We start from the raw sequence: 55,051 nt of genomic DNA on the forward strand, positions 1-55,051 counted from the left end.
GAAAACGGGATGTCGGTGGACCCGAACGAGATCATCGTGACGGTCGGCGCGACGGAGGCGATCAACCTGTGCCTGCAGGCGGTCGCGAAGCCGGGTGACACGATCGCGGTGGAATCGCCGACGTTCTACGCGATGCTGCATGCGATCGAACGGATGGGGATGAAGGCGATCGAGGTGGCCACGCATCCGGAATACGGAATCGACATCGCGGCGCTGGCCGCGATCGCGAAATCGCAGCCGATCGCCGCGTGCATGGTGATGCCGAACTTCCAGAATCCGCTGGGTTTCCAGATGCCGGACGAGCGCAAGCGCGAACTGGTGGCGCTCGCAACGAAAGCGGACCTGCCGATCATCGAGAACGGTGTGTACAACGAACTGTATTTCGGCAACATGCATCCGAGCACGCTGAAATCGTTCGACCGCCAAGGCATCGTGCTGCATTGCGCGTCGTTCTCGAAGAGCCTGACGGCCGCGTACCGGATCGGCTGGGCGCTGCCGGGCCGCTATCGCGAACAGGTCGAGAAGCTGAAGTTCCTGAATACGCTCGCGACGCCGTCGTTGCCGCAACTGGCGATCGCGGAGTTTCTCGAACGCGACGGCTACGAGCATCACCTGCGGCGGATTCGCAAGGCCTATGCACAGCAGGCGAACCTGATGCGCGCGATGGTGTCGCGGTTCTTTCCGGAAGGCACGCGCATTTCGAGCCCGGCGGGCGGCTACGTGCTGTGGATCGAGCTGCCGGTGCAGGTCGATGCGATGCGGCTGTATCAGCTCGCGCTGGAGCAGGGGATCACGATCGGGCCGGGCTACATGTTCTCGATCGCGGACAGCTACCGGAATTTCATCCGCCTGAACTACAGCAGCCCGTGGTCGCCGGAGATCGAGCGCGCGGTCGTCACCGTCGGCAAGCTCGCCGCATCCTGCCTCGACTGACCGCGCGGCCGAACGCGGCGCGCGGCGTCACGTCAGCCGGTACGATTGCGCGCCCGTGCCGGCGAGCGTGCCGCCGTCGACGATCAGGTATTCGTTGCGGATCGGCTTGCCGTCGAACCAGCATTGCAGGATCTCCAGCGTGCCGGCCGCATAGCGCGCCTGCGCCGACAACGACGTGCCCGAGATGTGCGGCGTCATCCCGTTGAACGGCATCGTACGCCACGGATGATCGGCCGGCGCCGGCTGCGGAAACCACACGTCGCCGCCGTAGCCGGCGAGATGGCCGGACGTGACGGCATTCACCACGGCATCGCGGTCGACCAGTTTCGCGCGTGCGGTGTTGATCAGGTACGCGCCGCGCTTCATCCGCGCGATCATCGCCGCGTCGAACAGCCGCTCGGTGGACGGGTACAGCGGAATCTGCAGGTTGACGATATCGACGGCGCTCGCGAGCGACGCCGCATCGGCGTGATACGTGAGCGCGAGCGCCTGCTCGATCGACGCATCGAGCCGATGGCGCTGCGTGTAGTGCAGATGCAGGCCGAACGGTTGCAGCCGGCGCAGCACCGCGAGGCCGATGCGCCCCGCGCCGACCGTGCCGAAATGCATCCCTTCGACGTCGTAGCTGCGCGCCACGCAGTCGGCGATGTTCCAGCCGCCCTGCTGCGCGATCGCATGCGACGGCAGGTAGTTGCGCACCAGCGCGAGCGTCGTCATCACCACGTGCTCGGCGACGCTGATGCTGTTCGAGCCGGTGACTTCGGCAACGGTGATGTGCGCGCGTGCGGCCGCATCCAGGTCGACGTGATCGGAGCCGATGCCGGCCGTCAGCGCGAGCTTCAGCTTCGGCGCGCGGGCGATCCGTTCGGCGCTCAGGTACGCGGGCCAGAACGGCTGCGAAATCACCACGTCCGCTTCGGGCAGCCGGCGCTCGAATTCGGAGTCGGGGCCGTCCTTGTCGCTCGTGACGATCAGCGTGTGGCCGTGCGCTTCCATATAGCCGCGCAAGCCGAGCGCGCCGGACACCGAGCCGACGAGCTCGCCGGGCCGGAAGCCAAGCGGGCCGGCCGGTGTCGGCGCGGTCTGGCCGTCCGCGTAGTGCGTGATGACCGGGATCGCGTCGCGCACGTAGCGCGGCGGATAGCCGTCGACGGGATCGGGGTAGAGCACGCACAGGACGGTGGCCATCGGGTAGTGCTCCTTTGACGGGTGAAGGCGGCACGCGGCTTGCGCGGGTCGCGCCGTGCGCCTCGCAGGCGGCCGCCGTGTTGCGCCGCAACGTTGATCACGTTCTACGCCGGTCATGGATCGCGTACAAGCTACAGTCCGGGTTTGCGTGCGCTGCGGGGCGTCTGTACCTGTTCTTTTCAGGAGGGATGTCGATAATGGGATCGTTACCTGACTTTTCGGGAGCCACGTCATGACTGGAAGCGATGCGTCCTCACGCCCCGACCTCACGCAGGGGATCGCGCTCGACGATCTCGCCGACGGCGCGATGATCGAGGGCCATGTCGGCGACGCGGCGGTGCTGCTCGTGCGTCGCGGCGACGAGCTGTTCGCGGTGGGCGCGCAATGCCCGCACTATGGCGGCCCGCTGGCCGAGGGCCTGCTGGTCGGCGACACGATTCGCTGCCCGTGGCATCACGCGGCGTTCTGCCTGCGCACCGGCGCGATGGAGCGCGCGCCGGCGCTCGACGGGCTGCCGTGCTGGCGCGTCGAGCGGCGCGACGGCCGCGCGGTCGTCGTCGATGCGCGGCCGGCCGCCGTGCCGCCCGCGCTGAAGGCAACCGGGCTGCCCGCGTCGGTCGTGATCGTCGGAGGCGGCGCCGCTGCGATCGCGGCGGCCGTGACGCTGCGGCAGGAAGGCTATCCGCACGCGATCACGCTGCTGAGCGCCGATGCCGATCCGCCGTACGACCGACCGAATCTGTCGAAGGATTACCTCGCGGGCACGGCGCAAGCCGACTGGCTGCCGCTGCGCGCGCCGTCGTTCTATGCCGAGCAGCGGATCGACGTGCGCTGCAATACGCGGGTCACGCGCATCGATCCCGCGCAGCGGTCGGTCGAGCTGGCCGACGGCGGCCGGGTCGACTACGGCGCGCTGCTGCTCGCGACCGGCACCGAGCCGAACAAGCTGAACGTGCCCGGCGCCGATCTGCCGCACGTGTGTACGTTGCGCTCTCGCGCCGATTGCGATGCGCTGATCGGCAAGCTGAAAACCGCGCGCCGCTGCGTGGTGGTCGGCGCGAGCTTCATCGGCCTCGAGGCGGCCGCCGCGTTGCGCACGCGCGGGCTCGACGTGCACGTCGTCGCGCCCGATCCGCATCCGATGGGCCGCGTGCTCGGCGATGCGCTCGGCGACACGATCAAGGCGCTGCACGAAGCGCACGGCGTGGTGTTCCATCTCGGCGCGACGCCCGCGCGGATCGGGCCGGACAGCGTGACGCTGTCGAGCGGCGACGTGCTGCCGGCCGACGTCGTGCTGGTGGGTATCGGCGTGCATCCGAACGTCGAACTTGCGCAGGACGCCGGGCTCGCGGTCGAACGCGGCGTGACGGTCGACCGCTTCCTGCAGACGAGTGCGCCCGGCATCTATGCGGCCGGCGATATCGCGCGCTGGCCCGATCCGCTGACGGGCCAGCGCATTCGCGTCGAGCACTGGGTCGTCGCCGAGCGGCAGGGCATCGTCGCGGCGCGCAACCTGCTCGGCCAGCAGCGGCCGTTCGACGCGGTGCCGTTTTTCTGGAGCCAGCATTACGACCTGACGCTCCGCTATGTCGGGCATGCGGAGCAATGGGATCGCGTCGAGATCGACGGCGACCTCGGCGCGCACGACTGCTCGATCGCGTACTGGCGCGGCAACACGCGGCTCGCGGTCGTGACGATCGCTCGCGATCTCGACAACCTGAAGGCCGAAGCGGCGCTCGAGCGGCAGATGACGCCCGCATGAAAGCAGCAAGACGACACCTACTGAACCCTTGATGGAGGCAAGATGAACCCCGACGTCCGCGCCCGTTTCGAAACCGAGTTCGCGCCGCGCATCGCGACGCGCCTGCGTGGCCTGTACCAGCCCGGCGAAGTGAAGGTCGACGTCGTGCCGCACGACGGGCAGGGCAGCCCGACCTGCATCGACGTGATCGGCCTCACGTCGACGGTCGGCTTGCCGAACCGGTTGAACGCGCGGCTCGCGTGGCGCGACGACGCGATCGCCGGCCTGCTGGCCGAGCCCGATCCCAGCCGCTTCGATCGCTATCTCGCGGCGCTGCCGGTCACGATCGAGCGCTGGCAGATGGAGCTGCCGGTCGATTTCAGCACACGGACCCAGCGCGATCGCGAGATCCTGATCGGCGACCTCGATTTCGATGCGTGACGTGCATCGCGCGACGCCGGTCGCCCGTGCGCCGATGAACCGGGTGGCGTTACCGGTCGCGCGTCTTGATCATCACGCGCCCCTGGTCGATGCCGCCGCGCAGCGCCTCGTCGCACGTCAGCCATTCGGGCGTGACGAGTTCGGGCGCGGGCAGGTCGACGGGCGCGCCGTCGCGGAAGATCCGCACCTGCGCGACCCATGCGCCGTTCGCGTTGCGCGTCGCGTCGACGCGAATTTCGTGACCCATGAAAGTGTCGGTGGCTTGCATCGAGCGGGGCCCTCCGTCGTGGATGAACGTGGTGCGTGGATCGTATCAGCATGGCGTGCGCCGCGCATCGAAAACGAACCGGCGTGGGCGTGTCACGTGCCGCGCGAGACGGGAGCGACCCTGTGGCCTTCGACCTGACCTTTTCCATCAAGGTATTCGCCGCGCTGTTCGCGATCATGAACCCGATCGCGAACATCCCGGTGTTCCTGTCGCTGACCGAAGGCGCGGCGGACGGCGTGCGCCGCAAGGTCGCGCTGACGGCCGCGATCGGCGTGACGGTCGGCTGCATCGTGTCGGCCGTCGCGGGCGGCGCGATCCTGCGCGCGTTCGGCCTGACGATCGACGATTTCCGCCTCGCGGGCGGGCTGCTGGTGCTGCTGATCGCGCTGTCGATGCTGCATGGCGCGCCGAGCCGCCAGCATGCGCCGGGCAGCGACGAAGGCGCCGATCCGGCAGCCGCCGAAAGCGTCGCGATCTACCCGCTGACGATCCCGTTGCTGGTCGGCCCCGGCACGATCGCGACGATGATCGTGCTCGGACACGGCGCGGTCTCGACCGGGCAGGAACTCGCGTTCGCGCTCGGGCTGGCCGCGTTTCTCGTGCTGCTGGCCGTGTCGCTGCTGTCGGCGCCGCTGATCGGCCACTACCTGTCGCCGCGCGTGACGGCTGTCACGCAGCGCCTGATGGGGATGATTCTCGCGGCGATCGCGATGCAGATGATCGTCGCGAGCCTGAAAGCCGCGTTCGGGCCGCCGCATTGAGCGCGCCCGTTCGGATTGCATGGAGTCGCTGATGAACACGCTGATCGTGTTGTCCTACCCGGATCTTGATGCGGCGCGTCGCGCGCTGGCCGAACTCGGCACGCTGCGCGACCGGCACGTCGTCGCGCTCGCGGGGATCGTGATCGTCGAGTGCTCGACCGACGGACAGTTGCGCACGCATGCAGTCGATCCGGGCCGCGTGGCATCCGGATCGCTGCTCGACAGCGTCGTTGCGCACATCGAATCGTCGCTCGACGCATGGCGCGAGCGGCCGGTCGACGATGCGCTGACCGATCGCGTCGCGCGCAAGGCGCGCCCCGGCACCGTCTCGCTCGGGCTGGCCGCGACGCAGGTCGACATCTACGCGTTGAGCGCGGCGCTCGGGCCGCTGGGCGGTGACGTGGTCGACACGACGCTGTCGATCGACGACGAACTGAAGCTCGTCGAAGCGATCTCGAACGCGCGCGACGGCGGCATCGGCAGCGGCCCGGCGACGGACTGACGCGCCGGCTCGATTCCTCCTCGAAAACGCAGCGCTTCCTGTCCGTGCCTCACGGCGCGCCGCACAGGCGCACGCCTTGCTCGATTCGCTCGACGGTCTCATTCACCGTTTCCGCTTTCGACAAGGAGGGCCTGACATGAAAGCAGTCGTATTTCACGGCATCGGCGACATTCGCATCGACACGGTGCCCGATCCGGAAGTCTCCGCGGCGACCGACGCGGTCGTGCGCCTGACCGCCAGCGCGATCTGCGGCACCGATCTGCACATGGTGCGCGGCACGCTGGGCGGCATGAAGCCGGGCACGATCCTCGGCCACGAGGGCGTCGGCATCGTCGAGGCGGTCGGGCGCGACGTGCGCAACCTGCGGCGCGGCGATCGCGTGCTGATTCCGTCGACGATCGCGTGCGGCAGCTGCGCCTACTGCCGCGCGGGCTACACCGCGCAATGCGACGTCGCGAACCCGGGCGGGCCGCGCGCGGGCACTTCGTTCTTCGGCGGGCCGGCGGAAACGGGCCCGGTCGACGGGCTACAGGCCGAATATGCGCGCACGCCGCTTGCGCATGCGAGCCTGATTCGCCTGCCCGACGCGATCGACGACGATCGCGCGATCCTGATGTCGGACATTTTCCCGACCGGCTATTTCGGCGCGCAGCTCGCGGAAGTGAAGCCGGGCGATACCGTCGCCGTGTTCGGCGCGGGGCCGGTCGGGCAGTTCGCGATCGCGAGCGCGAAGCTCATGGGCGCCGGGCGCGTGATCGCGATCGACCGGATCGCGTCGCGGCTCGAGATGGCGTGCGGGCAGGGCGCCGAGATCGTCGATTTTTCCGAGGACGATCCGGTCGATACGATCCTGCGGCTCACCGGCGGGATCGGCGTCGATCGCGTGATCGACGCGGTGGGCGTCGACGCGATGCGCGCGACGCACGGGCCGGCCGCAGCCGATCGCGACGCCGCGCGCGCGTTCGATGCGGAAGTCGACGCGATCGCGCCGCACCGCAAGCCGGACGGTCGCAACTGGGTGCCGGGCGACGGGCCGTCGCAGGTGCTGCAATGGGCGGTGCGTGCGGTCGCGAAGGCCGGCACGATCTCGGTGATCGGCGTGTATCCGCCGGCCGCGCGCGTGTTTCCGATCGGCGACGCGATGAACCGCAACCTGACGATCAAGATGGGCAACTGCAATCACCGGACGGTGACGCCGCCGCTCGTGGAGCTGGTGCGCAGCGGCGCGTTCGACCCGCTGTCGGTGCTCACGCGCAGCGAGCCGCTGACGAACGCGATCGATGCGTATCGCGCGTTCGACGTGCGCGAGCCGGGCTGGATGAAGGTCAAGCTGACGCCATGACGACGACACGAACCGAAACCGGGAGCATTGCGATGAACGATCGATACGACAACTGCATGGCCGCGTGCGACGCCTGCGCGCACGCGTGCGACACCTGTGCGGCATCCTGTCTTGCGGAGCGCGACGTGCATGCGCTGGCCGCGTGCATTGCGCTCGACATCGAGTGCGCGCAGCTGTGCCGCTTCGCATCGGGCGCGATGGCGCGCCGCAGCGGGCTCGCACCGCGCATTTGCGCGCTGTGCGCGCATGCGTGCGACCTGTGCGCGGCCGAGTGCTCGCGGCATGCGCACGAGCATTGCCGCCGCTGCGCGCTCGCGTGCGAGGCCTGCGCGGCGATGTGCCGCGCGATGGCCTGAGTGCTTACGACGTGCCCTGAACCCGCCGCGCGACGCGCTGCAGCAACGCATCGAGCACGGCCATCTCGACGGGCTTCACGAGATGGTCGTCGAAGCCTGCGCGTTCGGTGCGCGCGAGGTCGGACGCGCGCGCATGGCCCGACAGCGCGACGCAGGTCGTGTCGCGCAGCGTGTCGATCGCGCGCAATTCCTGCAGCAGCGTGAAGCCGTCGATGTCCGGCATCGTCAGGTCGAGCAGCATCAGCTGCGGCAGGTAGTCGCGCGCGAGGGCCAGCGCGTCGGCCGCGTTGTACGCGACCCGCGGCGCATGCCCTTTCAGCTGCAGCAGCACCGCGAGCGTATCGGCCGAATCGCGGTTGTCGTCGACGACGACGATGCGCAGCGGCGCGTCCGCCGGCTGTTCAGGCACGGCCGGTGCGGGCGGTGCGGCGCGCTCGGTGCGCATCGTGTGCGCGATCGGCAGCCAGACCGTGAAGGTCGCGCCGTGGCCGGGCCCGTCGCTTTCCGCGACGATCCGCCCGCCGTGCAGTTCGACGAACGACCGGCAGATCGCGAGACCGAGCCCGAAACCGCCGGACGGAGAGCGGCCCGGTGCATCTTCCTGTTCGAACAGGTCGAAGATCGTTTCGAGCGCACCGGGCGCGATGCCGACGCCGCGATCGACGACGCTGATCGCCACCGACGGCCCTTCGATTCGCGCACCGACGTCGATTCGGCCGCCGTGCGGCGAGAATTTCGATGCGTTGTCGAGCAGGTTGTGCAGCACCTGCACGAGCCGTGCGTCGTCGCCGTGCAGCATCACGGAGTCGGCCGGCAGGTCGACGCGGATCCATTGCCCGCGCGCGGCCAGCTTCGGCTGGATGCTCTCGACGCCGCGGCACACGATGTCGCGCACGCTGACCGGGCGAGCGTCGAGTTCGATCTTGCCGGCCGTGATGCGCCCGACGTCGAGCAGATCGTCGACGAGCCGCGTCAGTTGCCCGACCTGGCGGTGCACGGCGTCGCGACACTGCGCGAGCGCGGGCGGCGGATCGGACAGGCTCTGCAGCACGCCGACCGAATTGCGCAGCGGCGCGAGATGATTGCGCAGTTCGTGCGCGAGCGTCGCGATGAACACGCTGAGCCGCTGCGTCGATGCTTCGAGCTCCTCGAGCCGCTTGCGCTCGGTCATGTCGCGCGTGATCTTGATGAAGCCGCACAGCTCGTGCGTCGCGTCGTACACCGGCGTGATCGTCACGCTCGCCCAGAACTGCGTGCCGTCCTTGCGCACGCGCCAGCCCTCGTCCTGGAAATGGCCATGCGCGGCGGCCAGCGCGAGCCCCTGCGACGGCCGGCCGGCCGCGATCGCGTCGGTCGGATAGAACAGCGAGAAATGGTGACCGACGATTTCGGCCGCGTCGTAGCCCTTGATGCGCGCCGCGCCGGCGTTCCACGTCGCGACGTTGCCGCACGGATCGAGCATGAATACCGCATAGTCGGTGATCGACTCCACCACGGTCTGGAACCGGAATTCGGCGAAGCGGTGCTGCAGGTCGCGCGGATCGGACAAGCCGGGCGGCGGCGGATGCGGTTGGAGATCGGCGTCGTCTTTCTTCATCGGAGCGGCAAGTTGGAAATACGGGCGGCCGCGGGTCGCCGGCCCGCCCCCGGACGCGCCGGCGGCGGCCATACGGAGCGATTGGCACGTCCGAAAGGATAAAGGAACTCGATTCGGCTGATCAATGGGCGCGCATCGGCCGTGCCGTGCGCCGGGATGGGCGCCGGCGCGACCGGCGGTAGCCGGCCCGGCATGCCGATTGCACGACCTGCTGGTCCATCCGCCGCGCGCCGGTCGTCCGGCCCCGCGCGCGGCGGCAAGCCACGCAAGGAGATCGACATGAACAGCACGCTGAATCCCGACAACGAACCGGCCGGCCCGGACGACGACAACGCGAGCCGCGGCCGCGACGGCCGCGCGCTCGGTCCGAGCGACTCGTCCGACAGCGGCAGCGACACGGCGGGCGCGCGGCGCCATCCGTTCGACGTCGATTCGCCGCTCGACGATCACGCGCTCGAACGCGGCGATGCCGCGCTCGGCAGCGACACGGACCGCGCGGGCACCGGCGAGCGGGCATCGGCGGACGGCGACTCGACGCTCGAGGAAGGCGCCGACATCGAGCCGGACCGCACCGAGCGGCTGAGCGAGCCCGGTCGCACCGACGAACCGGACGAACCTGGCGGCGCGCCGTGACGCCCGGCACGCAAAAACTGCAATCGCGTTGCAGATTGGGGCGCCCGACGGCTTCCCGGCGCTGCGACGCGCAACCGTCGCGGTACGGCCATGTCGCCGGCACGCGATTTGCATTCACCCGACCGACGCGCGCCGCGCCGCGGCATGGGGCCGTGCGCGGCGCAGGCGATCAAGGAGAGACACGATGCAACGACGATATCCCGGACGGTCCGGCGAGCGCGGTGGCCCGCCCGACTGGCACGAGCGCAACGAACGCGCGTACCGGGGCGCTGGCGAGCGCGGCATCCCGGACGACCCCGCACGGTGGCCGGAAGAAGACTACGAATCGGCTTACCGCCGCTTCGCGAGCGAGGACGTGGGCCCGGAAGACTGGGGCAGCGAATGGACCGAGCGCGCCGCGCGCCCGGTCGACCCGCGGCGCGCTGCCGCCGACCCGGACTGGCCGGGCGGCGCGCGCCAGCCGGCGCGGACCCCCGAGCGCGGCTACGGCGACCCGGGTCGCCGCGCGGAAGGCCGCGAAGGCCGGTACGGCGGCGAGCGCCCGGAATTCCGCGGCCAGCACCGGATGGGCTGGTACGGCGGCGAGCGCGACCCCGGTGATCCGCGCCATGGCGGCAGCGCGCCTGACCTGTCGCGCTTCGGCCGGGACACCGAACGCGAAGCGCTGCGTCATCGCCGCGGGCCGAAGGGCTATACGCGCTCGGACGAACGGATTCGCGAGGACGTCTGCGAGCGGCTCGCGCATGCGCTCGAGATCGACGTGAGCGACGTGACCGTGCAGGTACGCGACGGTCGCGTCGAACTGGACGGCACGGTGCCGGCCCGCTGGATGAAGCACGACATCGAGGATCTGGCCGACGGCTGCATGGGCGTGCAGGACGTCGAGAATCGCGTGCGCGTGCGCCGCGAAGGCGAACACGATACGGGCATGGTGCTGCATCCGGACCAGCGGACGGTGACGCCGACCCAGCCCGCCGCGCGCGACCCCGAGCCCGGCACCGTGGTGCGCGGCCGCGAGCGTGAACCGCGCCACTGAGCGCCGATGCGTGACACGGCGCGCCCCCGACCGCGAGCACTGCGTGCATGACGACCGGACTCGACGAAACGCCAACCAAGGACCGTGACGTGGCGGCAGGCCGCGCGCGCCAGGGCCGCCGCCGCGACGAACGCGGCCTGCGGGTGCGGATCGCGGTCGAACTCTGGCGCGCGATCTGGCATTACCGTGCGCGCGTGCTGGCGGCGATCGTGCTGCTGGTGCTCGCGAAAGCGGCGGCCGTGTCGGTGCCGCTGCTGCTCAAGGACATCGTCGACGGCTTCGGCCGCGCGGCCGGCCAGCCCGTCGCGTGGCCGGTACTGCTGCTGTTCGCGTACGCGGTGGTGCGCTTCGCGTCGAACGCGCTGAACGAAGTGCGCGACATGACGTTCGTGCAGGTCACGCAGCACACGGTCGCGTCGTTTACCGTGCGCACGTTCGGCCACCTGCATCGGCTTGGCGCGCGCTTTCATGCGCAGCGCGAGACGGGCGCCGTCGTGCGCGATCTCGAGAAAGGCACGGCCGGCATCGGCTATCTGCTCGGCGTCGCGGTGTTCACGGTCGTGCCGACGGCCATCGAGATCGGCTCGGTGCTCGTGATCGTCGTCGGCAAGTACGGCGGCGGCTTCACGGCGATCATTTTCGTCACGTTCGCCGTCTACGCGGCGTATACGGGGGTGTTCACGCGTCGGCGCATGCGTTACCAGCGGCGCGTGAACGCGCTCGAGGCCGAGTCGAATTCGCGCGTGGTCGACAGCCTGCTGAACGTCGACACGGTCAAGTACTTCGCGCGCGAGGACGTCGAGCGCGACCGGCTCGACCGCGTGCTGGACGAATGGCGCGAAGCCGGCGTGGACAACCAGTACGCGCTGTCGACGCTGCATATCGGGCAGAGCGCGTGCATCGGCGCGGGGATCGCGGCCGTGATGCTGCTGGCTGGGCAACATGTCGCGCGCGGCACGATGACGGTCGGCGATCTCGTGCTGATCAACGCGTACATCATCCAGATCAGCCTGCCGCTGAATGCGCTCGGCTTCGTGTTCCGCGAAGCGAACGACGCGATGACGAACATCGAGCGCCTGTTCGGGCTGCTCGATGCGCGCGGCAAGCCGGGCGAGGACGGCGACGCGCCCGGCGCGCAGCCGCTCGTCGTACGTGGCGGCACGATCGAGTTCGAGCATGTCGACTTCGGCTACGAGCCGAGCCGGCAGATTCTGTTCGACGTGTCGTTCCGTATCGAGGCCGGGCAGACGGTCGCGGTGGTCGGCGGCAGCGGCTCGGGCAAGTCGACGCTCGCGCGCCTGCTGTTCCGGCTGTACCAGCCCGACGCGGGCACGATCCGGATCGACGGCCAGGACTTGCGGCTCGTCACCGAGCGCAGCCTGCGCGACGCGCTCGGCATCGTCCCGCAGGACACCATCCTGTTCAACGACACGCTCGCGTACAACATCGCGTACGGCAAGCGCGACGCGACGCGTGGCGAGGTGATCGCGGCCGCGCGCGGCGCGCAGCTCGACGCGTTCATCGAGCGGCTGCCCGACGCGTACGACACGCGCGTCGGCGAGCGCGGCGTACGGCTGTCGGGCGGCGAACGGCAGCGGGTCGCGATCGCGCGCGCGTTGCTGAAGGCGCCGCCGATCGTCGTGTTCGACGAGGCGACATCGGCGCTCGACACGCGCTCGGAGCGCGCGATCCAGCAGGAACTGATGCGCGTCGCGCAGCATCGCACCAGCCTCATCATCGCGCACCGGCTGTCGACGATCGTCGATGCCGATCGCATCCTGGTGATGGAGCACGGCCGGCTCGTCGAGCACGGCACCCACGACGAGCTGCTCGAAAGCGGCGGCGTGTATGCGCAGATGTGGGCGCTGCAGGCGAAGCAGCGCGAACTGGAACGCACGGAGGCGAAGTTCGCGCGGCAGCCGGTGCGCATCAACCCGCTCGTGTCGCAGGTGCTCGATTCGCTGGCGGAGGCGGCCGCGCAGCGCGGCGTGCCGGTGTTTCGCCATCTGTCGGACGAGGGTCTGGTCGTCAAGGCCGATCCGGGCGCGCTGCGGCGCTTCGTGTGGGAACTGTGCCGCGGCGCGGTCGACGCGAGCAGCGGCGGGCAGCTGGAGGTGCGCACCGCGCGCCACGACCCGGAAGCGCGGATCACGATCGCATGCGCGGGCGTCGACGCCACCGAACTGTCGTTGATCGATCTCGAACGCTTGCAGGACGCGATCGAGGAGGCCGGCGGCTATGTCGTGCGCGAACGCGACGATACCGGCGTGACGCTGCACCTGTCGCTGCCGATGTGTGCGGTGGCGCCCGCGTCGATGCAACCCGACGGCGCCGTGGCGAATCCGGATGCCGGCGCGGCGCCCGCGGCGAAGCCGCTCGACGGCCTGCGCATCGCGTGCGTGGACGATCACGACGAGGCGCGCGAGGCGCTCACCGCGCTGCTGAAGGTCGCCGGCGCCGACGTGCACGCGTATGCGTCGGGCCAGGCGTTGCTGGACGACCTGTGGCGCGCGCGCCGGGCCGACTGGCCGGCGCTGCTCGTCTGCGACATCGACCTCGGCGACGACGAGGAGGACGGCTACGCGGTGATGTCGCGCGTGCGCCAGCTCGACGCCGCGCGCGATCGCGATCGTGACGGCCGCGCGCCGCTCGAGGCGCTGGCCTTGTCCGGCCATGCGCGCGACCGCGATCGCACGCGGGCGGTCGAAGCCGGTTTCCATGCGTACCTGACCAAGCCCGCGGTAGCGGCCGACCTGATCGCGGCGTTGCGTGCGCTCGCGTTTTCCTCCGGAGAAATCCATGCCGAACCTTCTGAATCCGACGCCACCCGAAACCCTGAACGCGCGTCGCGGCGGTAGTGCGTTCGCCGACCGCCAGGCCGCGGTGGCGGCCGTCGAGCTGCTGTTGCCGAGCCTGTCCGCCGCGCTGCAGAGCGACTTCGTCGGCGACAGCGGCTGCCTGCACATCGTGATCATGGACCCCGCGCTCGGGCCGCACGACGCGGCGTTCGAGGACGCGATCCTGTATGAGTTTTCGCTGCCCGACCCGAAGGACTGGGACGCCGACTATCGCGCTTACGCGCGGGCCAAGGCGCGGCTGTCGTGGGAAACCGGCCGCGACGGCCACGTCGTGCAGGCGCTGGAGCCGTACCGGCTGCGTGCCGGCGACACGAACCTGTGGGGCGGCGTCGCGCTCGGCGGCATCGTGGTCGGCGTGTCGGGCGCGCAGCCGTGGTTCGACGAGGCGTTCGCGGGCTGCATCGCGCACTGCCTGCGCGCGCTCGCCAAGCACCGCGCGCAGGCGACGCCCGACGGGCTCGCGATCTGAGCGCGGCGGCCCGGACCCGTTTTTACAGCCGGTTATAAAAAAGCCAGCGGGCGCGCGGCACAGCCCGACGCGGCGCGGGCGCACGCAGGCCGGCACGGTTTTCGCTGTACCTCATGCACGGACGGTTGTCGCGACAAGTGTCGCCGTCAGCCGGATGGCTTTCCGACATCGACAGGAGGTGCAGGTGAACGCGACTCACGATCCAGCCAGACCGCCGCTCGCCGGCCGGACCGCACTCGTGACCGGGGGCGGCCGCGGTCTCGGCGAAGCCATTTGCGAGGAGCTTGCGCAGCATGGCGCGCACGTCGTCGTCGCCGATCTCGACGGCGACCGGGCGGCGGCCGTCGCGCAGCGGCTCGAGCGGCACGGCGGCCACGCGGTGGGGCGGCCGCTCGACGTGCGCGACGAAGCGTCGGTGCTGCAGGTCGTGCACGACGCGCGCGAGTCGCTCGGCGACCTCGACGTGATCGTCAACAACGCGGCGATCGACGTGACCGCGCCGATCGACGACGTGAGCGTCGAGGCCTGGCAGCAGGTGCTGATGACGAACCTGTTCGGCCCGTACCTGATGTGCCACGCGGCCGTGCCGATGATGAAGGCGCGCGGCGACGGACACATCGTCAACATCGCGTCGACCGCGTCGAAGCGCGCGTGGCCGAACGCCTCCGCGTATCACGCGACGAAGTGGGGCCTGCTCGGCCTGTCGCACGCGCTGCATGCCGAACTGCGGCCGAGCGGCGTGCGCGTGTCGGCGATCGTCGCGGGCGGGATGCGCACGCCGTTCCTGCTCGACCGCTTTCCGGACATCGACGAGGAGACGCTGCAGCCGCCGGAGCACGTGGCGGCCGCCGTGTGCTTCGTGCTGACGCAGCCGCCGGGCACCGTGGTGCCGGAACTGATGGTGCTGCCGATGAAGGAGACGTCATGGCCCTGAAGCGCGAACGGCGGCTGCCCGGCGCGGTGCTGCTCGACAAGGACGGCACGCTGCTGGAGGACGTGCCGTACAACGTCGATCCCGCGCACATGCGCCTCGCGCCGGGCGCGGCGCGCGCGCTGCGCACCCTCGGCGCGACCGGCATGCCGCTGGCGGTCGTGTCGAACCAGCCGGGCGTCGCGCTCGGCCGCTTTACCGAAAACGAGCTTGGCGCGGTCCGCCAGCGTCTCGCCGAACTGTTCGAAGCGAACGGCGCGACGCTGGCGGATTTTTTTTACTGCCCGCATCACCCGCGAGGCAGCGTGCCGCGCTACACCTGTGACTGCATCTGCCGCAAGCCGCGCCCCGGCATGCTGCGCCGCGCGCTGACCGCGCTCGGCGTCGTCCCCGAATGGAGCTGGATGATCGGCGACATCCTCGACGACGTCGAAGCCGGCCGCACCGCGCGCTGCGGCACGATCCTGGTCGACTGCGGCAACGAGACCGAGTGGCGCCTGAACGCCGCCCGCACGCCGCACCACGTCGTCGATCGCATCGACCTGGCCGCCGACATCGTCGTGCGCGAGGCGGTGCGCCGGCACGGCTCGTGGGTGCGGCGATGAGCACCGCCTGGAGCCGCGCCCGCCGCATCCTGTGCGTGCGGCTCGACAGCATCGGCGACGTGCTGATGACGACGCCCGCGCTGCGCGCGCTGAAGGAGGGCGGCCATGACCGCCGGCTGACGCTGCTGACGTCGCGCACGGGCGCCGCGCTCGCGAAGCACCTGCCGATGGTCGACGACGTGTGGTCCTACGACGCGCCGTGGGTCAAGCATCCGGACACGCGGGGCGACCCGGTCGCCGATCTCGACATGATCGACCGGCTGCTGGCGGGCCGCTTCGACGCGGCCGTGATCTTCACCGTCTACAGCCAGAATCCGCTGCCCGCCGCGATGATGTGCTGGCTCGCCGGCATTCCGTTGCGGCTCGCGCATTGCCGCGAGAACCCGTACGAACTGCTGACCGACCGCGTGCCGGAAACCGAGCCGGAATCGCACGTGCGCCACGAGGTCGCGCGCCAGCTCGCGCTGGTGCGCACGGTCGGCGCGACGACGTCGGACTGGCGCATGGCGTTCGAGCCGGGCGACGCGGCGCGGCGCGCGGTGCACGCACGCTTGCAGGCCGCGCTGCACCGCTTTGGCGGCGCGCGCCAGCCGGAGGCGCCGCGCGCGCGCTGGCTGGTCGTCCATCCGGGCGCGAGCGCGGCGTCGCGGCGCTGGCCGGCCGAGCGCTTCGGCGAAGCGGCCGCCGCCGTCGCGCCGCTGTTCGACGGCATCGCGGTGACGGGCAGCGCGGACGAACGCGCGCTGGTCGACGCGGTGTGCGAACGCGCGGGACCGCGCGCCGTGCCGCTGGCCGGCGTCTTGCCGCTCGGCGAACTCGGCGCGCTGATCGAAACGGCCGACCTGCTGCTGTCGAACAACAGCGGCCCCGTGCATCTCGCGGCCGCGCTCGGCACGCCGGTGGTCGACCTGTACGCACTGACCAATCCGCAACACACGCCGTGGCGTGTGCCGCACCGTGTGCTGAACGTCGACGTGCCGTGCCGCAACTGCTATCGCAGCGTGTGCAACCAGCCCGGCCATCCGTGCCTGCGCGGCGTGAGCGTCGACGACGTGGTCGCCGCCGTGCACGCGTTGCTGCGCGGCAGCGCGCGCCATGCGCAACGCGCGGCCGCGCGGGCTGCCGCGCACGGCAGCGAGCCGGTCGCGGTGCACGCATCGAACGTGCTTCCGTTCGCGCACGTCATCACGAGGAACTGACGCATGCCTGACCCGATCCATACGCTCGGCATCAACGCCGCCTTCCACGACAGCGCCGCGTGCATCGTGCGCGACGGCGTCGTGATCGCGGCGGCCGAGGACGAACGCTTCACGCACGTGAAGCACGCGAAGCGCCCGGTGCCGTTCTCGACCTGGGAGCTGCCTTTCCATGCGATCGACTATTGCCTCGCGGAAGCCGGCATCACGCTCGCGGACGTGGACCACGTCGCGTATTCGTACGACCCGTGGTTCGAACTCGACCGCGAAGGCACGCCGCAGGCGTTGACCTTGCCGCTGTCGCCGTCCGCGCATGCGCCGCGCGAGGACGGCGCGTCGCCGTGGCATCCGCTGTTCCTGTCGTCGATCGTCAACGCGCCGCGCCAGCTCGCGGGCGGCGTGCCGCATCATCTGCAGCGGCGGTTTCGCGGCGTCACGCACGACGGGCCGTTCCGCTGGCATTTCATCGAGCACCATCTCGCGCACGAGGCGAGCGCGTTTCTCGCGGCGCCGTTCGAGCGCTGCGCGGTGATGACGATGGACGGGCGCGGCGAGCGCGCGACGACGAGCTACGGCGTGTTCGACGGCCGCGCGTACCGGCGGCTCGGGCAGGTCAACCTGCCGCATTCGCTCGGGCTGCTGTACGAGCGCGTGACCCGCTATCTCGGCTTCCTGCACTCGTCCGACGAATACAAGGTGATGGCGCTCGCGTCGTACGGCAAGCCGGTGTTCGCCGACGAGATGCGCCAGCTGGTGCGGTATCGCGGCGAAGGGCGCTACGACGTGGTCGACGACGATCTGGCCGCGCGATTCGGCCCGCCGCGCGAACGCGGCGGCCCGATCGAGCCGCATCACTGCGACATCGCGCATGCGCTGCAACTGGTGCTCGAGGAGACGACGCTGCAGGCGGTCGACTGGCTGGCCGCCGAGACCGGCGAGCGGCAGCTCGCGATGGCGGGCGGCGTCGCGCTGAACTGCGTGATGAACGCGAAGATCCGCGATCGCGGCCCGTTCGACGACGTGTGGGTGCAACCGGCCGCCGGCGACGCGGGCACGGCGCTCGGCGCCGCGCTATGGACCGACTTCCGGATGCGCGGCGAGCGCGGCGGCTGGCGCATGGACCATGCGTATCTCGGCCCGGCCTACGACGACGATGCGATCGAGGCGTTCCTGAAGGAAGCGCAGCTGCCGTACCGGCGGCTCGCCGACGTCGCCGCGCAGACGGCCGCGCTGCTCGCCGCGAACCGCGTGATCGGCTGGTTCCAGGGGCGCATGGAATTCGGGCCGCGCGCGCTCGGTGCGCGGTCGATCCTCGCGTCGCCGATCGATCCGGACATGCAGCGCAAGCTGAACCGGATCAAGGATCGCGAGGATTTCCGGCCGGTCGCGCCGGTCGTGCTCGAGGATCGTGCGCATCACTGGTTCAGCGGCGGCCGCGGCACGCCGCTGCGCGCGCCGTTCATGCTGTTCGTGTACGACGTCGTGCCGGAGCGCGCCGACAGGATTCCGGCCGTGCGCCACATCGACGGCACCGCGCGCGTGCAGACCGTCGACGAAAGCCAGCATCCGCTGCTGCATGCGCTGTTGACCGAGTTCGACGCGCTCACCGGCGTGCCGGTGCTCGTCAACACGTCGTTCAACACGCGCGGCGAACCGATCGTATGCTCGCCGCGCGACGCGATCGAATGCTTCTGGACGTCGCCGCTCGACGCGCTCGTGATCGGCCCGTTCCTGCTGGAGAAGCCGAGATGAACATGCGCGACACGCACCTGCCGCCGGTCGTGTCGGTCGTCGTGCCGACCTACCGGCGGCCCGATCTGCTCGAACGCTGCCTCGACGCGCTGTGCGTGCAGGTGTTCGATCCGACCACCTACGAGATCGTCGTCGTGGACGACGATCCGGCCGGCAGTGCGCGCGCCGTCGTCGATGCGTGCCGCGCGCGCGTGACCGACGTGCCGGTGATCCGCTACATGACCGCGCCCGACACGCAGGGGCCGGCCGGTGCGCGCAACGTCGGCTGGCGCAGCGCGGGCGGCGCGCTGATCGCATTCACCGACGACGACACGATTCCCGATCCGACCTGGCTGCGCCACGGTGCGGCCGCGCTGCTGGCCGAGCCGTCGGCGGCGGCCGCGGCCGGCCGGATCGACGTGCCGTTGCGGCCGCGCCCGACCGACTACGAACGCGACGCGGCGGGGCTCGCGCACGCGGAATTCGCGACCGCGAACTGCTTCGTGCGGCGCGCGGCGCTCGAACGCGTCGGCGGCTTCGACGAGCGCTTCACGCGCGCGTGGCGCGAGGACGCCGACCTGATGTTCGCGCTGCGCGAGCATGCGGGGCCGATCGTCGAGGCCGACGCCGCGCGCATCGTGCATCCGGTGCGTCCCGCACGCTGGGGATCGAGCATCGGCGCGCAGTCGAAGGTGTATTTCGATGCGCTGTTGTACAAGAAGCATCGCACGACCTATCGGCGCCATATCCGGCCGACGCCGCCGTGGCATTACTACGCGGCCGTGCTCGCCGCGCTCGGCGCGCTCGGCTGTTTCGCGGCCGGCTGGCCGGCGCCGGCCATCGTGTGCGCGGCGGTGTGGGCCGCGATTACCGCGGGGTTCTGCGCGAAACGGTTGCGCGGCACGCAGCTCACGCCGTCGCATGTGGCCGAGATGATCGTCACGTCCATCGCGATTCCGCCCGTGTCGCTGTACTGGCGCATGCGCGGCGCGCTTCACTTCAGAGTGCTCTTCCTTTGACGCCCTCATCTCCTTAAGGGGGAGGATTCCCACACCTGGCGATGCACGTCCGCATCGGAGAATGTTCAACGCAGCGTTGGTATCTCGATCATGTTCGACACCACAGTCACTACAGGCCCACTCTCTTATTCGCAGTCCCGCGATACCTTTCGGCCGCGTCGTGCTGTCTTTCGATCCGCACGACGAACAGGACTGGGTAGAGCCGCTTTCGTCCACTTCCTCGAACGTGGCTCCGTGCGCGATCGCTTTGTAACGGAGCTTGTTTCGGAAGGGCGACCAGGATGCGTCGTAGACGCTCTTCGCCATCCTGGTTCTGGCGAGTTTGACCGCCGACACGTTGCCGACCGCGATGTAATCGAAGCGCCGCACCAGATCGAGCGCGAGCTTGTGTTGGAAATCGGCACGGGCATTCGAGATCTTTGCGTGCAGCTTCGCGATATGTCGCTTGTGCTTTCGTGCTCGCTGCGCTTTCGTCAGCTTTTCTGCCGCGCATCGGCCGAACCGGTCATTCGGCAGTTTTTCTCCGGTCGAAAGCGTGGCGAAGTCTTTCAGGCCGAGATCGATGCCGACACCGGAGCGGACCGGGCGGACCTGCACATCGGGCATCTCGATCACGATGTTGAGAAACCAGTTGCCGCGCGCATCCTGCGCAAAATTGGTCCCGTCCTTGATCTTGCCTTCGGGAAGCGGTCGACTGTTGAACACGCGGAAGGTGTTGCCGGCAAAGCGAAACGCTTCGCCTTCGCGCTTCAGGTCTCGGCCCTTCGGCGGCACCCAGCCCAGCGATTTCATGCCGCGATAGCGCAGGTAAGGCCGACGGTTCCGACTGCGCGACTTCGCGTATTGCTCGCACGTCGCGTTGATCGTGCCGGAATGGATGCCGAGCGCCTTGCTGCTGCCGGTCGTCAGCACGTTCAGATCAAAACCCGTCGGCCATTTCTTATTCCACTTGAGCGCGTGCTTCTGCGTGTCGTTGCAGAAGTTCCAGACGTAGTTCACCGCACGGCTCTGCTTGTTGAGCAGTCCATTGAGCGATTTCACCCGGTAGCGATAGACAAGGATCATGCCGGTGATCCTAACCCGTGGAAGAAGCAGCCTGTCGACAGCACGCCTTTCCTCTCCGTCCTGAAGGTCGGGGTTTCTCGGAGCAAATGATGAAGCTCGATTCCAGCGTCGATTCCGACGGCCCGCACGGCCCGAAGCGGATCGCGGTGTTCCGCGCGTTGCAGCTCGGCGACATGCTGTGCGCGGTGCCCGCGCTGCGTGCGCTGCGGCGCGGCGAACCGGATGCGCGCATCACGCTGATCGGGCTACCGTGGGCGCGCGAGTTCGCGTCGCGCTTCTCGGACTACATCGACAGCTTCATCGCATTCCCCGGCGCGCCGGGGCTCGGCGAGCAGCCCGAACCCGACGCGGCCACGCGCGAAGCGTTCATCGCCGAATGTCGCGCGCGCGACTTCGACCTCGCGATCCAGCTGCACGGCAGCGGCGCGCACACGAACGCGATCGTCGCGTCGCTCGGCGCGACCCGCACGGCCGGCTTCGTGCCGGCCGACGGTGGCACGACCGCGCTCGACTGCGCGCTCGTGTGGCGCGACGACGAACCGGAAGTGACGCGCTATCTGGCGCTCACGCGCAAGCTCGGCTACGCGGACTGGGGCGACTACCTCGAATTCCCGCTCGGCGGCCTCGACTACGCGCTGTGGCACGTGCTCTGCGACGAGCACGCGCTCGATCCCGGCCGCTACGTGATCGTCCATCCCGGCGCGCGGATGGCGTCGCGGCGCTGGCCGGTCGAACGCTTCGCGCTCGCCGCGCGGCAACTCGCGGACGACGGCTGGCAGATCGTACTGACCGGCACGCGCGCGGAACTGGCGTTGGCGAGCGCGTTCGCCGAACACCTCGGGCGGCCGTGCGTGAACCTGTGCGGCCGCACGCCGCTCGGCGCGCTCGCCGCGCTGATCGCCCGCGCGCGGCTGCTGTTGTGCAACGACACGGGCGTGTCGCACGTCGCGGCGGCGCTCGGCACGCCGAGCATCGTCATCGCGTGCGGCAGCGATACGGCCCGCTGGGCGCCGCTCGACGCCGAACGCCATCGCGTGCTCGCGAACTACCCGGCGTGCCGCCCGTGCATGTTCGAGTCGTGTCCGTACGGGCACGAGTGCGCGACGGCGATCGGCGTCGGCGAAGTGATCGACCGGGCGGGCGAACTGCTCGCGGAGGAGAGACGTCATGTCACGTAAGCGGTTGCGCGTGCTCACCTGGCACGTGCATGGCAATTACCTGTATTACCTGTCGCAGGCGCCGCACGATTTCTACATCGTGACGAAGCCGCAGCATCCGCCCGGCTACGCGGGCCGCGTCGGGCACCTGCCGTGGGGCGACAACGTCCATGAGGTGCCGGCCGAATGCGTGCGCGACACCGCATTCGACTGCGTGCTGTACCAGCACGTGAAGCATTATCAGCACGACCGCCTGCGGCTGCTGAGCGAAGCGCAGCGCGCGCTGCCGACGCTGTTCGTCGAGCATGATCCGCCGCGCGAGCATCCGACCGACACGCTGCATCCGGTGCAGGACCCGAACGTGTTGCTGGTGCACGTGACGCCGTTCAACGCGCTGATGTGGGACAACGGCGTGACGCCGACGCGCGTGATCGAGCACGGCGTGCTGATGCCGGAAGGCGTCGAGTATCACGGCACGCTGCCGAAGGGCGTGGCCGTCGTGAACAACCTTGCGCGCCGCGGCCGGCGCCTCGGCGCGGACCTGTTCGAGGTCGTGCGGCACAGCGTGCCGATCGACCTGGTCGGGATGGGCTCGACCGATCTCGGCGGGATCGGCGAAGTGCCGAACCCGGCGCTGCCGCAATTCCTGTCGCACTACCGGTTCTTCTTCAACCCGATTCGCTACACGAGTCTCGGGCTCGCGGTGATCGAGGCGATGATGATCGGGCTGCCGATCGTCGCGCTCGCGACGACCGAGATGGCGCAACTCGTGAAGACCGGCAGCAACGGCGTGGCCGATACGCGGCCGGCCGTGCTGATCGACGCGATGCGGATGTTGATCCGCGATCCGGACCTGGCGCGCGAATGGGGCGCCGCAGCCAAACGCGACGCGTGCGAGCGCTTCGGCATCGAACGGTTCGCGCGCGACTGGGACGCCGCCCTCCGCGATGTGACGACGTGACGACGTGAGCGCGGCGGCGTGCCGGCCGCGTTCACGGCGTCGTCGCGGGCGGCGAACCGGAGGCGTTTCCGCCGTTCGCGGCATTCGGCGCCGGCGGTGCGCCGCTGACCGCGTTGCGCTCGTTTTCCGGCAGCAGCGCGAGGCGGTTGTACAGCGTTTTCAGGCTGATGCCGAGCGCCTTCGCGGTGCGCGGCTTGTCGCCGTTGAAATGCCGCAGCGACGCGACGATGAAGCGCTGCTGCGTATGCGCGAGCGTCGTGCCGATATGCAGCGTCATCGCGTTGTGGCGCACTTCCTCGCGCGGCGGCTGGCGGCGCGGCAACTGCAATTCGATCTGCTCGTCGGCGAGGATGAACGCGCGCTCCAGCGCGTTGCGCAATTCGCGCACGTTGCCGGGCCACGTGTACGCGCGCAGCGCCTTCATCGCCTGCGTCGACAGACGCTTTCTCGTACGGTGCCGCGCGTTCAGCCGCTCGACGATCTGCAGCGCGATGTCGCCGACGTCGTCCTCGCGCTGCCTGAGCGCGGGCACGTGCAGCGCGATCGGCGCGATCCGGTAGAACAGGTCCTCGCGCAGCCGGCCGCTGCGCAACGCCTCGACCGGATCATGGTGGGTGGCCGCGACGATCCGCACGTCGAGCGGAATCGCCTCGTGGCCGCCCACGCGCACGATCGTGTTGGTTTCGAGCGTGCGCAGCAGCTTGACCTGCAATTCGAGCGGCATCTCGGCGATCTCGTCGAGAAACAGCGTGCCGCCGCGTGCGGCTTCGAACATGCCCACGTGTTGCGCGACGGCGCCCGTGAAGCTGCCTTTTTCGTGGCCGAACAACTGCGACTCCGCGATGTCCTTCGCAATCGCGCCGCAGTTGACGGGCACGAACGGGCCGCGCCGGCGCGGGCTCATGTCGTGAATGAGCCGGGCGACGATATCCTTGCCCGCACCGCTTTCGCCGACCACCAGCACACTCACGCGGGTGGCGGCGACGCGCGACACTTTCAGCAGCAGTTCCTGAATTGTTCGCGAACGGCCGAACAGTCGCGTGCCGTCATCGTCGGATTTCGACATGGAGTATGACCGGGTTGGGAAGTTTTGACCGAATGCGTCGTGACCGGGTAAAAAATGACGTGGCACACGTCGTCTTTCACGTACGCAGGATACCTTTTATACCGATTCGCCGACATTGAATCTGGCAATGCGGCTTACGTCAGCAGATAGATTTATTCGATGGGTCGCGAATGGACGACATCGTTCTTCTATACTGCTAAGCACCTGTTTTCCCATGCGGGACAGCTTGTCTGTCCGTTCGTGTGCAGCGTTGAAGATGCCGTCTTGGGCCAGCGCACGTTCCCTTGTTTGGAAAAATGCATGCGTGGCGCTGGCCCCCGGAAGGGCCGAGCGCCGCGTCATGCTCGTCGCGAATACGTTGAGTATTCGCTTCGTCGCCATCCTCGCGCCCGGCCCTTCCGGGGGCCGGCGCAAGCCCGTCATCAGCATGAACGGGCCCCATGACGTGCATTGCGCTGCACGTGTCGCGGTGCCGGCCGACGTACCTGCCGGGCCGCATTACAAGGAGTCTCGATGCCTTACGTCCTGATCGTCGAAGACGACGCCGATACGCGAACGATGCTGGCCACGCTCGCGCGCACGCAGCAACTGACGTGCGATACGGCGGCGACGCTTGAAGAAGCGCGCACGCTCGTCTCGACGCATACCCCCGATCTCGTGCTGTGCGACCTCGTGCTGCCCGACGGCAACGGGATGGATCTGTTCGACGCATTGCCCAAGCGCGGGCATTGCGAAATGGTGTTGACCACCGGCCACGCGAGCCTCGAAACCGCGATCGACGCATTGCGGCGCGGCGCGACCGATTACCTGGTGAAGCCGCTCAACATGCAGCGGCTGAACAGCATCTTCGCGCGCGTGCCGCGCACGACCGCGCTGCACGAGGAAATCGCCGAACTGCGCTCGGAACTGCAGCGCCTCGGCCGGTTCGGCCGCATGCTCGGCAGCTCGCCCGCGATGCAGGCCGTCTACGACGCGATCGGCCGCGTCGCGCGCACCGAAGCGTCGGTGCTGCTCACCGGCGAATCGGGCACCGGCAAGGAACTCGCCGCGCAGACCGTGCACGACCTGAGCCTGCGCCGCCGCGGGCCGTTTCTCGCGGTGAACTGCGGCGCGATCGCCGCGAATCTCGTCGAGAGCGAGATGTTCGGCCACGACCGCGGCAGCTTCACCGGCGCGGAACGTCAGCACAAGGGCTTCTTCGAACGCGCGGACGGCGGCACGCTGTTTCTCGACGAAATCACCGAGATGCCGCTCGAGTCGCAGGTCAAGCTGCTGCGCGTGCTGGAGACCGGACGCCTCACGCGGCTCGGCTCGACGCGCGAGATCGACGTCGACGTGCGCATCGTCGCCGCGACCAATCGCGACCCGGAAGCCGCGATGGCCGACGGCAAGCTGCGGCCCGACCTGTTCCACCGGATCAACGTGTTCCCGATTCCGCTGCCGTCGCTGCGTGAACGCGGCGACGACATTCCGATGCTCGCCGACGCGTTCCTGCAGCGCTACAACGAAGAGACCGGCCGCAACCTGCGCTTCGCGCCGGCCGCGCGCGAAGCGCTGAAGACCTACGAATGGCCCGGCAACGTGCGCGAGCTGCGCAACTTCGTGCAGCGCGCGAGCATCTTCACCGACGCCGACGTGATCGACACGCTGCCGCCGCCGATCATGGACGAGCTGTCCAGCATGGTCGATTCGCATGAAGATCGCGTGACGGTGCCGTTCGGCACGCCGCTGGAGGAAGTCGACCGCAAGCTGATCCTCGGCACGATCGCGCAATGCGGCGGCGTGAAGGCGCAGGCGGCCGAGGTGCTCGACGTCAGCCTGAAGACGATCTACAACCGGCTCGCGCAACTGGAAGACGAAGCGGAGAAGCCGGATTCCTGATGCCGCTACGATTGCGTTCATGTTCCCGTTTCGGCCTCGCGGCGCGTGTCGCGTTCGAGGCGGCGGCGCATGCGTTCGACGTGCGGCGGGATCGTGCGTCGTTCGCGCAGGATCCACGGCAGGCCCGCGAACGTGCGCACCACTGCACGTTCGCGGCGCAGCAGCGGCAGCATGCGCACCGTATGGCGCCACGCGGCGGCGGCCGGCCATCTGAGCCACGCGGTCCACACCGCGTTGCGCGCGGCGGTGCGCGCACGTGTCGGCCGGTCGCGCCGCGTCGACGGGTAGTGATGGACCGTCAGCCCCGGCGCATACACGAGCCAGTGGCCGGCGCGCGTCAGATCGAGCGCGAGCAGCGCTTCCTCGCCGCCGAGGAAGTAGCGCGGATGGTAGCCGCCCGCGCGCACGAACGCGTCGCGCCGGAACGCGGTCGCGCCGGCCAGCAGCCCGAGGATCGGGCGGCCCGGCAGCGCGACGGGCGCGTCGAGCGGGCTGTCGGCCATCAGCCGGCAGGTCGGGTCCTCGCGTTCGTCGGGGCCCACCAGCACGCGCGCGGTGACGGCCGCGACGTGCGGATACGCGTCGAGCAGGTTCGCCGCTTCGGCGATGGAGCCGGGCGCCCACCACGTGTCGTCGTCGCAGAACGCGACGTGGCGCGTGCGGGCGACGGCGACGCCGAGATTGCGGCCGGCCGCGCCAAGGTTGCCCGGCGCATGCACGAGCGCGACATGCGCAAAGCGTTCGCGGATCAGGGTGGCCGTCTCGGCGTCCGCCGCGTTGTCGACGACGACGATCGCCGGCCGGTCGGGCAGCCCGGAAAGATGCTCGAGCGTGCGCGCGAGTTCCGCGGCGCGCCGGCAGGTCAGCACGATGGCGGTCACGCGCGGCTCGCCCGGCGGCAGCGCGACACGGGCGGGCGTTACGCGGACGTGACGTCGCATTCGAGCCGCCAGATCATTTCGGGTTCGCGGAGAGCGGCGCGCATATGAGGCTCGAGCAGCGTGACCTGGCTGGCGTACGCGTCGACGGCGGCGGCTTTCGCGGCGGCGCTGTTCGTATCACCGCCGGCCGGCGTCGCGACCGGATGCGCGATCCAGCCACGCTCGCGCCAGCCGGCCACGCGCCTGGCCATCAGCCCGTCGATGCGGCGATACGGCACGTCCTCGTAGAAGCGCCAGACGTGCGACGGATCGTCGTCACGCAGCAGCCACATCATGGCCTCCTGCACCTGCAGGTGATCGCGATGGAACAGGCCGGCCGGCGCGAGCACGCCGAAGCCCGGGTACGCGTCGATCGCCGCGGCCACGCGTGTGGCGATCGCGGTCGACGTAGACGGTATGCCGTACTGATCGTCGAGGAAATCGAGCCACACGGGGTGTGCGTCGAGCTGCGCCAGCGCGCGGCGGTCTTCGTCGCGGCGCGCGCGCATCGCTTCGTCCGCGTGATGGAAGCCCGCGCGGCGATCCCACGGCGGCGCGGGCATGCCAGGCGGCGGCATCCCCGCGAACACGGTGACGACGATCGAGCCGGGCGCCTGCGCGAGCAGTTGCCCGCAACTGAAGACGGCATCGTCGAGATGCGGCGAGACGACGAGCCAGCGTGTCGGGTCGGGCATGGCGTGAAGATCTCCTTCGTGAGCGGCCGGGCCGCGGTTCCGATCGGCCAGCATGTGCCGTGCCCGCCGGCGGCCGCCACGCCGGTCGCCGCCGACTGTCCCCGCAGGAGCGTGTTCGATGACTGAAATTGCACGACCGCAGGCCGGAAATTACGCAACGGCCGTGATGCTGGTCGCGATCGCGACCGTGCTGCAGACGCTCGCGATCCGGTTCGGCGGCGTGAATCTGCCGTTCATCCTGTATTACCCGTTGCTCGCGGGCGCCGCGTGGGCGACGTCGTTCCTGTTCGGCATCGTGTCGACGGTGGTCAGCGGGTTGCTCGTGTGGACGCTGTTCCTGTCCGATCCGGCCGCCTATACGGCGCCGCTGCCCGAGCGGCTCGTGCAGCTCGGCACGTTCATGCTGATCGGGACGCTGGTGTGCGCGGTCGCATCGCTGCTGCATCACACGCGGGTCACGAACGATCGCGCGCGCCGGCGCGAGGCGGGCGCGCGCCGCCAGCTCGAAGCCGTGCTGGGCGCGTTGCCGCACGGCGTGATCGCGACCGATCCGAACGGGCGGCTCACCTATCTCAACGCGGCCGCGGCCGCACTCGTCGGCTGCCGGCCGGACGACGCGATCGGGCGGCCGGCGCGCGACGTGCTGCGGATCGTCGATCACGACGGCCGCCGCGTGCAGACCACGCCGCTCGATCACGCGCTCGGCGGCGCCGGGGCGACGTCCGACCGGCACTGGCTGCAGGCCGGCAGCGGCGAGCCGGTGCCGATCGTCGCGGTGGCGTCGCCGATCGGCGATGGGGACGGCAATCTTGACGGCGCGGTATTGCTGCTGCGCGATGCGGGCGCGGACCGCGCGCGCGTCGACGCATCGCGGCTTCAGCATGCGGTCGTCGAGGCGGCGCCGGACGCGATCGTCGGGATCGATGGCGACGGCCGCATCGCGAGCTGGAATCCGGCCGCGCAGCGGATCTTCGGCTACGACGAGGCCGATGCGCGCGGCCGCAGGTTCGATACGCTGATCGCGAGGCGCTGGCTGCGGCTCAATCCGCTCGCCGACGCGTTCGACGCGATGCACGAGCCGGTCGGGCCGCTCGAACTGCTGTGCGTGCGGCGCGACGGCCGGCGGTTTCGGGCGACGGTGTCGGCGTGCCCGGTGCAGGGCGACGCGCGGGCCAGCGTCGCGCTGTCGCTGACGCTGCGCGAAACCGGCGCGCAGCGTCGCCGCGACCTGCGTGCGCAGCGCTCGCTGCAGGGCGCGCGCGACGCACGCGACCAGGCCGACACGTCGAACCGGCTGAAGGACGAGTTGCTGGCCACGGTGTCGCACGAATTACGCACGCCGCTGAACGTGATCTACGGATGGATCGAGGTATTGCGCAACTCGGGCGACCAGGCGTTGCAGCATCAGGCGATCGACGCGATCGACCGCAGCGCGCGTTCGCTTACGCGGATGGTCGGCGACATCCTCGATGCGTCGTCGCTCGCGACCGGTAAGCTGCGGCTCGACGCGACGCCGGTCGACGTCGTGCGGCTGTTCTCCGATCTGGTCGGCACGTTCCAGACGGCCGCGTCGTCGGCCGGCATCGTGCTCGAATTCGACTGCGGCGCAACCGCGTGCATCGTGTCGGGCGACGCCGAGCGGTTGCGGCAGATGCTGTCGAACCTGATCTCGAATGCACTGAAATTCACGCCGGGCGGCGGCAGCGTGACGGTCGGCCTCGCGCGCGACGAATCGCAGGTGGTGCTGACCGTCACCGATACCGGGCAGGGCATCGCGACGGAGTTCGTGCCATACGTGTTCGACATGTTCCGCCGCGCGGACGATTCGCCCGCGTCGCCGCGGCGCGGGCTCGGTCTCGGCCTGTCGATCGTGCGACATATCGCGGAGCTGCACGGCGGCAGCGTGATCGTCGCGAGCGCGGGCCGTGATCGCGGCACGACGTTCACGGTGACGCTGCCGGCCGGCTGGCAGCCGGGCGGCGCGATGGCGTGGAGCATCGTGCAGGCAGGCGGCCGCCGCGACGCGCTCGTGCTCGATACGCAGCGCATCCTGATCGTCGACGACGACGCGACCACGCGCGCGAGCCTGACGGCCGCGCTGACCACGTTCGGCGCGGCCGTCGCGATCGCGTCGTCGGGGCGCGAGGCGCTCGCGATGGCGGCCGACATGCGGCCGACGGTCGTGCTGTCCGATCTCGCGATGCCCGACGGCGACGGCTTCTGGCTGCTCGATGCGTTGCGGCGCGGCGCCCTGAACGGCGACAGCGGTCCATCCGACGTGCGCGTGCTGGCCGTCACCGCGCACGCGGGCCTGGCCGACGAGCGCCGCGCGCTGGAGGCCGGCTTCGACGGCTACCTGTGCAAGCCGGTCGACGTGCGCGAACTGGCACACAAGATCGCACACGTGACGAAGCGCGACGGCTGACGCACGTCGCGCGTACCGGCCGCGTCAGGTGGTCGGCGCCGGCCGGTTCTGCGTATGGACCTGCGCGAGCAGATGCGACGCGATTCGCGTGCTGCGCACGAGGTCGCCGGGCGTGTGGTGCGTGACCTGGCGCTGGATGAAGTAGCGCGCGGTGTGCGCGAGCCCGTTCGCGAACGTCGTCGTCGCGCGCCAGCCGAGCCGCTTCTGCGCGGCGGCGAGATTCGGCCGCCGCTGGCGCGGATCGTCGGACGGCAGCGGCCGGAACTCGATCGGCACGGTCGCGCCGACGATCCGCACGACTTCCCGCGCGACGTCGATCATCGCGATCTCGACGTCGCTGCCGAGATTGACCGGCTCGCTCGCGTCGCCCGGTTCGTCCATCAGCCGGATCAATGCGTCGACCATGTCGTCCACGTAGCAGAACGAGCGCGTCTGCTTGCCGTCGCCGTAGACGGTCAACGGCTGTTCCGCGAGCGCCTGCGTGACGAAGTTCGACACGACGCGCCCGTCGGCCGGGTGCATGCGCGGGCCGTACGTATTGAAGATCCGCGCGATCCGCACGTCGACCCCGTACTGGCGGTGATAGTCGGAGAACAGCGTCTCCGCGCAGCGCTTGCCTTCGTCGTAGCACGCGCGGATGCCGGTCGGATTGACGCGGCCGCAATAGTGCTCGTCCTGCGGATGCACGTCCGGGTCGCCGTACACCTCGCTCGTCGAGGCCTGCAGGATGCGCGCCTTCACGCGTTTGGCGAGGCCGAGCAGGTTGATCGCGCCGTGCACGCTGGTCTTCGTCGTCTGCACCGGGTCGCGCTGGTAGTGGACGGGCGATGCCGGGCACGCGAGGTTGTAGATCTCGTCGACTTCGACGTAGAGCGGAAACGTCACGTCGTGCCGCATCAGCTCGAAGTTCGGCGCATCGAGCAGGTGCGCGATGTTGTCCTTCGTGCCCGTGTAGAAATTGTCGACGCACAGCACGTCGTGGCCGGCGGTCACGAGGCGTTCGCACAGATGCGAACCGAGAAAGCCGGCGCCGCCGGTGACGAGGACGCGTTTTCGGTCGTAGCCCTTCATTACGTATTCTCCTTGCGGTGTGCGAGCACGCCTCGCGTGGTGGCGACCGGCGTGCGCCGGCCGGTGCCGGCCGACGTGCCGGCGCGCTGCGCGTGGGCGACGTCGCGATAGATGTCGACGAGCCGGTCGGCGACGCCTTGCCAGGTGTAGAAGCGATGCGCGCGCAGGTAGCCGGCGCGGCCGAGCGCCGCGCACAGGTCCGGTTGCGCGCGCAGTTGCACGAGGCGCGCGGCCAGCGCGGCCGGGTCGCGCGGCGGCACGAGATAGCCGGTCGTGCCGTCGTCGACCGTCGTGCGGATGCCGCCCACGTCGCTGCCGATCACTGCCGTCGCGCACGCCATCGCCTCGACCGGCGTGATGCCGAACGGCTCGTACCACGGCGTCGTCACGAACACGTCGGCCGCGCTGTAGTACAGGTGCAGCGCGTCGCGATCGCGCCGGCCGACGAAGGTCACGCGGTTCGCGATGCCGAGTTCGTGCGCGAACGCGGCGAGCCGCGCGAGTTCCGGGTCGCGCGCGGGGTCGGGCGTCGCCTGGCTGCCGCCGACCACGTACAGGTGGGTCGGCCGCTGCGGGTCGCGCGGCATGCGTGCGAGCGCGTCGATCACGGTGTCGATGCCCTTGCGCGGCACGAGGCGCCCCAGTTGCAGCACGACGAACGCGTCCTGCGGCCAGCCGAGCCGCGCGCGCGCATCGACGCGCGGCACCGGCCGGAATTCCCGCGCGTCGAAGCCGCACGGCACGATCTCGATGCGCGCGGTATCGGCGCGATAGTGCGTCGTCAGGTCCAGCGCATCCTGCGGGCATTCGGCGATCAGGCGGTCCGAGCGGCGCGCGAGCGTGTCCTCGATCGCGAAGCGCGCGTCGGGGAAGCCGTCGGCCGTGCCCTGGTGCAGCCGCCGCACGCGGCCGAGCGCATGGAACGTCGTGACGAGCGGGATGCCGAGCGCCTTTTTCACGCGCAGCGCGGCGTCGCCCGACATGAAGAAGTTCGCGTGCATCACGTCGACCGGATCGGGCTCGCGTCGCATTCGCGCGATCATGTACTGCGCGAACGGGCCCATGTACGGCAGCAACTGCTCCTTGGGCACGTCGGTCGGCGGTCCGGCCGGCACGTGGATCACGCGCATGCGCGGGCCGATCGGCACGACTTCCGGCAAATGCGGATTGTCGCAGCGGGTGTACACGTCGACGTCGAGGCCGCGCTCCGCGAGCTGCTTCGCGACGTTCGCGACGTAGATGTTCTGACCACCGGCATCGACGCCGCCGATCACCCCCAGCGGCGACGCATGTTCACTGATCAACGCGATTCTTTGCATGGTATTGCTCCCGGTATCGGGGCCGCGCACACGGGCCACCGTTGTCGGTGACCCGGCAATCGGCATGCCCGCTGCATTGCGGGGAAAACCGCTTCCCGGGGGGCCGAAAAATTTACAACGCGTTGGATGAAAGGGCGTCTGATCGCGGCATCCCGCTGGCATGCGGCGCACGCGGCGCGGCACGCGATTTGCGCGACCTCTGCTCACCCGCCGGCTCGCCCGGCCCGATGAAAAGGAGGTCACGATGAAGGTATTCCAGCTGCAAGCCCGCTCCCCGCGCATCCGCCATCAGCGCGCGATGCGCACCGGCATGGCGGTCGCGATCGCCGCGGCCACAGCATGCATGGTCGTCGCGCCGAACGCGGTCGCCGCCGGCGACGATGGCGCCGCATCGTCGTCGACGTCGTCGTCGCATTCGAGCACCGGCACGAAGATCCGCGACGCGACGATCACGACCAAGGCGAAGGCCGAGCTGGTCGGCACGAGCGGCCTGTCGGCCGGCGACATCCACCTGAAGACGCGGCACGGCACCGTGACGCTCACCGGCAGCGTGCCCGACGAGCAGCAGCGCACGCAGGCCGTCAGCGTCGTGAAGCAGGTCGACGGCGTGCAGGACGTGCGCGACCAGTTGACCATCCGGCCCAAATAACCGCGACGCGACCGTAACAGGAGTCCAGTGATGAACTGCATGCTCAAACCGGTCGGCGAACAGACGATCGTGATTACCGGCGCGACGAGCGGCATCGGTCTCGTCACCGCGCGCAAGGCGGCCCGGCGCGGCGCGAAGCTCGTGCTGTTCGCGCGCAACGAGGAAGCGCTGAACACGCTGTGCGAGGAAATCCGCCAGCACGGCGGCCTCGCGGTGCCGGTCGCCGGCGACGTCGGCAACGTCGAGGATCTGCAGCGCGCGGCCGCGGCGGCGGCCGATACGTACGGCGGCTTCGACACCTGGATCAACAATGCGGGCGTATCGATCTTCGGCACGGCGGCCCAGGTGCCGCTCGAGGATCAGCGCCGGCTGTTCGACACCAACTACTGGGGCGTCGTGCACGGCTCGCTCGTCGCGGCCGACCATTTCCGGCGCAAGAGCGATTTCCACGGCGGCGCGATCATCAACATGGGCAGCGAGGCGTCCGACGCGCCGGTGCCGCTGCAAAGCGCGTACGTCGCATCGAAGCACGCGGTGAAGGGCTTCACCGATTCGCTGCGGCTCGAGATGGAAGCCGATCACCTGCCGGTGTCCGTCACGCTGATCAAGCCGGCCGCGATCGACACGATGTTCGTGATGCACGCGAAGAACTACATGAACGTCGAGGCGAAGCTGCCGCCGCCGATCTACGACCCCGATCTGGTGGCCGACGCGATCCTGTTCGCGGCCGCGCATCCGCGCCGCACGCTGTTCGTCGGCGGCGCCGCCAAGTTCACGTCGGCGAGCGCGTACCACGCGCCGCGCCTGTTCGACCGCGTCGCGGCCACGCTGTTCTCGCGCGGCCAGCGCACGGTGCGCCCGGCGCGGCCGCGCGACGACAACGCGCTGTACGACTCGCGCCACGCGCTGCACGAGCGCGAAGGCATGGAGGGGCCGGTGCTGCGCAGCTGTGCGTACAACACGGTGGTGCAGCGGCCCAAGGTCGCCGGCGCGGTCGCGCTGGGCGCGGCGGCGCTGGTGTTTGCCGCGTTCGCGCGTGCGCGCCGGTCGTCCGCGTGATTTCGTTCATTTTCCAAGGAGGCGTTCATGACATCCCGACAACACACGGGCCACGAGTACAGCCACTCGCGCGCGCACGAAGGCGAGCGCACCCAGCAGGACCACGACAAGGGCGGGCACCAGACGGGGCACGGCAAGCCGCCGAGCCCGGTCGACGTGCAGAAGGCGCTGAAGGGAATGGACTATCCGGCCAGCAAGGCGGACGTCGTGCAGTGCGCGGAACGCTCGAACGCGGACCGCGCGGTGCTCGACATGCTGCGCAAGATTCCCGAGCGCGAGTACGACACGCCCGCATCGGTATCGAAGGAGCTCGGGCGGCTGATGTGAGCGTCGCCCATCGCGCCGCGTGCTCGCGCGCGCGGCGCATCCATCATGAGGAGCACGACCATGGCGATGATCGTCGCAGGCCGTTTCACGACGTTCGATGAAGCGGAAGGTGGGGCGCGTCACCTCTACGAGCGCGCGTTCGGGCCGGACGACGTGTCGATCTTCTTCCTGAACCCCGGCGGCCAGCACGCGCGCTTCCCGATCGGCGGCGACGTGTATGCCGACACCGCGGCGAAGCCCGGCGGGCGCGGCGCGATGGTCGGCGCGATCCGCGGGCTGCTGATCGGCGTCGTCATCGGGTTGATCGCCTATGCGCTCGGCCTGCGCTACTGGTTCGTGCCGGCCGCCGCCGCGCTGGCCGGCGCCTATCTCGGCGCATTCGGCGGCGCGCTCGGCCGCATGCGCGGCGAGCAGGCCGAAGGCAAGGGCACGCTCGCGCAGAGCGAAACGGGCGTGATTCTCGCCGCGCGCGTGACGCCCGACACCGCGACGACCGCCGAAGACGTGTTGCGCGCGACCGGCGCGAAGTCGATCGAGCGCGTCGAAGGCGACTGGCAGGACGGCGAATGGCGCGATTTCGATCCGGTACGCCGGCCCGACGAAGCCCCGTCCGGCGGCCCCCGCTGACGACGCCGTTTTTCCAGACGCTTGCAACGTCAACCCTGAAAACACGGCCGCCGTGCGCGGGCCGGCGTGCGCCGCGCGCGGCACGCCGTTTGCGCAGCATCGGCGGCACCCGTTCAAGGAGGAACCCCATGACCACTGCACAGACGCCGCCACCGCAGAAACAGACGCATCAGCCGGGCACCGAGCGCGACATGCATCCGAAGCCGCGCGACGAAGCGGCCGACTACGTGGGCAGCGGCAAGCTTGCCGGCAAGGTCGCGCTCGTGACGGGCGGCGACAGCGGGATCGGCCGCGCCGTGGCGATCGGTTTCGCGAAGGAGGGCGCGGACGTCGCGATCGTCTACCTGAAGGAATCCGACGACGCCGCGCATACCCGGCAACTGATCGAGCAGACCGGCCGACGCTGCGAGGCGATCGCCTGCGACGTCGGCGATCGCCGGCAGGCGCACGACGCGGTGGCCCGCACGGTCGAACGGCTCGGCCGGCTCGACGTGCTCGTGAACAACGCAGGCGAGCAGCATCCGCAGCCGGGCATCGAGGACGTGTCCGAGGAACAGCTCGAACGCACGTTCCGCACCAACGTGTACGGAATGTTCTTCTGCACGCAGGCCGCGCTGCCGCACATGAAGGCGGGCGGTCGCATCGTCAACACGGCGTCGGTCACCGCGTATCACGGCAGCCCGAAACTGCCCGACTACTCGGCGACCAAGGGCGCGATCGTCGCGTTCACGCGGTCGCTGTCGATCGAGCTGGCCGAACGCGACATCCGCGTGAACGCGGTCGCGCCGGGGCCGATCTGGACACCGCTGATTCCGTCGACGTTCACGCCCGAGCAGGTCGCGAAATTCGGCTCGAACGTGCCGCTCAAGCGGCCGGGGCAACCGGACGAACTGATCGACTGCTACGTGCTGCTCGCGTCGGCCGGCGCGAGCTACATGACCGGGCAGACGCTGCACCCGAACGGCGGCTCGATCGTCGGCGGTTGATGGCCGTTTCCACGCAAGCACCAGGAGAAAGCTGATGAGACAACCCAACTGGACGATCGCGGCGCTCGCCGCCGGCGTGCTCGCCGTGTCGGGGCTCGCCCGCGCGCAGATGCCGAGCGAGCCGCCCGCATCGAATTCGCACGTGCCGGGCGGCGTGATCAACCCGTCGTCGGGCGCGGGCGCCGCCGGCGACCCCGGCATCGCGAAAGCGCCGAAGGGCGCCGATGCGGAGTTCGTCGACAAGGCCGCGATGGCCGGCAAGGCGGAAGTGCAGGCCAGCCAGCTCGCGCTGAAGCAGGCGCAGTCGGCGGACGTGCGGGCATTCGCGAAACGGATGGTCGCGGATCATGGCAAGGCGAACGCGAAGCTCACCGAGCTCGCCGCGCGCAAGGGCATGAAGCCGCAGGTCGAACAGATCTCGGACCCTGACGTCGAGGCGCTGCGCGGCAAGAGCGGGCACGACTTCGACACCGCGTATCTCGCGGCGGCCGGCCCCGACGCGCACCAGAAGGCGGTCGCGTTGTTCGAGGACGAAGCGCGCGACGGCAAGGACGCGCAATTGCGCGCATTCGCCAAATCCACGCTGCCGACGCTCAAGCATCACCTGAGCATGGCGCAGACGCTCGCACGCAAGGTGGGCGCGCAATAACGCGCGCCCGGTTCCACCCCTGGGCCGCACGGGCGGCCCGCTTTTTCGGAGAAGCAGTCATGGCCCAACGGCAATCGAAGCACGAAGGTATCCTCGAACTGCTCTGCCAGGCATACGAGACCGAGCTTGGCGGCGCGCAGATCTACGAGGCCGCGCTGCAGTGCGCGACCGACGAGGACCTGCACAAGGAATGGGAGAAGTACCATCGCGAGACGCTGCACCACCAGGAGGTGCTGCGCAACGTGTTCGCCGCGCTCGGCCTCGATCCCGATGCGCAATCGCCCGGGCGCGCCGCGGTGGCCGCCACCGGCAAGTCGCTGGTGCAGGTGATCGAGCAGGCGAAGAAGCAGGCCGACCCGGCGGTCGCGCAGGTGGTCGCGGCCGAGTGCGTGGTGCTCGCCGAAACCAAGGATCACCTGAACTGGGAGCTGATCGGCTATGCGGCCGACCAGCTGCCCGACAGCGACGCCGCGAAGGCGCTGAAGGCCGCGCACGACGAGGTGGAGGCCGACGAGGATCATCACCTGTATCACACGCGTGGCTGGGCGCGCGAGATGTGGATCGAGTCGATGGGCTTCAAGGCGGTGCTGCCGCCGCCGGAGGAAGTGAAGAAGGTGGAGTCCGCCGCGGATGCGGCACGTGCCGAGCGCTCGCGCGGCAAGATGATGTAACGCCCCGGGCAGGCGGGCGGCGCGGCTGCCCGCCTGCCGGTCGAGCCGGTTGCGTCCGCAACGGCTTTCATCCCGCTGTTTCGATCCTCACGTCAGCATGTCGACGATCATCGTCACCACCGACGCCGCCATCAGCGCGACCGCCAGCCAGCCGAACAGTTTGGATACCGGGCCGCTGCCGGGCCGGCCGGCCGCGTCGCGCTTTCGCGCGAGCAGCATCACCAGCACGAGCATCGGCACCGCCGCGACGCCGTTGAGCACGGCGCTCCAGTACAACGCGCGGATCGGGTCGATCGGGCTGAAGCAGATCGCGATGCCGACGATCACGCACAGCGCCAGCACCGTGTAGAACGCGGGCGCACGCCGCACCGGCTCGTTCAGCCCTTCACGAAACCGCCACGCTTCCGCGCAACCGTAGGCGGCGCTGCCCGCGAACGCGGGAATCGCGAGCAGCCCGCAGCCGACGATGCCGAACGCGAACACCAGGAACGCGGCTTCGCCGGCGATCGGCCGCAATGCCTCGGCGGCCTGCGCGGTGCTGCCGATGTCGTGCCGGCCGTGCGCGAAGAACACGGCCGCGCCGATCACCATGATGCAGAACGACACCGCGTTGGTGACGACCATGCCGGTCCACGTATCGAACGTGATGCGCTGCTCGGTCTCGCGGCGTGCGCCCGGCGCGCACGACGTATCGCCGTTGCGGCGCTCGGCCTGGGTTTCCTCGACCTCGAGCGCGGCCTGCCACACGAACAGGTAGGGGCTCAGCGTCGTGCCGAGCACCGCGACCGCGGTCGTCGCGTAGTCGTGCGTGAACGAAATGTGCGGCAGCGCGATGGCATGCAGCAGGTTGCCCCAGTCGACGTGCACGAAGCCGAGTTCGATCACGTACGCGAGCAGCCCGAGCGTCATCCATTTGAGCCAGCGCGCGTAGCGCTCATAGGACATCAGCACCTGCAGCGCGAGCGACGCCAGGCCGTAGACCGGCGCATACCAGTAGCTGCGGCCGCCGACGACGAGCGCCGTCGCGTCGCCCATCGCCGCGAGATCCGCGCCGACGTTCACCACGTTGACGATCACGACCATCGCGATCAGCCCTTTCGCGAGGCGCTCGGAGAACATCTCGCGGATGCCGGCGACGAGGCCTTCGCGGTTGGTGCGCCCGATGAACGCCGCCGCGAGCTGCACGGCGACCATCATCGGCAGCGTGACGACGATCATCCACAGCATGTTGAAGCCGAACTGGCTGCCGGCCTGCGCATAGACGGCGACGTTGCTCGGATCGGCGTCGGACGCGCCCGCGAGCAGCCCGGGGCCGAGCCGCCGATACCACGGTGTCGCGGCGGGCGGCGACGCCTCGGTCGCCGGCCGCGCGTCTTCGTCCAGTCCGCTCATCCGGCGTCCCCGTGCGACGGGCGTGCGCCGCCGTGGCGCCGCTCGCGCGCGAGCCGCGACGCGGTGCGCAGCGCGTCGACCAGCGTGCGGTACGCGTGTTCGCGGGAATCGGCGCCGCGCGTGCGCAGCACGTACGACGGGTGATAGGTCGCGACGACGATCCGGCCGTCCTCGGTGCACACCGGTGCGCGCGTGCGCTCCAGCGTCGCGTCGTTGTCCTGCAGCACCGCGCGCAGCGCCGTCGCGCCGAGCGCGACCACCACGCGCGGCTGGACCGCTTGCAGCTCGCGTTCGAGCCAGTAGTGGCACGCGGCCACTTCGCGCTGCGCGGGCGTCTTGTGCAGCCGCCGCTTGCCGCGCGGCTCCCATTTGAAGTGCTTGACCGCGTTCGTCAGGTAGACGTGCGTGCGCTCGATCCCTGCTTCGTCGAGGGCGCGATCGAGCATGCGGCCGGCCGCGCCGACGAACGGCAGGCCCATGCGGTCCTCCTGGTCGCCCGGCTGTTCGCCGACCAGCATGATCGGCGCGTCGACGGGCCCGGCGCCCGGCACCGGTTGCGTCGCGTGTTCCCACAGCGCGCAGCGGCGGCATGCGTCGAGCGTGGACGGCGCATCGTCGTCGGCCGGCGTCGGTGTCGGACGGTCGGGTGCTTTGCGGGTCATGCGGCGCCTCCGGCGCAGGCCGAAACAGCGGCGCGCCGCGATCGCGCGGAACATGCCGGCGCGCACGTGGTCGCACGCGCAGAGGGACGCAAACCGGACGCTTGAAACCGCATCGCGCGCATGAAGGACTCCAGGGTCGACGATGCGAAACATGCAGCAACCGGCATGCCGCATGCAGTCGGTATGGGCGCGCGCCTTGCGGCGCAAGCCGGTCCAACGACAGGAGAAGCACGATGCAACCCGATCCCGGCGACGATCCGGCCGCCGACGACGTGCTGCTGTGGCGCGCCCCCGACAGCGTGCCGCGCCGCCCGCGCCGCGTGCTGGTCGTCGACGATTATCGCGATGCGGCGGATGCGCTGCGCCTGCTGCTCGAGGCGCGCGGCTTCGAGTGCCGGGTCGCCGACGATCCGTTCGCCGTGTGCGACGTCGCGCGCGACTGGCAGCCGTTCGCGGTGGTGCTCGACATCGCGATGCCGGGCCTCGACGGGTTGCAGCTCGCGACGCTGCTACGGCGCGATCCGCGAACGTCGGACATGCTACTGGTCGCGTGCAGCGGGCTCGCATCGCGGCGCGATTGCGAACGGGCGAAGGAAGCCGGCTTCGACGCGCACTGCGCGAAGCCGTTGACGCCGCACCGGCTGCTGGGCTACCTCGAATCGGCGAGCGGCGGTGCTGCGAAGCCGGACGGGGACGTTACACGACCCTTGTAAAAAGGCTGGCGGGCGCGGCCGGTCAGGCGTCGGTGCGCTGCGTGGCCCCGGCCGTCGACCGCCCCGCCGCGATGGCCAGCGCGCTGGCGATGACGAGCAGCGCGGCGCTCAGCGCGAAGGTCGCGCGGTAGCCGCGCAGGTCGAACAGCAGGCCGCCCGTCGTCGCGCCGAGCGTGATCGCCAACTGCACGACCGCCACCATCAGCCCACCGCCGGCCTCCGCGTCGTGCGGCAACGTGCGTGCGAGCCAGGTCCACCAGCCGACCGGCGCCGCCGTGCCGAGCAGGCCCCACAGCGCGAGCAGGCACGCGGTGGCCGCCGTCGACGCGCCGAAGCCCGTCAGCGCGACCGCGATCGCGGCCATCAGCAGCGGCGTGGCGACGAGCGTCCGGTACAGCCCGTATTTCAGCACGCCGCCGATCAGCGCGGTGCCCGCGACGCCCGCGATGCCGATCACGAGCAGCATCAGCGACAGCGTGGTCGTGCCCGCATGCGTGGCGGTTTCGAGAAATGGGCGCAGGTAGGTGAACAGCGCGAACTGTCCCATGAAGAACACGCCGACCGCGGCTAGGCCGTACGCGACTGGCCGCCGGGCCAGCAGCGTCGCCGCGCCGACGTGCGTGCGCTGCGGCGCGGACGGCATCGACGGCAGGCTGACGAGCTTCCAGCCGAGCGCGAGCGTGGCGACCGGCACGATGCAGAAGAACGCCCAGCGCCAGCCGACGATCGCGCCGAGGAAGCTGCCGAGCGGAGCGGCCACGACGGTCGCGAGTGCATTGCCGCCATTCACGATCGCCAGCGCGCGCGGCACCTGCCGATCGGGCACGAGGCGCATCGCGGTCGCGGCGGACATCGACCAGAAGCCGCCGATCGCCACGCCGATCAGCGCGCGGCCCGCGATGAACGCCGCATAGTTCGGCGCGAACGCGACGACCGTGCCGGACACGATCGTCAGCAGCGTCAGCGACAGCAGCAAGCGCTTGCGATCGCAGCGGCGAGCGAGCGACGCGATCAGCAGGCTCGTCACGAGCGCGAACGCGCCGGACACGGAGATCGCCTGGCCGGCCTGCCCTTCGCTGACGTGCAGGTCGCCCGCGATCGGCGTGAGCAGGCTGACCGGCATGAATTCGGACGCGACCAGCGCGAACGCGCCGAGCGACATCGCGAGCACGGCGCCCCACGCGGCGGGATGGCCCGGCGCGGCGTGGCACTCGGGGGTGGAAACGGATTGCATCATGGAAATTCGGGCGGAAGGTGTCGGACGCGAGCTCAGTCGCAATGCGCGGCGGCGTCGCGGCCGGCCAGATGCGTGCGCGCGTCGTCGTTGCGCGCGGCCTGCACGTTGGCGGCGGCCTGCGCGTCGTCGACCCACGTACGCGGATTCATGCGGGCGGGATTGAAACCGGCGGCCGCGTAGCGAGCCATGTCCTCGCGAACCTGCTCGCGTGTGAGGCCCGGCGCGGATTGCGCGAACAGCGGGGTCGATGCGACGAGCGCGGCGAAGGCGGTAATGGCGCTGAGACGGGAGGTATTCATGGTGGGTCTGGTTCCGGAAAGCGGGTGGCCGACGCGTCGGGCTGAAGCGCGATGTGACGGATCGATGGCTTCGCAGTCTAGCGGGCCGTCCGGCATCGATTAAGTAGTGCGGCACGCTTGGACTTATTAGCTGGATAGATGAATCGCCACCGACGGTGCTACGATTGGCGTTCATCCCGACCGGAGCTTTTCGACATGGCGCGCGAAAATTTCAACGACCTGCTCGTCTTTCTCGCGGTGGCCCGCGATCGCAGCTTCACGCGCGCGGCCGCGCGGCTCGGCGTGTCGCAGTCGGCGCTGAGCCAGACCGTGCGCGATTTCGAAACCCGGCTCGGCGTGCGGCTGCTGGCGCGCACGACGCGCAGCGTGTCGACGACCGAGGCCGGCGAAGCGCTGTTCCGCGCGGTCGCGCCGCGCATCGACGAGATTTCGGCGCAACTCGACGCGCTGTCCGATTTCAGGGACAAACCGGCCGGCGTGGTGCGCATCACGGCCACCGAGCATCCGATCGACACGGTCATCTGGCCGAAGCTGCGCAACGTGCTGCCCGACTATCCGGACCTCCGCGTCGAACTGTCGGTCGACTACGGGCTGTCGAACATCGTGGAGGAGCGCTACGACATCGGGGTGCGGTACGGCGACCAGGTGGCGCAGGACATGATCGCAGTGCGCATCAGCCCCGACATCCCGATGGCGATGGTCGCGGCGCCGTCCTATCTCGACGGCCGCAAGCCGCCGAAGAAGCCGCAGGATCTGCTCGACCACGACTGCATCACGCTGCGGCTCGCGACCGCGAAGAGCATCTATGCGTGGGAATTGAAGAAGGGCAGGAACGCCATCCAGGCGCGCGTGAATGGCCGGATCACCTGCAATACGCAGCCGCATATGGTGCAGGCGGCGCTCGACGGTTTCGGCATCGCGTTCGTCGCCGAGGACGTCGCGCACGCGCATCTGCGCAGCGGCGCGTTGCGGATCGTGATGCCGGACTGGTGCCCGGTATTTCCCGGCTATCACGCGTACTATCCGAGCCGCCGCCAGGCGTCGCGCGCGTTTTCCGTCGTGATCGACGCGTTGCGGCATCGGTCGTAGCGCACCGGCACGGCGCCCACGCGGCGTCCATCGTCGCGGCGAGGACAAGAAAACGCCCCGCGGGGCGGGGCGTATCGAACCAATACGAAACGGCTGCGCAACCGCGGCGCCGGCGAACCGGCGCCGCCTCACGGTGCGGTCAGTGACGGCCGCGCGTGCGCGGATCGTCGAGGTCTTCGGTCGGGTCGGTCAACCCGAGCTCGTCGCCGGCACTCCAGTACGGCGTGCTGCCGTAGAACTCGTGCAGCGGCTCGGCCCATTGCGGATCGGCCATCGCCGGCCAGTGGTCCTTGTCGAACCCCGGCGCATTGCGAATCCGCTCGGACGATACCGACAGCAGGAAGCACTTGCGTTCGGTATCGAGCGTCAGCGCGCTCCACGGAATCGCGTGCAGCTTGTCGCCGATGCCGAGGATGCCGCCGCTCGACAGCACCGCATACGCGATGCGGCCGGAGCGCACGTCGAGCATGATGTCCTTGATCTTGCCGACATCGTCGCCGTCGGTCGTATAGACCTTATCGCCTTCCAGCGTATCGGCCGCCATCACGTCGGGACCGGGGCCGGCCGCCGTCGCGGCGCCCTTGCCGATGATGCGGGTCTGACCTTGATCGGGAGTCTGCATGGTTTCCTCCAGGCTGTGTGGGGCGCGACCGTGCCCGGGGCCGGGCCCTGCGGGTCGCGCGGGTGGGCGGGGCGAAGCGGAACACCGCTCCGTCACGTCTGCTTCGGTTGCGACACGCCTTCGAGCGTGTTCGCCACGTCGTCGCGCTCGGGGCTGGCCGTGCGCGTCGCGATGTCGGCGAGCGACAGCATGCCGACGAGCCGCTTGTCGTGATCGACGACGGGCAGCCGGCGCAGTTGCGCGTCGGCCATGTAGTGCTGGATCTCGTCCAGCGAATCGTCGTCGAAGCACCATTCGATCGGGCCGGACGCGACCTCGTGGATCCGCGTCTCCGGCGGCTTGCCGGCCGAGATCGCGCGCACCGCGAGATCGCGGTCCGTCACCATCCCGATCAGCCGGTTGTTGTCGCACACGGGCAGCGCGCCGATGTCGTAGCGCTCCATCAGTTGGGCGGCATGACGGATCGAGTCGGTCGGGGCGATCCGCACGACGTCCTGCGACATGATTTCGTTGACGCGATGCATGAAATTCTCCTTGCGGGTTGGGTGAAGCAATGTGCCGATGCGGTTGCTGCGATCCAGCAAACCGCATGCCGTGCGCGCGGCCGTCTCGTCACTCGGGGTCGCTTTCGCGCTTCTCCTGCCACGGCCCGTCGTCGTGCGTGCCGGGCGGCGTGTCGGGCTCGATGCGCGTGACGCCGCCGGTCGCGGGCGGGTCGCTGGCCGGAAACGTGTCCTCGAGCTGCTTGTCGATATGACGTTCCGAATGGCGCGTGCGCGTCTGGTCGTGCTCCTTCAGCGGCGGTTGCGGGTCGGGCTGCCGCTCGTGCGCCGGTGCGTCGTGGCCGTGCCGGGTCGAATCCTTCATGGCGGTGCTCCGTATCGGTGACGATGACCCGCCTGTGCCGCAACGGCCGTTCCCGGCGCGCATGGACGGCACGCGACTTGCCGCTGCGACCGCGACGACCATGACGACGATCACGACACGGCGCAACAGGAAGCCTGCTGCGCACATCGACGGGAGGCACGACGATGATTCCGAAACGACGACCAGGGGTGCGCTATGAGGTCAACGTATGCGGCGGCGGATTCGATTCGGTGAAGAGCCATTTCGATACGTGGAAGCACGAACCGCTGATCTACCGGCCCGAGCGCCGGATGTTCGAAGGCAAGGCCGACGTGCGGCCGCTCGGCGACGAGACGTTCGGCGCGACCGAGCCCGCCCGTTTCGCGTTGCAGCGGGCGTGCGAGCCGTCCGATCCGTACGCGCTCGCCGCGCGCGTGCGCGACGACGGCCGCGAGCTGTGGCTCGTGATGGCCGCGTACGACGCGTAGCGGCGTGCTTGCAAGATTTGCAGCGAACGGTGTAGCGAAGGCATGGCGCTTCGCGGCCAGCCGCGCGCCTGCGTGCCGATTCCCGCGCGCTCCCGCCGCGCGCACGACCGGCACGGAGGGCATGCGGCTTGCGAATCCACGGTGTGCGGCGCGCCGCGCCGATCCGTACCCGAACCCCGCAACGAGGGAACGCCGATGAAACACGACTCCGCGCAATGGCTGCAACGGCCCGAACCGCCGCTTCCCGACATCGAGCCGGACCCCGAGCCGCCCGATCCCGACGACGTGCCGCCGGACATGCCCGAACCGTATCGGGAACCGGAGGGCGATCCGCCCGGGCATGCGCCGCCGGAACGGGATCCGCCGTCGCGCGAGCCGCCCGTGCGGGCGCGGCCCGCCGGCGCGATGCCGCGGATGCGAACGGAGGGTCTGCAATGAGCATCCGCGTGAAACCCGGCCTGCTGCGCGACATCGCCGAGACGCTCGGCCGTCATTTCGAGGCGCGCGAGATTCCATTCCACGTCGAGGAACAGCCGGCCGGCGCATTGCATATCGGCTTTCGGGTCGACGGCCATCCGGCGTCGCTGACCGTGACGTTCGACGCTGACGCATTCGCCGCGCTCGAACGGGCCGACGTCGACCGGCAACGCGGCACGCTCACGCGCGTCGCGGCCGAATTCGACACGATGATGGCGCGCCGCGCACCGACCGCGTACGCGGGCGATTTCCATTTCAACCGGCTCTGAGCGGCGCTCGATGCGCCGGCCTGGAGCCCTCGATGGAGGATTCGATGAACACGATCCAGACGATACGCGTGGGCGCCTGTGCGTTCGCCGCCGCGTGCGCGCTGGGCGCATGCACGCAACCGACCGGCGGCACCTACGGCACGCGGGCGGCGCCGCCCGCGCCGCCGGACGGCCGCGGCGCGCAGTCGACCACGACGATGCCGGACGCGAATACGCGTTACGACACGCGTCCGTCGCCGGGCAACACGATGCCGAAGGACGCGAACGTCGGCGAACCGGCCGACGTGCCGCCGCCGGGCCCGAACGGCGCGCAGGGCGACCCGCCGCTGCCGGGCACGCCGCCGCCGATGCAGTACTGATGGCACGCGTCGCGGCGACGCGTCACGGCATGCCGCACTGCGATGCGGCCGGAGAAATGCGATGGCGAACCAGCACGAGCACCTCGAGGACTGGCTGCGCGATGCGTACGCGATGGAGCGCCAGGCCGAGACGATGATCGACGCGCAGTTGAAGCGCGTCGGTCATTATCCGCAGTTGCAGGACCGGCTGCGGCTGCATCTCGACGACACGCTCGGCCAGCAGGCGCTCGTCGAAGCGTGCCTGATGCGGCTCGGCACGTCGCCATCGGCGACCAAGGATCTCGCCGCCCGCGTCGCCGCATACGGGCAGATCGCGAGCGACATGCTGGCGGACGACGAAGTCGTGAAGACGGCGCTGGCCGGTTATGCGTTCGAGCAGCTGCAGATCGCCGCGTACACCGCGCTCGTCGCGGCGGCGCACGCAGCCGGCGAAGAGGAAATCCGCGCGTGCTGCGAGCGGATCCTGCAGCAGGAGCGCGACATGGCCGCGTGGTTGCTGCGCCATCTGCCGGCGTTGACGACCGCGTTCCTCGACCGTTCGGCGGTCGATCGCATCGATGCGAAGCGGTGACGGCGGGGCCGCCGGGCGGCAGCCTCGGCACGCATTTTCCCGCGAGCGAAATGCGTGCCCCAAACTTGCCCCCGGCTTGTAAAAAAGCGGCCTTGACGCGTGGCGAAGCGGGGTGCGAACCCGCGAGAGCCGCGACGGCTCGCGCTTCGCGCGGCTGGCACGGAAGCTGCGTAACGTCCGGTAGAAGAGGGTGAAAACATACCGCGAACCGAACCGTCAGGAGGCTTTCGATGCCCGTCTCGCTTGCGCTGCAGATGCGACAGCATCTGGCACTTACGCCGAGGCTTCAGCAGTCGCTGCGGCTGCTGCAGTTGTCCTCGCTCGAATTTCAACAGGAATTGCGCCAGGCGCTCGACATGAACCCGTTTCTCGAAGACGGCCAGGGCGACGAGGATACCGCTGCCGGAACGCCCGAGCAGCCGACCGAAGCCGCTGCGCCCGAAGCGGCGCCCGAGCGCGACGAAATCCGCCCGCCGGATGGCGAGGTGCCGTTTACCGCCGCACCCGCGCCGCGCGGCACGAGCCGTCAGGGTGACGACACCGACGGCCTGTCGCCCGGCGAATGGATCGCCGCCGAGCCGTCGCTGCATCAGCAACTGCACGATGCGCTGCGGCTCTATCCGCTCAACAAGCGCGACCGCGAAGCCGCGCGCCTCGTGATCGATGCGCTGGATGACGACGGCTACCTGCGTCAGGAACTGCCTGAACTGCTGGTCGCCGCCGATCCGGCCTGGCTGCTGTCGGAGCAGGATCTCGCGGTCGCGCTGCGGCTCGTGCAGATGCTCGACCGGCCGGGCATCGCGGCCCGCTCGCTGTCCGAATGCCTGGTGTTGCAGCTCGATGCGATTCCCGCCGGCACGCCGGCGCTCGCGGAAGCGAAAGCGATCGCGCGCGAACATCTGGAGCGCCTCGCGCGCCGCGAGACGGCCGAGATCCAGCGACGCCTCGGCTGCAATCAGCAGACGCTGCACGCGGCGTGCGCGCTGGTGCGCGGGCTCGATCCGCGCCCCGGCAATCACTACGGCAGCACGCGCGGCGACTACGTGGTGCCCGACGTGATCGTGCGCCAGGTGCGCGACGAGTGGATCGTCACGATCAACCCGGCCGTGCTGCCGCGCGCCCGCTTGCACGAGCGCTACGCGACGCTGTTCGCGCAGTCGAGCGGCGAGCGCGATTCGCCGCTCGGCCAGCAACTGCAGGAAGCACGCTGGCTGATCCGCAACGTGCAGAAGCGCTTCGACACGATCCAGCGCGTGGGCGAATGCATCGTCGCGCGGCAGCGCGATTTCTTCCGCTACGGCGAGATCGCGATGAAGCCGCTGGTGCTGCGCGACATCGCGGAAGAGCTCGACCTGCACGAATCGACGGTCTCGCGCGCGACCGGCAACAAGTACATGGCCACGCCGCACGGCACGTTCGAGTTCAAGCATTTCTTCCCGCGCAAGCTGGAAGCAGCCGGCAAGGGCGTGTGTTCGGCGTCGGCCGCGAAGGTGCTGATCCGCGACATGATCGCGGCCGAGCGGCAGACCGATCCGCTGTCCGATGTCGCGCTCGCGGAAAACCTTGCGGGCCGCGGCATTCTTCTTGCGCGTCGCACGGTGACCAAGTATCGCCAGGCGATGAAGATTCCGCCGGCCGATCTGCGGCGTCGCGACGCCGCGTGACGGCCCCACTGTTCCAACCACGCGCGTGCCGTCCGTCGCGTCGGCCCGCGCGCCAACGAGAGGAGCGCAATCATGCCAGCCAAATCCCAGGCCCAGCAGCGCGCCGCAGGCGCCGCGCTGTCGGCCAAGCGCGGTGACACGAAAATGAAGGACCTGAAACCGCCGTCGAAATCGATGGCCAAGTCGATGAGCGAGAAAGAGCTCGAGAAAATGGCTTCCACGCCCACGCACGGCAAACCGAAACACAAGCACGATGCGTGACCGGCGCCGACGTTTAGTGACGACCGCTGTCATCCAGGAGGGTTCCATGCTTCGATACGCCATCATCTTCTTCGTCATCGCGATCATTGCCGCCGTGTTCGGCTTCGGCGGCATCGCCGCCGGCGCGGCCGAAATCGCGAAGATCCTGTTCTACATCTTCGTCGTGATCTTCCTGGTCACGTTGCTGCTGGGCGTCGTGCGACGATGAGCGTGATGCCCGACCGGTCGCAGCGCGTCGCGGAACTCGAGCACGCGTTCGCGATCGGTTTTCCGTCGCAGTCGACCGTCGTCGTGCATGCGGACGACGCATCCGGGCGACTGACGATCCATGTGTCGTGGGTGCGCGTGCCGTCCGACGAGGACGCGCGCGAATGGCGCTGCACGGTCGACATGCGCTTCGATGCGGACGTGATCGAGCGTTACACGGTGCTCGACACGGCCGACCGGCTGCGCGTGCGTACGCAGCTGTGCGACCGTGCGCGGCGTGCGGTGGACGAGCACAAGCCGCGCGTCGAGGACGCCGCGATCGAATGCAGCGTGACGCTCGACGTGACGGCCGCCGAATTCGAAGCGGCGCTGCGCGCGCCCTGACGTCGCCGCCGGCCCCGCCGCCGTTCGCGGCGCGTCGGGCCGGCTTTTCCTGCCGTCCGCACGCGCGTGCCGCGGCGCGCCGCGTCGGCGCGTGCTGCGGCGGCCCATCCGAATGCCACGAGGACCGATAGCGATGACGAATCCCCCATCCGCCGGCAAGACGCCACCCACGCAGCCGACGCAGCCGCCCGACAGCGCGAAATCCCGCCAGCTCGAACAGAACCGGGCGCGGCCCGACGGCGAAGCGCTGCGCACCAACCAGGGCGTGCGGATCGCCGACAACCAGAACACGCTGCGCGGCGGCGCGCGCGGCCCGTCGCTGCTCGAAGACTTCATCATGCGCGAGAAGATCACGCATTTCGATCACGAGCGCATTCCGGAGCGGGTGGTGCACGCACGCGGCTCGGCCGCGCACGGCGTGTTCCGCGTGTACGAGCCGATGGCCGACTACACGAAGGCCGCGTTCCTGCAGGACCCGGCCGCCGAAACGCCGGTGTACGTGCGGTTCTCGACCGTGCAGGGGCCGCGCGGGTCGGCCGACACCGTGCGCGACGTGCGCGGCTTCGCGGTGAAGTTCTATACCGAAGAAGGCAACTACGATCTCGTCGGCAACAACATGCCGGTGTTCTTCATTCAGGACGCGATCAAGTTTCCCGACTTCGTGCACGCGGTGAAGCCGGAGGCGCCGAACGAGATGCCGACCGGCGCGTCCGCGCACGACACGTTCTGGGATTTCGTGTCGCTGGTGCCGGAAACCACGCACATGGTGCTGTGGCTGATGTCGGACCGCGCGCTGCCGGCAAGCTATCGCGCGATGGACGGCTTCGGCGTGCATACGTTCCGTTTCGTGAACGCGGCCGGCGTCGAGCGTTTCGTGAAATTCCACTGGCGGCCCGTGAGCGGCGCGTATTCGCTGCTGTGGGACGAGGCGCAGCGGATCGCCGGCCACGATCCGGATTTCAACCGGCGCGACCTGTGGACGGCGATCGAGCGCGGCGACTATCCGGAGTTCGAACTCGGCGTGCAGATGATCGATCCGGCCGATGCGGACACATTCGACTTCGACCTGCTGGATCCGACCAAGCTCGTGCCGGAAGAGCTCGTACCGGTGCGGCCGATCGGCCGGATGACGCTGAACCGTAACCCCGACAACTTCTTCGCGGAGACTGAACAAGTCGCGTTTCACCCGGGCCACGTGGTGCCGGGCATCGACTTCACGAACGATCCGCTGCTGCAGGGGCGGCTGTTCTCGTACACCGATACGCAGTTGAGCCGGCTTGGCGGACCGAATTTCCACGAGATCCCGATCAATCGGCCGGTGTGCCCGTTCGCGAACAACCAGCGCGACGCGCTGCACCGGCAGACGATCAACGTCGGCCAGGCGTCGTACGAGCCGAACTCGACGAGCGGCGGCTGGCCGCGCGAGACGCCGCCCGCGCCTGCCGGCGGCGGGTTCGAGACCGTGCCCGAGCCGCTCGAAGGCCACAAGGTGCGCGTGCGCAGCGAATCGTTCGCCGACCATTTCTCGCAGGCCGCGCTGTTCTACCAGAGCATGACGGACATCGAGCAGCGGCATATCCGCGACGCGTACTGCTTCGAACTCGGCAAGGTGACGCAGCCGCATATTCGCGAGCGGGTGGTCAACGAGATCATCGCGCGCTTCGACGCGGGGCTCGCCGCGCAGGTCGCCGAACGGCTCGGGCTGCCCGCGCCGCAGGCGGCCGCGACGCCGGCCGTGCCGCAACGCTCGCCCGCGCTGAGCCTGATCGGCCGCGCGAAGCCCGGCATCCGCTCGCGCAAGATCGCGCTGATCGCGACGCCCGGCGTGAACCCGGTGCTGGTCGAACAGGTGCGCGACGCGCTGAAGGCCGCGCACGCGGTGCCGACGATCGTCGCGCCGACACTCGCGCCGATCGGCGGCATCGTGCCGGAGGCGACGCTCGTCGGCATGCCGTCGGTGATGTTCGACGCGGTGTTCGTGTGCGGCGGCGACGGCGATGGCCGCGATCTCGCGCACAGCGCCGACGCCCGCCATTTCGTGCGCGAGGCGTTCAAGCACCTGAAGCCGATCGCGGCGGTCGGGTCGGGCCGGCAACTGCTCAGCGCCGCCCATCTGCCGGACCCGGCCGAAGGCGTGTGCGTCGGCCAGCCCGTCGATCTCGACAAGGTGCTGAACACGCTGTCCGACCACCTCGGCCAGCATCGCGTGTGGGCGCGCGAACAGCAGGCGGCGGAGCTGCCGGCATAGGGCCGACAGCGGCGCGCGCCGTACGGCGCGCCCGCCCGCGGGCGGGCGCGCATTCGGCAAGGAGGAACACGCATGGCACCGCGGATGATTTGGAAAGGCGCGATCAGCTTCGGGCTCGTGCACGTGCCCGTGCAGCTGTTTCCGGCGACGCGCACCGTGAAGCCGTCGTTCCGGATGCTCGACAAGCGCTCGATGGACCCGATCGGCTATCGGCAGATCAACAAGCGCACCGGCAAGGAGGTCACGCGCGAGGACATCGTGCGCGGCTACGAGTACGAGAAGGAGCGCTACGTCGTGCTCACCGACGACGAAATCCGCGCGGCGAACCCGGAATCGACGCAGACCGTCGACATCCTGACCTTCGTCGACGAGGACGCCGTGTCGTTCCTCTATCTCGACACGCCGTACTACCTGGTGCCGGACCGCAAGGGCGAGAAGGTCTATGCGCTGCTGCGCGACGCGCTGAAGGACAGCGGCAAGATCGGCATCGCGCTCGTGGTGATGCGCGACCGCCAGCATCTGGGCGCGCTGATCCCGGTCGGGCCGATGCTCGCGCTCGATACGTTGCGCTGGCAGGAGGAATTGCGGCCGCTCGACGAGCTGTCGGTGCCGGCCGACGACGCGAAGGGCGCGGGCGTCACCGCGCGCGAGCTGGGGATGGCGAAGAAGCTGATCGACGACATGTCGGGCAAATGGACCCCCGACGAATATCACGACACGTTCCGCGACGACATCCTCGAACTGGTCGAGCGCAAGGTGCGCGCCGGCAAGATCGAGGAGATCGAGGACCGGCCCGCGCAGACCGGCCGCGCGGCGAGCAACGTGGTCGATCTCACCGAGTTGCTGAAGCGCAGCCTGAAGGGCGGCGCCGGCGCACGCGCGGCGGATCTGCGCGAGGCGCGCGACGAAGCGGAGGACGAGGCGTCGTCGTCGTCATCGCGGAGCGGCGCGCGCCGCAAGCCGGCGGCGAAGTCCGCATCGAAAGGCGCCGCGACGAAAACCGCGGCGAAGCGGACTGCAGCGAAACGCGGCGCGGCGAGCGACCCTGCGGCGAAGAAGACCGCCGCGCGCCGCAAGCACGCGGCATGACGCCGATGACGCCGATGACGCCGACTCCGATTTCGACTTCGACTTCGACTCCGACTCCGACTCCGACGAGGTGACGCGATGGCCGGCAAGCTCGATCCGTATCGCCGCAAGCGCCATTTCGGCGCGACGCCCGAGCCCGAAGGCGCGCACGGCAAGCGTCGCGCGAAGGCGCAGACGAAAGCGGGGACGCAGCCAAACGCGAAGCCTGCCGCACGCGCAGGCCATCCGCTGCGCTTCGTGATCCAGGAGCACCACGCGCGCCGGCTGCACTACGATTTCCGGCTCGAACTCGACGGCACGCTGAAGTCGTGGGCCGTGCCGAAGGGGCCGAGCTTCGATCCGCAGGTGAAGCGGCTCGCCGTGCACGTCGAGGATCATCCGCTCGAATACGCGTCGTTCGAAGGCGAGATTCCGGCCGGGCATTACGGTGCGGGGTCGGTCGTCGTGTGGGACGAAGGTACGTGGACGCCCGATGGCGGCATCGCGCATGCGCGCGAAGGCTATCGGGCCGGCAAGCTGACGTTCCGGCTCGACGGCGAGAAGCTGCACGGCGGCTGGGCGCTCGTGCGCAGCGGACGGCAGGAGGGGCGTCAGGAGCAGTGGCTGCTGATCAAGGAGCGCGACGACGACGCGCGCAGCGCCGATGAATTCGACGTCGTCGGCGAGCGGCCGGGGAGTGTGCATGACGGTGCGTCCCACGGCGCGGCGCGCAAGCATGCTGCGCGGCGTCGCGGATCGAACAGCGCGGATGGCGCGAATGGCGATGCACGTGCCGCACGACGCGAAAGCCCCGAAAGCCCCGAAAGTCACGAAGGCCCGCGCCCCACCGAACCGTCGCAAGTCGAAGGCGCGGTGCGCGCGCCGCTGCCCGAGCGCGTCGCGCCGCAACTCGCGACGCTGGTCGATGCGCCGCCGACTCAGGGCGGCTGGTGCTACGAACTGAAGTTCGACGGCTATCGAATCCTCGCGCGCATTGCCGGGAAGGGCGCGCGCCGACGCGTCACGCTGATGACGCGCGAAGGCCGGGACTGGACCGCGAAGCTGCGCGCGCAGCGCGACGCGCTCGCGGCGCTCGACGTCGACGACGCGTGGCTCGACGGCGAGGCCGTCGTGCTCGGCGACAACGGCCTGCCGGATTTCCAGGCGCTGCAGAACGCGTTCGGCACGGACCGTTCGGACACGATCACTTTCTTCGTGTTCGATCTGCCTTATCTCGACGGCTACGACCTGCGCGACGCGCCGCTCACCGCCCGTCGCGCATTGCTCGAGCCGCTGCTCGCGAACTGCGACCCGGCGCGCGTGCGCTTTTCGCCCGATCTCGGCGAGGACATCGCATCGCTGATCGCGAGCGCCTGCGACACCGGCCTCGAAGGGCTGATCGGCAAGCGTGCGGAATCGCGCTACCGCGCCGGCCGTTCGCCCGCGTGGATCAAGCTCAAGTGCCGGCGCCGGCAGGAGTTCGTGATCGGCGGCTTTACGGAGCCGTCCGGCAGCCGGCACGGCTTCGGCGCGCTGCTGCTCGGCGTGCACGAACCGGCGCCGGCCGGCAAACGGCGACGCGGGCCGGGGCCGCTGCGCTACGTCGGCCGCGTCGGCACCGGCTTCGACGCGCGGATGCTCGACCGTCTCGCCGCGATCCTGCGCAAGCACGAGCGCGACACGATGCCGTTCGATGCGCCGCCGCGCGAACGCACGCGCACGCGCGTGCACTGGGTCGAGCCGACGCTCGTCGCCGAATGCGAATTCGCGGAATGGACCGGTGACGGCATCGTGCGGCAGGCCGCGTTCATCGCGTTGCGCGACGACAAGCCGGCGGAGCAGATCGTCCGCGAGATGCCGACACACACGGAAACGGAGGGGGCGATGGATCAGCGTTCGACTACGCAGGACAAGCCGCGGCGTGCATCGCGCACCGATCGTCACGCGAGCACGGGCCAGGCGCGCGGCGCGCGCGCCGGTGCCGATACCGGCGACGATACGATCGGCCGCGTGCGCATCACGCATCCCGAGCGCGTGCTCGATCCGCAAAGCGGCACGCGCAAGCTCGATCTCGCGCGGTACTGGCAATGGGTCGCGCCGTGGCTGTTGCCCGACCTGAAAGGCCGGCCCGTGTCGCTCGTGCGCGCACCCGGCGACATCGCCGGCGAACTGTTCTTCCAGAAGCACGCGGAACGCCGCGAGATTCCGTTCGTCACGCAGCACGAAGGGCTCGACCCGGGCCACGGGCCGCTGCTGTCGATCGACAGCGTCGACGCGCTGCTCGGCGCCGCGCAGATGGGCACGGTCGAGCTGCATACGTGGAACGCGCACGCGTCGAACATCGAGCGGCCCGACCGCATCGTGTTCGACCTCGATCCCGACCCGGCGCTGCCGTGGCGCACGATGATCGACGCCGCGCAGCTCGTGCGCGGGCTGCTCGACGAACTCGGGCTCGTATCGTTCTGCAAGACGAGCGGCGGCAAGGGGCTGCACGTCGTCGTGCCGCTCACGCGGCATGCGGGCTGGGACGACGTGAAGGACTTTTCGCGCGCGGTCGCGCAGCACGTCGCCGGCACGCTGCCCGACCGTTTCACCGCGACGATGGGGCCGCGCCACCGGCGCGGCAAGATCTTCGTCGACTATCTGCGCAACGGCCGCGGCGCGAGCACGATCACCGCGTATTCGGTGCGCGCGCGGCCCGGCATGGGCGTGTCGGTGCCGCTCGACTGGGACGAGGTGCCCGCGACGACCGGCGGCGCGCAATGGACGATCGACACGCTGCACGAACGGCTGGATACGCTGAAGCGCGACCCGTGGGAAGGCTATGCGAAGACGCGCCAGCGCATCACCGCGGCGATGCGCGCGCGGCTCGGCGCCGATGCGTGAGCCGTCAGCGCCGATGCTGCTGCAGCCGGTAATACCAGTTCATCAGCGGCGTCGCGGAAATCCCGTGCGCGACTACCGACGCGGACACCACCGCCAGCACCGGCGCCGCGAGCGGGCGCACGACGTCGGACGGTCCGTGCTCGAGCGCGAACAGCAGATAGTAGAACGAGCCGA

57 protein-coding genes and 1 pseudogene (1 of these 58 cut by a window edge) are annotated in these 55,051 nt (G+C 69.8%); 41 read left to right on the plus strand and 17 right to left on the minus strand.

Annotation, left to right across the window (positions count from 1 at the left end):
* Positions 1-933, plus strand: a 933-nt coding sequence (locus DFS13_RS22120; RefSeq protein WP_111442130.1) for a PLP-dependent aminotransferase family protein, incomplete at its 5' end; no start/stop codon positions are given.
* 27 nt (positions 934-960) lie between these two features.
* Here the strand turns inward: DFS13_RS22120 and DFS13_RS22125 are convergent.
* The gene (locus DFS13_RS22125) at positions 961-2,121 is read right to left on the minus strand and encodes an NAD-dependent formate dehydrogenase (protein ID WP_060267141.1); all 1,161 of its coding nucleotides are present in this window, start codon (positions 2,119-2,121) and stop codon (positions 961-963) included.
* 232 nt (positions 2,122-2,353) lie between these two features.
* On the opposite strand from DFS13_RS22125, the gene DFS13_RS22130 reads away from it, so the two are divergent.
* The gene (locus DFS13_RS22130) at positions 2,354-3,883 is read left to right on the plus strand and encodes an FAD-dependent oxidoreductase (RefSeq protein ID WP_077020455.1); all 1,530 of its coding nucleotides are present in this window, start codon (positions 2,354-2,356) and stop codon (positions 3,881-3,883) included.
* Between the two features lie 42 nt (positions 3,884-3,925).
* Positions 3,926-4,303: a DUF5594 family protein gene (locus DFS13_RS22135; protein WP_111442131.1), complete on the plus strand. Its 378-nt coding sequence runs from the start codon at positions 3,926-3,928 to the stop codon at positions 4,301-4,303.
* Between the two features lie 49 nt (positions 4,304-4,352).
* On the opposite strand, the gene DFS13_RS22140 is transcribed toward DFS13_RS22135, so the two are convergent.
* Positions 4,353-4,571: a DUF6566 family protein gene (locus DFS13_RS22140; protein ID WP_043205930.1), complete on the minus strand. Its 219-nt coding sequence runs from the start codon at positions 4,569-4,571 to the stop codon at positions 4,353-4,355.
* Between the two features lie 122 nt (positions 4,572-4,693).
* On the opposite strand from DFS13_RS22140, the gene DFS13_RS22145 reads away from it, so the two are divergent.
* The 4 genes from DFS13_RS22145 (at position 4,694) to DFS13_RS22160 (ending at position 7,532) form a co-directional block, all read left to right on the plus strand.
* On the plus strand, positions 4,694-5,332 hold the full coding sequence (locus tag DFS13_RS22145) for a MarC family protein (RefSeq protein ID WP_058903692.1): 639 nt from the start codon (positions 4,694-4,696) through the stop codon (positions 5,330-5,332).
* Positions 5,333-5,363: 31 nt separating this feature from the next.
* Positions 5,364-5,834: a membrane protein gene (locus DFS13_RS22150; RefSeq protein WP_034203648.1), complete on the plus strand. Its 471-nt coding sequence runs from the start codon at positions 5,364-5,366 to the stop codon at positions 5,832-5,834.
* Positions 5,835-5,970: 136 nt separating this feature from the next.
* The gene (locus DFS13_RS22155; protein ID WP_034203647.1) at positions 5,971-7,176 is read left to right on the plus strand and encodes a zinc-dependent alcohol dehydrogenase; all 1,206 of its coding nucleotides are present in this window, start codon (positions 5,971-5,973) and stop codon (positions 7,174-7,176) included.
* Positions 7,177-7,208: 32 nt separating this feature from the next.
* Positions 7,209-7,532: a four-helix bundle copper-binding protein gene (locus tag DFS13_RS22160; RefSeq protein ID WP_006498383.1), complete on the plus strand. Its 324-nt coding sequence runs from the start codon at positions 7,209-7,211 to the stop codon at positions 7,530-7,532.
* Positions 7,533-7,536: 4 nt separating this feature from the next.
* Here the strand turns inward: DFS13_RS22160 and DFS13_RS22165 are convergent, their stop codons facing one another.
* The gene (locus tag DFS13_RS22165) at positions 7,537-9,129 is read right to left on the minus strand and encodes an ATP-binding protein (protein ID WP_111442185.1); all 1,593 of its coding nucleotides are present in this window, start codon (positions 9,127-9,129) and stop codon (positions 7,537-7,539) included.
* A 279-nt stretch (positions 9,130-9,408) separates the two neighbouring features.
* Here DFS13_RS22165 and DFS13_RS22170 point away from each other — a divergent pair, with 279 nt between their 5' ends.
* From DFS13_RS22170 to DFS13_RS22210, 9 genes are all read left to right on the plus strand, one after another.
* Positions 9,409-9,762: a hypothetical protein gene (locus DFS13_RS22170; protein WP_043205927.1), complete on the plus strand. Its 354-nt coding sequence runs from the start codon at positions 9,409-9,411 to the stop codon at positions 9,760-9,762.
* 184 nt (positions 9,763-9,946) lie between these two features.
* Positions 9,947-10,798: a BON domain-containing protein gene (locus DFS13_RS22175; RefSeq protein WP_048987206.1), complete on the plus strand. Its 852-nt coding sequence runs from the start codon at positions 9,947-9,949 to the stop codon at positions 10,796-10,798.
* Between the two features lie 47 nt (positions 10,799-10,845).
* Positions 10,846-13,656, plus strand: coding sequence for an ABC transporter transmembrane domain-containing protein (locus DFS13_RS22180; RefSeq protein ID WP_241308536.1), 2,811 nt, complete (start codon positions 10,846-10,848; stop codon positions 13,654-13,656).
* The gene (locus tag DFS13_RS22185; protein WP_043205925.1) at positions 13,598-14,125 is read left to right on the plus strand and encodes a hypothetical protein; all 528 of its coding nucleotides are present in this window, start codon (positions 13,598-13,600) and stop codon (positions 14,123-14,125) included. The genes DFS13_RS22180 and DFS13_RS22185 overlap by 59 nt, the downstream gene beginning before the upstream one ends.
* Positions 14,126-14,309: 184 nt before the next feature.
* On the plus strand, positions 14,310-15,059 hold the full coding sequence (locus DFS13_RS22190) for an SDR family oxidoreductase (RefSeq protein ID WP_111442133.1): 750 nt from the start codon (positions 14,310-14,312) through the stop codon (positions 15,057-15,059).
* On the plus strand, positions 15,050-15,661 hold the full coding sequence (locus DFS13_RS22195; protein ID WP_006498376.1) for an HAD-IIIA family hydrolase: 612 nt from the start codon (positions 15,050-15,052) through the stop codon (positions 15,659-15,661). The genes DFS13_RS22190 and DFS13_RS22195 overlap by 10 nt, the downstream gene beginning before the upstream one ends.
* A complete protein-coding gene (locus DFS13_RS22200) occupies positions 15,658-16,860 on the plus strand; it encodes a glycosyltransferase family 9 protein (protein WP_043206016.1) in 1,203 nt (400 codons plus the stop codon). The genes DFS13_RS22195 and DFS13_RS22200 overlap by 4 nt, the downstream gene beginning before the upstream one ends.
* Positions 16,861-16,863: 3 nt before the next feature.
* A complete protein-coding gene (locus DFS13_RS22205) occupies positions 16,864-18,609 on the plus strand; it encodes a carbamoyltransferase C-terminal domain-containing protein (protein ID WP_111442134.1) in 1,746 nt (581 codons plus the stop codon).
* Positions 18,606-19,607, plus strand: a complete 1,002-nt coding sequence (locus DFS13_RS22210) for a glycosyltransferase family 2 protein (RefSeq protein WP_111442135.1) — start codon at positions 18,606-18,608, stop codon at positions 19,605-19,607. The genes DFS13_RS22205 and DFS13_RS22210 overlap by 4 nt, the downstream gene beginning before the upstream one ends.
* Before the next feature lie 24 nt (positions 19,608-19,631).
* Here DFS13_RS22210 and DFS13_RS22215 read toward each other — a convergent pair.
* Positions 19,632-20,672, minus strand: a pseudogene (locus tag DFS13_RS22215) (RNA-guided endonuclease InsQ/TnpB family protein); the annotation flags it as partial.
* An 89-nt stretch (positions 20,673-20,761) separates the two neighbouring features.
* Here DFS13_RS22215 and DFS13_RS22220 point away from each other — a divergent pair.
* Positions 20,762-21,850: a glycosyltransferase family 9 protein gene (locus tag DFS13_RS22220; RefSeq protein WP_111442186.1), complete on the plus strand. Its 1,089-nt coding sequence runs from the start codon at positions 20,762-20,764 to the stop codon at positions 21,848-21,850.
* Positions 21,840-22,790 (plus strand): glycosyltransferase family 4 protein, encoded by a 951-nt coding sequence (locus DFS13_RS22225; protein WP_034203640.1) that lies wholly within the window; start codon positions 21,840-21,842, stop codon positions 22,788-22,790. The genes DFS13_RS22220 and DFS13_RS22225 overlap by 11 nt, the downstream gene beginning before the upstream one ends.
* A gap of 31 nt (positions 22,791-22,821) precedes the next feature.
* On the opposite strand, the gene DFS13_RS22230 is transcribed toward DFS13_RS22225, so the two are convergent.
* A complete protein-coding gene (locus DFS13_RS22230; RefSeq protein ID WP_006498369.1) occupies positions 22,822-23,856 on the minus strand; it encodes a sigma-54-dependent Fis family transcriptional regulator in 1,035 nt (344 codons plus the stop codon).
* Between the two features lie 513 nt (positions 23,857-24,369).
* On the opposite strand from DFS13_RS22230, the gene DFS13_RS22235 reads away from it, so the two are divergent.
* A complete protein-coding gene (locus DFS13_RS22235) occupies positions 24,370-25,737 on the plus strand; it encodes a sigma-54 dependent transcriptional regulator (protein ID WP_006498367.1) in 1,368 nt (455 codons plus the stop codon).
* Between the two features lie 17 nt (positions 25,738-25,754).
* On the opposite strand, the gene DFS13_RS22240 is transcribed toward DFS13_RS22235, so the two are convergent.
* Positions 25,755-26,678 carry a glycosyltransferase family 2 protein gene (locus DFS13_RS22240; protein ID WP_111442136.1) on the minus strand — a complete coding sequence of 308 codons (924 nt, stop codon included), beginning with the start codon at positions 26,676-26,678 and terminating at the stop codon, positions 25,755-25,757.
* Positions 26,657-27,352, minus strand: a complete 696-nt coding sequence (locus DFS13_RS22245; protein WP_006498365.1) for a PIG-L family deacetylase — start codon at positions 27,350-27,352, stop codon at positions 26,657-26,659. Before DFS13_RS22245 ends, DFS13_RS22240 begins: the two co-directional genes overlap by 22 nt.
* 118 nt (positions 27,353-27,470) lie before the next feature.
* On the opposite strand from DFS13_RS22245, the gene DFS13_RS22250 reads away from it, so the two are divergent.
* Positions 27,471-29,777, plus strand: coding sequence for an ATP-binding protein (locus DFS13_RS22250; protein ID WP_006498364.1), 2,307 nt, complete (start codon positions 27,471-27,473; stop codon positions 29,775-29,777).
* Positions 29,778-29,801: 24 nt separating this feature from the next.
* Here DFS13_RS22250 and DFS13_RS22255 read toward each other — a convergent pair whose 3' ends face one another.
* Both DFS13_RS22255 and DFS13_RS22260 read right to left on the minus strand, forming a co-directional pair.
* A complete protein-coding gene (locus tag DFS13_RS22255) occupies positions 29,802-30,848 on the minus strand; it encodes a UDP-glucuronic acid decarboxylase family protein (RefSeq protein WP_006498363.1) in 1,047 nt (348 codons plus the stop codon).
* Positions 30,848-32,167, minus strand: a complete 1,320-nt coding sequence (locus DFS13_RS22260; RefSeq protein WP_006498362.1) for a glycosyltransferase family 1 protein — start codon at positions 32,165-32,167, stop codon at positions 30,848-30,850. The genes DFS13_RS22255 and DFS13_RS22260 overlap by 1 nt, the downstream gene beginning before the upstream one ends.
* A 244-nt stretch (positions 32,168-32,411) precedes the next feature.
* Between DFS13_RS22260 and DFS13_RS22265 the strand changes: the two genes are divergently transcribed.
* From DFS13_RS22265 to DFS13_RS22295, 7 genes are all read left to right on the plus strand, one after another.
* Complete coding sequence (locus DFS13_RS22265; protein ID WP_111442137.1) at positions 32,412-32,816, plus strand: BON domain-containing protein; 405 nt, start codon at positions 32,412-32,414, stop codon at positions 32,814-32,816.
* Positions 32,817-32,846: 30 nt separating this feature from the next.
* The gene (locus DFS13_RS22270) at positions 32,847-33,875 is read left to right on the plus strand and encodes an SDR family oxidoreductase (protein ID WP_006498359.1); all 1,029 of its coding nucleotides are present in this window, start codon (positions 32,847-32,849) and stop codon (positions 33,873-33,875) included.
* Positions 33,876-33,902: 27 nt separating this feature from the next.
* Positions 33,903-34,202 (plus strand): DUF2795 domain-containing protein, encoded by a 300-nt coding sequence (locus DFS13_RS22275; RefSeq protein WP_006498358.1) that lies wholly within the window; start codon positions 33,903-33,905, stop codon positions 34,200-34,202.
* Positions 34,203-34,262: 60 nt separating this feature from the next.
* Positions 34,263-34,829 (plus strand): hypothetical protein, encoded by a 567-nt coding sequence (locus tag DFS13_RS22280; RefSeq protein ID WP_006498352.1) that lies wholly within the window; start codon positions 34,263-34,265, stop codon positions 34,827-34,829.
* A 128-nt stretch (positions 34,830-34,957) separates the two neighbouring features.
* On the plus strand, positions 34,958-35,815 hold the full coding sequence (locus DFS13_RS22285; RefSeq protein WP_006498351.1) for an SDR family oxidoreductase: 858 nt from the start codon (positions 34,958-34,960) through the stop codon (positions 35,813-35,815).
* Between the two features lie 34 nt (positions 35,816-35,849).
* On the plus strand, positions 35,850-36,464 hold the full coding sequence (locus tag DFS13_RS22290; RefSeq protein ID WP_034203636.1) for a DUF4142 domain-containing protein: 615 nt from the start codon (positions 35,850-35,852) through the stop codon (positions 36,462-36,464).
* Between the two features lie 59 nt (positions 36,465-36,523).
* Positions 36,524-37,135: a hypothetical protein gene (locus tag DFS13_RS22295; RefSeq protein ID WP_006498349.1), complete on the plus strand. Its 612-nt coding sequence runs from the start codon at positions 36,524-36,526 to the stop codon at positions 37,133-37,135.
* Between the two features lie 87 nt (positions 37,136-37,222).
* Here the strand turns inward: DFS13_RS22295 and DFS13_RS22300 are convergent, their stop codons facing one another.
* Positions 37,223-38,527 (minus strand): NRAMP family divalent metal transporter, encoded by a 1,305-nt coding sequence (locus DFS13_RS22300; protein ID WP_111442138.1) that lies wholly within the window; start codon positions 38,525-38,527, stop codon positions 37,223-37,225.
* Positions 38,524-39,189 (minus strand): UdgX family uracil-DNA binding protein, encoded by a 666-nt coding sequence (locus DFS13_RS22305; protein ID WP_111442187.1) that lies wholly within the window; start codon positions 39,187-39,189, stop codon positions 38,524-38,526. Before DFS13_RS22305 ends, DFS13_RS22300 begins: the two co-directional genes overlap by 4 nt.
* Positions 39,190-39,422: 233 nt before the next feature.
* Here DFS13_RS22305 and DFS13_RS22310 point away from each other — a divergent pair, with 233 nt between their 5' ends.
* Positions 39,423-39,902 (plus strand): response regulator, encoded by a 480-nt coding sequence (locus tag DFS13_RS22310; protein ID WP_058903682.1) that lies wholly within the window; start codon positions 39,423-39,425, stop codon positions 39,900-39,902.
* A gap of 22 nt (positions 39,903-39,924) precedes the next feature.
* On the opposite strand, the gene DFS13_RS22315 is transcribed toward DFS13_RS22310, so the two are convergent.
* Positions 39,925-41,136, minus strand: a complete 1,212-nt coding sequence (locus DFS13_RS22315; protein ID WP_048987200.1) for an MFS transporter — start codon at positions 41,134-41,136, stop codon at positions 39,925-39,927.
* Positions 41,137-41,171: 35 nt separating this feature from the next.
* On the minus strand, positions 41,172-41,438 hold the full coding sequence (locus DFS13_RS22320) for a DUF4148 domain-containing protein (RefSeq protein ID WP_006498344.1): 267 nt from the start codon (positions 41,436-41,438) through the stop codon (positions 41,172-41,174).
* A 195-nt stretch (positions 41,439-41,633) separates the two neighbouring features.
* Here DFS13_RS22320 and DFS13_RS22325 point away from each other — a divergent pair, with 195 nt between their 5' ends.
* Complete coding sequence (locus DFS13_RS22325; protein ID WP_006498343.1) at positions 41,634-42,527, plus strand: LysR family transcriptional regulator; 894 nt, start codon at positions 41,634-41,636, stop codon at positions 42,525-42,527.
* 139 nt (positions 42,528-42,666) lie between these two features.
* On the opposite strand, the gene DFS13_RS22330 is transcribed toward DFS13_RS22325, so the two are convergent.
* From DFS13_RS22330 to DFS13_RS22340, 3 genes are all read right to left on the minus strand, one after another.
* Entirely contained in the window at positions 42,667-43,149 is a 483-nt protein-coding gene (locus DFS13_RS22330; protein ID WP_006498342.1) for a PRC-barrel domain-containing protein, read from the minus strand.
* Positions 43,150-43,241: 92 nt separating this feature from the next.
* Positions 43,242-43,673 (minus strand): CBS domain-containing protein, encoded by a 432-nt coding sequence (locus tag DFS13_RS22335; RefSeq protein ID WP_058903681.1) that lies wholly within the window; start codon positions 43,671-43,673, stop codon positions 43,242-43,244.
* 88 nt (positions 43,674-43,761) lie between these two features.
* The gene (locus DFS13_RS22340; RefSeq protein ID WP_006498340.1) at positions 43,762-44,016 is read right to left on the minus strand and encodes a hypothetical protein; all 255 of its coding nucleotides are present in this window, start codon (positions 44,014-44,016) and stop codon (positions 43,762-43,764) included.
* Positions 44,017-44,180: 164 nt separating this feature from the next.
* On the opposite strand from DFS13_RS22340, the gene DFS13_RS22345 reads away from it, so the two are divergent.
* The 12 genes from DFS13_RS22345 to ligD all read left to right on the plus strand — a co-directional run bounded on the left by DFS13_RS22345 (position 44,181) and on the right by ligD (position 54,877).
* Complete coding sequence (locus tag DFS13_RS22345) at positions 44,181-44,483, plus strand: hypothetical protein (protein WP_034203633.1); 303 nt, start codon at positions 44,181-44,183, stop codon at positions 44,481-44,483.
* Between the two features lie 195 nt (positions 44,484-44,678).
* Positions 44,679-44,921, plus strand: a complete 243-nt coding sequence (locus tag DFS13_RS22350) for a hypothetical protein (protein WP_006498338.1) — start codon at positions 44,679-44,681, stop codon at positions 44,919-44,921.
* On the plus strand, positions 44,918-45,229 hold the full coding sequence (locus tag DFS13_RS22355; protein ID WP_006498337.1) for a hypothetical protein: 312 nt from the start codon (positions 44,918-44,920) through the stop codon (positions 45,227-45,229). Before DFS13_RS22350 ends, DFS13_RS22355 begins: the two co-directional genes overlap by 4 nt.
* A 44-nt stretch (positions 45,230-45,273) precedes the next feature.
* Positions 45,274-45,588 (plus strand): hypothetical protein, encoded by a 315-nt coding sequence (locus DFS13_RS22360; RefSeq protein WP_034204037.1) that lies wholly within the window; start codon positions 45,274-45,276, stop codon positions 45,586-45,588.
* 61 nt (positions 45,589-45,649) lie between these two features.
* A complete protein-coding gene (locus DFS13_RS22365) occupies positions 45,650-46,159 on the plus strand; it encodes a DUF892 family protein (protein WP_060214454.1) in 510 nt (169 codons plus the stop codon).
* Positions 46,160-46,389: 230 nt separating this feature from the next.
* The gene (locus DFS13_RS22370; protein ID WP_048987196.1) at positions 46,390-47,823 is read left to right on the plus strand and encodes an RNA polymerase factor sigma-54; all 1,434 of its coding nucleotides are present in this window, start codon (positions 46,390-46,392) and stop codon (positions 47,821-47,823) included.
* Positions 47,824-47,895: 72 nt separating this feature from the next.
* Positions 47,896-48,084, plus strand: a complete 189-nt coding sequence (locus DFS13_RS22375) for a DUF3008 family protein (RefSeq protein ID WP_006498333.1) — start codon at positions 47,896-47,898, stop codon at positions 48,082-48,084.
* A 46-nt stretch (positions 48,085-48,130) separates the two neighbouring features.
* Positions 48,131-48,292: a DUF1328 family protein gene (locus tag DFS13_RS22380; protein WP_006498332.1), complete on the plus strand. Its 162-nt coding sequence runs from the start codon at positions 48,131-48,133 to the stop codon at positions 48,290-48,292.
* Complete coding sequence (locus tag DFS13_RS22385) at positions 48,289-48,675, plus strand: DUF3022 domain-containing protein (RefSeq protein WP_060214446.1); 387 nt, start codon at positions 48,289-48,291, stop codon at positions 48,673-48,675. Before DFS13_RS22380 ends, DFS13_RS22385 begins: the two co-directional genes overlap by 4 nt.
* A gap of 133 nt (positions 48,676-48,808) precedes the next feature.
* Positions 48,809-50,923 (plus strand): catalase HPII, encoded by a 2,115-nt coding sequence (gene katE / locus DFS13_RS22390; protein ID WP_111442139.1) that lies wholly within the window; start codon positions 48,809-48,811, stop codon positions 50,921-50,923.
* A gap of 72 nt (positions 50,924-50,995) precedes the next feature.
* Positions 50,996-52,012 carry a Ku protein gene (locus tag DFS13_RS22395; RefSeq protein ID WP_034203629.1) on the plus strand — a complete coding sequence of 339 codons (1,017 nt, stop codon included), beginning with the start codon at positions 50,996-50,998 and terminating at the stop codon, positions 52,010-52,012.
* A gap of 78 nt (positions 52,013-52,090) precedes the next feature.
* Positions 52,091-54,877: a DNA ligase D gene (gene ligD / locus DFS13_RS22400; RefSeq protein ID WP_111442140.1), complete on the plus strand. Its 2,787-nt coding sequence runs from the start codon at positions 52,091-52,093 to the stop codon at positions 54,875-54,877.
* 4 nt (positions 54,878-54,881) lie between these two features.
* On the opposite strand, the gene DFS13_RS22405 is transcribed toward ligD, so the two are convergent.
* Positions 54,882-55,051 carry the final stretch of a sodium:proton antiporter gene (locus DFS13_RS22405; RefSeq protein ID WP_109343093.1) on the minus strand. 1,153 nt of this gene lie beyond the right edge of the window, so only the last 170 of its 1,323 coding nucleotides appear in the window; its start codon lies beyond the right edge, outside the window; it ends in the stop codon at positions 54,882-54,884.

Source organism: Burkholderia sp. 28_3, assembly GCF_003253915.1.
Classification (GTDB): domain Bacteria; phylum Pseudomonadota; class Gammaproteobacteria; order Burkholderiales; family Burkholderiaceae; genus Burkholderia; species Burkholderia cenocepacia.

What these genes read in the sequence shown, in the direction of transcription:
- DFS13_RS22125 (WP_060267141.1), bottom strand. Translation starts at nt 2,121, where the DNA reads ATGGCCACCGTCCTGTGCGTGCTCTACCCCGATCCCGTCGACGGCTAT.
- DFS13_RS22130 (WP_077020455.1), top strand. Translation starts at nt 2,354, where the DNA reads ATGACTGGAAGCGATGCGTCCTCACGCCCCGACCTCACGCAGGGGATC.
- DFS13_RS22135 (WP_111442131.1), top strand. Translation starts at nt 3,926, where the DNA reads ATGAACCCCGACGTCCGCGCCCGTTTCGAAACCGAGTTCGCGCCGCGC.
- DFS13_RS22140 (WP_043205930.1), bottom strand. Translation starts at nt 4,571, where the DNA reads ATGCAAGCCACCGACACTTTCATGGGTCACGAAATTCGCGTCGACGCG.
- DFS13_RS22150 (WP_034203648.1), top strand. Translation starts at nt 5,364, where the DNA reads ATGAACACGCTGATCGTGTTGTCCTACCCGGATCTTGATGCGGCGCGT.
- DFS13_RS22155 (WP_034203647.1), top strand. Translation starts at nt 5,971, where the DNA reads ATGAAAGCAGTCGTATTTCACGGCATCGGCGACATTCGCATCGACACG.
- DFS13_RS22160 (WP_006498383.1), top strand. Translation starts at nt 7,209, where the DNA reads ATGAACGATCGATACGACAACTGCATGGCCGCGTGCGACGCCTGCGCG.
- DFS13_RS22165 (WP_111442185.1), bottom strand. Translation starts at nt 9,129, where the DNA reads ATGAAGAAAGACGACGCCGATCTCCAACCGCATCCGCCGCCGCCCGGC.
- DFS13_RS22170 (WP_043205927.1), top strand. Translation starts at nt 9,409, where the DNA reads ATGAACAGCACGCTGAATCCCGACAACGAACCGGCCGGCCCGGACGAC.
- DFS13_RS22175 (WP_048987206.1), top strand. Translation starts at nt 9,947, where the DNA reads ATGCAACGACGATATCCCGGACGGTCCGGCGAGCGCGGTGGCCCGCCC.
- DFS13_RS22180 (WP_241308536.1), top strand. Translation starts at nt 10,846, where the DNA reads ATGACGACCGGACTCGACGAAACGCCAACCAAGGACCGTGACGTGGCG.
- DFS13_RS22185 (WP_043205925.1), top strand. Translation starts at nt 13,598, where the DNA reads ATGCCGAACCTTCTGAATCCGACGCCACCCGAAACCCTGAACGCGCGT.
- DFS13_RS22195 (WP_006498376.1), top strand. Translation starts at nt 15,050, where the DNA reads ATGGCCCTGAAGCGCGAACGGCGGCTGCCCGGCGCGGTGCTGCTCGAC.
- DFS13_RS22200 (WP_043206016.1), top strand. Translation starts at nt 15,658, where the DNA reads ATGAGCACCGCCTGGAGCCGCGCCCGCCGCATCCTGTGCGTGCGGCTC.
- DFS13_RS22205 (WP_111442134.1), top strand. Translation starts at nt 16,864, where the DNA reads ATGCCTGACCCGATCCATACGCTCGGCATCAACGCCGCCTTCCACGAC.
- DFS13_RS22210 (WP_111442135.1), top strand. Translation starts at nt 18,606, where the DNA reads ATGAACATGCGCGACACGCACCTGCCGCCGGTCGTGTCGGTCGTCGTG.
- DFS13_RS22220 (WP_111442186.1), top strand. Translation starts at nt 20,762, where the DNA reads ATGAAGCTCGATTCCAGCGTCGATTCCGACGGCCCGCACGGCCCGAAG.
- DFS13_RS22225 (WP_034203640.1), top strand. Translation starts at nt 21,840, where the DNA reads ATGTCACGTAAGCGGTTGCGCGTGCTCACCTGGCACGTGCATGGCAAT.
- DFS13_RS22230 (WP_006498369.1), bottom strand. Translation starts at nt 23,856, where the DNA reads ATGTCGAAATCCGACGATGACGGCACGCGACTGTTCGGCCGTTCGCGA.
- DFS13_RS22235 (WP_006498367.1), top strand. Translation starts at nt 24,370, where the DNA reads ATGCCTTACGTCCTGATCGTCGAAGACGACGCCGATACGCGAACGATG.
- DFS13_RS22240 (WP_111442136.1), bottom strand. Translation starts at nt 26,678, where the DNA reads ATGCGACGTCACGTCCGCGTAACGCCCGCCCGTGTCGCGCTGCCGCCG.
- DFS13_RS22245 (WP_006498365.1), bottom strand. Translation starts at nt 27,352, where the DNA reads ATGCCCGACCCGACACGCTGGCTCGTCGTCTCGCCGCATCTCGACGAT.
- DFS13_RS22250 (WP_006498364.1), top strand. Translation starts at nt 27,471, where the DNA reads ATGACTGAAATTGCACGACCGCAGGCCGGAAATTACGCAACGGCCGTG.
- DFS13_RS22255 (WP_006498363.1), bottom strand. Translation starts at nt 30,848, where the DNA reads ATGAAGGGCTACGACCGAAAACGCGTCCTCGTCACCGGCGGCGCCGGC.
- DFS13_RS22260 (WP_006498362.1), bottom strand. Translation starts at nt 32,167, where the DNA reads ATGCAAAGAATCGCGTTGATCAGTGAACATGCGTCGCCGCTGGGGGTG.
- DFS13_RS22265 (WP_111442137.1), top strand. Translation starts at nt 32,412, where the DNA reads ATGAAGGTATTCCAGCTGCAAGCCCGCTCCCCGCGCATCCGCCATCAG.
- DFS13_RS22270 (WP_006498359.1), top strand. Translation starts at nt 32,847, where the DNA reads ATGAACTGCATGCTCAAACCGGTCGGCGAACAGACGATCGTGATTACC.
- DFS13_RS22275 (WP_006498358.1), top strand. Translation starts at nt 33,903, where the DNA reads ATGACATCCCGACAACACACGGGCCACGAGTACAGCCACTCGCGCGCG.
- DFS13_RS22280 (WP_006498352.1), top strand. Translation starts at nt 34,263, where the DNA reads ATGGCGATGATCGTCGCAGGCCGTTTCACGACGTTCGATGAAGCGGAA.
- DFS13_RS22285 (WP_006498351.1), top strand. Translation starts at nt 34,958, where the DNA reads ATGACCACTGCACAGACGCCGCCACCGCAGAAACAGACGCATCAGCCG.
- DFS13_RS22290 (WP_034203636.1), top strand. Translation starts at nt 35,850, where the DNA reads ATGAGACAACCCAACTGGACGATCGCGGCGCTCGCCGCCGGCGTGCTC.
- DFS13_RS22295 (WP_006498349.1), top strand. Translation starts at nt 36,524, where the DNA reads ATGGCCCAACGGCAATCGAAGCACGAAGGTATCCTCGAACTGCTCTGC.
- DFS13_RS22300 (WP_111442138.1), bottom strand. Translation starts at nt 38,527, where the DNA reads ATGAGCGGACTGGACGAAGACGCGCGGCCGGCGACCGAGGCGTCGCCG.
- DFS13_RS22305 (WP_111442187.1), bottom strand. Translation starts at nt 39,189, where the DNA reads ATGACCCGCAAAGCACCCGACCGTCCGACACCGACGCCGGCCGACGAC.
- DFS13_RS22310 (WP_058903682.1), top strand. Translation starts at nt 39,423, where the DNA reads ATGCAACCCGATCCCGGCGACGATCCGGCCGCCGACGACGTGCTGCTG.
- DFS13_RS22315 (WP_048987200.1), bottom strand. Translation starts at nt 41,136, where the DNA reads ATGCAATCCGTTTCCACCCCCGAGTGCCACGCCGCGCCGGGCCATCCC.
- DFS13_RS22320 (WP_006498344.1), bottom strand. Translation starts at nt 41,438, where the DNA reads ATGAATACCTCCCGTCTCAGCGCCATTACCGCCTTCGCCGCGCTCGTC.
- DFS13_RS22325 (WP_006498343.1), top strand. Translation starts at nt 41,634, where the DNA reads ATGGCGCGCGAAAATTTCAACGACCTGCTCGTCTTTCTCGCGGTGGCC.
- DFS13_RS22330 (WP_006498342.1), bottom strand. Translation starts at nt 43,149, where the DNA reads ATGCAGACTCCCGATCAAGGTCAGACCCGCATCATCGGCAAGGGCGCC.
- DFS13_RS22335 (WP_058903681.1), bottom strand. Translation starts at nt 43,673, where the DNA reads ATGCATCGCGTCAACGAAATCATGTCGCAGGACGTCGTGCGGATCGCC.
- DFS13_RS22340 (WP_006498340.1), bottom strand. Translation starts at nt 44,016, where the DNA reads ATGAAGGATTCGACCCGGCACGGCCACGACGCACCGGCGCACGAGCGG.
- DFS13_RS22345 (WP_034203633.1), top strand. Translation starts at nt 44,181, where the DNA reads ATGATTCCGAAACGACGACCAGGGGTGCGCTATGAGGTCAACGTATGC.
- DFS13_RS22350 (WP_006498338.1), top strand. Translation starts at nt 44,679, where the DNA reads ATGAAACACGACTCCGCGCAATGGCTGCAACGGCCCGAACCGCCGCTT.
- DFS13_RS22355 (WP_006498337.1), top strand. Translation starts at nt 44,918, where the DNA reads ATGAGCATCCGCGTGAAACCCGGCCTGCTGCGCGACATCGCCGAGACG.
- DFS13_RS22360 (WP_034204037.1), top strand. Translation starts at nt 45,274, where the DNA reads ATGAACACGATCCAGACGATACGCGTGGGCGCCTGTGCGTTCGCCGCC.
- DFS13_RS22365 (WP_060214454.1), top strand. Translation starts at nt 45,650, where the DNA reads ATGGCGAACCAGCACGAGCACCTCGAGGACTGGCTGCGCGATGCGTAC.
- DFS13_RS22370 (WP_048987196.1), top strand. Translation starts at nt 46,390, where the DNA reads ATGCCCGTCTCGCTTGCGCTGCAGATGCGACAGCATCTGGCACTTACG.
- DFS13_RS22375 (WP_006498333.1), top strand. Translation starts at nt 47,896, where the DNA reads ATGCCAGCCAAATCCCAGGCCCAGCAGCGCGCCGCAGGCGCCGCGCTG.
- DFS13_RS22380 (WP_006498332.1), top strand. Translation starts at nt 48,131, where the DNA reads ATGCTTCGATACGCCATCATCTTCTTCGTCATCGCGATCATTGCCGCC.
- DFS13_RS22385 (WP_060214446.1), top strand. Translation starts at nt 48,289, where the DNA reads ATGAGCGTGATGCCCGACCGGTCGCAGCGCGTCGCGGAACTCGAGCAC.
- katE (WP_111442139.1), top strand. Translation starts at nt 48,809, where the DNA reads ATGACGAATCCCCCATCCGCCGGCAAGACGCCACCCACGCAGCCGACG.
- DFS13_RS22395 (WP_034203629.1), top strand. Translation starts at nt 50,996, where the DNA reads ATGGCACCGCGGATGATTTGGAAAGGCGCGATCAGCTTCGGGCTCGTG.
- ligD (WP_111442140.1), top strand. Translation starts at nt 52,091, where the DNA reads ATGGCCGGCAAGCTCGATCCGTATCGCCGCAAGCGCCATTTCGGCGCG.